Here is a 57671-nt window from a genome sequence, read left to right as displayed (position 1 = left end):
AGTTTGGTATGCAGTGTTAAAATGAAATTTATCTAGGTATAAAGCACGCATTTCTCCAGAAACGACCCATCTTTTAGCATAATGCGTTGGTAAATATCCGATAAAGCAGCCTGTTAAGATAAGAAAGGCGACCCCTTCACGATCAGTTGCTGTTGCCGTAGTATTTAAGTTTTGATAATGACTACGAGTTTGTGCTGTTTGCGCGTAACTAGGCGCAACTGCTTCACATTCATAGATTTGTTTGGAGGTTAGTTTATTCTCAGCAACGTTGAACAATGGGTGCTGATAATTGCAGTAAAGTAGATATTTTTCTTCGTACAGTCTCGAATATTCTAAACCTTGCAAAGGCCGTAAATTAGGTACAACACCCACATGTAATGCACCATCCAACACGTAACGTTCTATTTCATTAGGTGGGATCATGCGTATGTTTATGACAATTTCTGGTCCTTTAGTTTTTAATGCTTTGAGCGCCTTGGAAATCGACATATGCTCTAAGGTCACTAAGTTATCGGTGATCCCTATGTTTAGTTCACCTGTTAATTTTGCATGGATACTATTAACTTGGGTTCTAAAGTTCTCCAAAGAGGCCATGAGCTGCAAACTCGCCTGATACACTTGTGTGCCTTCATCGGTAAGGGAAAACCCTGCTCTTCCTCGTTGGCATAAATGCAGACCAAGTCTACTTTCTAGATCTGACATGCTAATACTAATAGCCGAGCGACTGATGTTGAGCTCTACTTCGGCAGCAGAAAAACCACCACATTCTACTACTGTTCTGAATATTTTTAACTGACGGATATCGAAGTTACTTATCTGAGAAACAAGGTTTTTATGTTTTGGCATATTGAGTTCTATATTGTTAAGTAAATACTTATCTAATTTTTGCTTATATTGAATTTATCAAACTATCAAAGAATTGCAATCTTTACCTAATTGGGTAATACCTGAGGTATAAATCTTTGAATAATAGTGAAAAGTGTTATGGGATGATAGTATAACTTAACACCTCTAGGGTCAGAGTCCGTCCATTACAATATGAGTTTTTATGTCAGATATTATTGCTAAGCTTGCTGCTTTATTGCAGCAACATATTCCCGTTTATTTCTCCGATATCCAGCGAACTTCTGATTACATCAAAGTTGAAGGTAAGTCGCTTAGCTTGAGTTTACCTTTTGTTTGTAACAGTTTGCTGGGAGCCAAAGGTGAGTTTAGTCATCTATTGGAAAGTTTTGCTAAGCAGCATAAGGTTAATATCAAAATTGCCTATGACATCCCATCTATCAAAGGACAAAATCCTAAAGTAGTCAAAAATGTAATTGCTGTGGCATCAGGAAAAGGTGGGGTAGGGAAGTCTACAACATCTATAAACCTAGCTGCTGCTTTGAGTTTAGAGGGTGCCAGAGTGGGCATTTTGGATGCAGATGTATATGGCCCATCTTTGCCTACGCTTTTGGGCACTAAAAATGTGCAACCTGAATCACCGGATAATAAAAACATCTACCCGATTATTGTCAATGACTTACAAACTATGTCGATCGGATACCTAGTTGATGAAGATTCAGCCACAGTTTGGCGTGGTCCAATGGCAAGTCGCGCGTTTCAGCAACTCTATAACGAAACCTTGTGGGATGAGTTGGATTATCTTATTGTCGATATGCCTCCGGGCACTGGGGATATACAGTTAACCTTGGCGCAGAATATGCCAGTTACGGCCGCTGTGATCGTCACCACACCTCAGGACTTAGCTTTGGCTGATGCAATAAAAGGCATTTCCATGTTTAATAAAGTGGATATTAATGTTTTAGGCATAGTTGAAAACATGAGTTACCACATTTGTACTGAATGTGGTCACAAAGAGCATATATTTGGTGCGGATGGTGGGCAACGTATAGCACATAAATACCAAACCGAGTTATTGGCTCAGTTGCCTTTAAATATGCAAATTCGTGAATTGGCGGATAGCGGTACCCCGTTCATGTATAACCAAGAGGCTAACCCTGAAATACAGCAAATCTACCGCACCTTGGCACTTAAGTTATCTTACAAGTTGTCACAACAAAAAATGGCTGTTCAGCAAATAGCGATTTCAGCTGTAAAATGATGGGATCTTTAATAAAGGTGACATATTCCCATATACCTTAAATAACTAAAGGCTCATAAATCACAGTTTTGTGAGCCTAGTTGTGTTATTGATAACTGATTACCTCTATTTCAATCCCCTCTTCAAGGTCAAAATAAAATCGCTTTCCTGGTTCGTAATCACCATGATTGTAAGTCACAAAACCTCTTTCCTTGGTCTTCTGTTCTGTCTTATCTAAATCATCTACCAGAATGCCTATATGATTGAGGTGTGTGATGGTTTTATGTGAAGTATCGGCGAGATGTTTATCTCCATGGCTATACAGCGCAAGGTAAGTATCCTCGCCGCCTAGATGAATGGTGCGACCATTGTCTTTGGCTGCTCCGGTCCAGCGAATTTTCCAATCAAATATATGACTCAATATGCTGGCTGTAGCATCTGAGTCTCGGACCGTGACGTTAATATGTTCAAGTTTACTTTGCATGGTTTTTTCCTTGTGAATGTTGCAGTAACTTTTTAACTTGAACAGCACTTTAATACCTCAGGTTAACTTGAGGTAAAGTGTTTATTTGAAATTTACTTAAATTTGAATTGATTATTTTGCTGGTGGATTTTTATCTGTGGATAAGAGCTTATTCCACTAATAAAGGCAGTTTGTTTTCAACATCAATCCATTTGTCGGCATCTTCTGGTGCGGGTTTCAATTCTGTGATGTTTGGCCATATTTCCGCTAAATCGGCATTTATTTTAAGATAGTGTGTTTGATCTTCGGGTAATTGAGTATCTTGAAATATCGCTTCAACAGGGCATTCGGGCACACAAAGGCCACAATCAATGCAGATATCTGGATGGATCACTAAGAAGTTTTCACCTTCGTAAAAAGCATCTACAGGGCAAACAGGCACGCAGTCTGTATATTTACATTTGATGCAGCTGTCAGTGACGACAAATGTCATAGTTGTGGGTATCTTGGTTTTATTTTTTTCATTATGTCGATCATAAAGTAGCGCAAGTAAAAAACAAGAACTGTATCGACAATTCTATATTGAATTTACCTATGCTCTGCATCTTATCTGACATAAAATGCCGCACTTCGCCAAACTTATAACAATTCTTTAAGGGATCGTTATCAGGTGAATTGTTTATGTTTGACCATTGGAAACACTATGTTGCGTTTAAACGAAGTAAAATTACCTTTAAATCATGAAGAAGATGCGTTATCCACTGCCATTTTGCAGAAGTTGGGTATTGCCTCAGAAGATATGTTGTCTTTTGAGGTGTTTAAACGTGCTTATGATGCCCGTAACAAAGCAAATATTTTACTGATTTATATTGTTGATGTTGAGGTTGTTAATCAAGCCGATTTGCTAGTTCAATTTGCCAATGATCCCCATGTGCGGGAAACCCCAGATATGACCTATCAGTTTGTTGCAAAGGCACCTCAAAACCTAAGTTCTCGTCCAGTGGTGATTGGTCTTGGCCCTTGTGGTTTGTTTGCTGCCTTGATATTGGCGCAAATGGGCTTTAAGCCCATAGTGTTGGAGCGCGGTAAAGCAGTGCGTGAACGTACTAAAGATGTGTTTGGATTTTGGCGTAAAAAGCCCCTAGATACAGAGTCAAACGTACAGTTTGGTGAAGGCGGAGCAGGGACTTTCTCTGATGGAAAGTTATATAGTCAAATCAAAGACCGCAAACATTATGGCCGTAAGGTGTTAAATGAATTTGTGGCCGCCGGTGCGCCAGAGGAAATTTTGTATGTAAGCAAACCTCATATTGGTACCTTTAAATTGGTCAATATGGTGGAGAAAATGCGCGCCCAAATCATCGAATTAGGCGGTGAAATCCGCTTTAGCACCCGAGTCGATAAATTTGATATTCAAGAGCAAAAACTCAAAGGGTTATATTTGTCTAACGATGAATATTTACCTTGTGAACATGCTGTTTTGGCTGTGGGACATAGTGCTCGTGATACTTTCGAAATGTTATACGAGCAAGGTGTGTACGTTGAGGCCAAACCATTTTCAATTGGCTTTAGGATCGAACACGAACAATCGATGATTGATGAATGTCGCTTTGGCGATAATGCAGGTAATCCTATTTTAGGGGCTGCGGATTATAAGTTAGTGCATCATTGTAAAAACGGCCGTTCGGTGTACAGTTTTTGTATGTGCCCTGGTGGCACTGTGGTAGCTGCAGCGTCAGAAGCGGGCAGAGTCGTGACCAATGGCATGAGTCAATATTCTCGTCATGAACGTAATGCAAATAGCGCCATAGTCGTGGGTATTACCCCAGAACAAGACTATCCAGAACATCCTTTAGCGGGCATTGCATTACAACGTCAACTTGAAGAGTTGGCTTACACGGTTGGAGGTGAAAATTACCACGCACCAGCGCAATTGATTGGGGATTTTTTAAAGGGTAAATCTAGTGAGCAACTGGGTGAAGTTAATCCGTCTTATACCCCAGGTATTACTTTGACCGATTTATCTAAAGTTGTCCCAAGTTATGTCATCGAAGCCATCCAAGAGGCGATCCCTGCTTTTGACAAAAAAATTAAAGGTTTTGCTAAGGCAGATGGTTTATTAACGGGTGTGGAAACTCGCACCTCTTCACCTATTTGTATTAAACGAGGCAAAGATCTGCAAAGTATTAATACTCAAGGGTTGTACCCAGCCGGTGAGGGAGCCGGATATGCCGGAGGTATTTGGTCGGCAGGTATTGATGGGATCAAAGTGGCTGAAGCGTTAGCTTTGGACATGTTAGCTAAAAGTCAAATAAATTAGTTGTAGACATTGAAACATTCTAGAAATTTACATCAAGATAGTTACCCCTTAGCCGAGCTGGTGCAGAGTTATCCCGCTTTACAGTCCCATGTTGTCACTAAACCTGATGGCGGTAAAACCATAAATTTTGCTGATCCTGAAGGCGTTAAGACTCTTAATGCCGCATTATTAGCACACTATTATCAGGTCGAATTTTGGGATATTCCGGCTGGATATTTATGTCCTCCCGTTCCTGGTAGAGCTGATTACGTACATTATTTGGCTGATCTATTAGCGAAAGACAATGATGGCGTGGTTCCTAAAGGTAATACCATAAATGGTTTAGATATTGGCTGTGGCGCAAATGTTATTTATCCAATTATTGCGACGCGATCCTATGGTTGGAAAATGCTGGGCACTGATATTGATCCTGTTTCGATTAAGTCTGCCAACACTATTATCAACGCCAATACTGTTTTAACTGGCTGTATTGATATTAGACTTCAAGATAGCCAGAAACATATATTCAGTGGCGTGGTTAAAACAGATGATCACTTTGCTTTTTGTATGTGTAATCCTCCGTTTCATCAATCAGCCGAACAAGCTAAAGCTGTCTCGCAGCGTAAAGTTAATAATTTAGCCAAAAATAAGTCAAAACGTGGCAGCCACCTAAAAACTCAAAAGCAAGGCGCTGAACTTAATTTTTCAGGGCAATCCAATGAACTCTGGTGTGAAGGTGGCGAGCTAAAATTTATTCAACAGATGATTAAGGAAAGCCGTGACTATGCAGATCAAATTCAATGGTTTAGCAGTTTGGTTTCCAAGAAAGACAATCTAACCCAGATATACAAAAGTTTGCGAGAACTTGGGGTGAGTGATGTTAAAACAATCGAGATGGCGCAAGGGAAAAAAGTCAGTCGTTTTGTGGCGTGGCGGTTTTAGGAGGACTGAAATGAGTGAACTAACCGAAAAACAAAAAATGTTGCAGGGGCTAGAGTATTTTCCTAGTGACAAATCATTGCAGCAAGATAGAGCTAATGCCAAAAGACTTTGCCAGCAATTTAATCAATTTGATATTGATGATAGAAAGGGCAGTAGAAAAATTATTAAGTCATTATTTGGTCACTGCCAAGGTGCTTGGATCGAGCCGAATTTTTATTGTGATTACGGCTATAACATTGCTACCGGTAAAAACTTCTATGCCAACCATGGTTTAGTGATCTTAGATGCTGCAACTGTGACTTTTGGGGATGACGTCATGATTGCGCCTGGGGTATTAATTTCAACAGCTACTCACCCATTAGATGTTGTTAAACGTAATAAAGGCATTGAGACCGCTAAACCAATCAAGGTTGGTAATAGCGTCTGGATTGGGATGGGTGCCAAGATATTAGAGGGTGTGAGCATAGGTGACAATGCAGTCATTGCGGCTGGGGCCGTTGTCAATAAAGATGTGGAGCCGAACACTGTTGTCGCAGGTGTACCGGCTTGTGTGATTAAAACTATCCCAGTTTAATAATGTTGGGTTAATTCAAATAATGTTCCAGATCGGCTAATTCTTGTTGCCATCCTTTTACATTGTCTTGTTTGTGTTTTGTCTGTGCAAAACCAGACTCGGTCAATGTTAATTGGGTGCCGCCACTTTGAGTTGAGGTGAGTGCCCATTCGACTAAGGTAGACGTTGCTTCATCAAAAACGGCATCTTGCTGGTACATCCATCGCCAAGCAAAATAATTAGGTGGGCTAACAGTTTCAATTCGCATCGCAAATCTACCTTCACATTCCTCTTCCCATTCAAAGTACCCTTGTTCTCCTTGTTGCAATTCAAAGCTTGCAGCAGATCCAAACCACAGTTGAATTTCTTCTGGGCAGGTGATGGCTTTCCATACCTGTTCAATAGGGGCATTAAAGGTGACTTCTCTGACAATTGAATCAATGTTATTTGACATCTTTATCTCCAATATATTTCGTTAAGTTGTTAAGTCTGTCATCCCATTTTTGGGAAAATGGCGCCAACCAATTAAACAAGCTTTGCATAGCCTTAGGATCTAAATTATGGATTCGTTCTTTGCCAATAAATTCTGCCTGCACAATTTTGGCTTTTATCAGAATATTTATATGTTTGGTTATTGCTTGTCTGGACACTGATGAATCTATGGTTAATTGTTTGATCGATTGATTGCCGCGTTGATGCAGAGTTTCGATAATATTGCGTCGTTGCTGGTCTGCCAAGGCAGTAAAAATATCCATGGTGTGTCCATTTTAGTTAGCCATTGTATAATGAGCAACTGATTGGTTGCATGTCAAGTTGTTGTACAAAATATATTATTTTAGTTTTGCCGATCATTGAGCGCTTAAGAGTAGATATTAAACTCCGTGAACAATTCTGTTATATACTTAGCTGGTTTAAAATCGGTGTATCGCCTGAAAACTAGCCAACTGATGCAATAAAAGTAATTAAAACTTGTTGTTGAATTTAATAGCTGTTAAAAAGTCAATTCAATTTTGAAAATAATAAATTTCACGGTGTACTTAAAACGTTACACTGCAAAAATGTTATAGTATGTCAGGCGCAAAGGGTCTACTTAGATGTTAATCCAATGCCAAATTTTCAGTTTATTTTAAAAGAGTCAAATCATGTTACGTGACAGCATCAACAACATTAATGTTTCCTCTGAGAAAATATTGGTGACACCCCAAGAGTTAAAGTCTGAATTACCAGTAAGTGAGTCAACTTTACAAATAGTGCAAACTTCCAGACAAGTTATTAGCGATATTTTACATCGTAAAGACCATAGATTTTTGCTGATATGTGGCCCTTGCTCTATACATGATATTGATGCTGCTAAAGAATATGCGCTTAAGTTAAAAGAATTACACGAGAGCTGCAAAGACACCCTGTATATTGTGATGCGCGTATATTTTGAAAAGCCTCGCACCACTGTAGGTTGGAAAGGGTTGATCAATGATCCGCACATTAACGATACCTTTGATATTGAAACTGGTTTGCGTAAAGCCAGAGAGTTACTTATTTGGTTGGCAGAATTAGAATTACCTGTTGCCACCGAAGCCTTAGATCCCATTAGCCCACAATATTTGGCGGAATTATTTAGCTGGTCTGCGATAGGTGCGCGTACCTCTGAATCACAAACCCATAGAGAAATGGCCAGTGGTTTGTCTATGCCAGTCGGCTTTAAAAATGGCACAGATGGTAGTTTGGGTATAGCCATCAATGCCCTGCAATCAGCTGCATCAGGCCATAGTTTTATGGGAATTAATGGTGAAGGGCAAGTGAGCGTGATCACGACTCAAGGTAACGCTGACGGACATATTATTTTACGTGGTGGTAAACAGCCTAATTATGATTCAGTTTGTGTCGCTGACTGTGAAGTAGAATTGGAGAACGCAAAATTGAGCGCGGGTTTAGTGATTGACTGTAGTCACGCGAATTCTAGCAAAGACTTTCGCAGACAGCCTTTAGTGGCGAAAAATGTAGTGAATCAAATTCTTGAGGGTAATCAATCCGTTATTGGTATCATGTTAGAAAGTCATTTAAATCATGGCAATCAAAATAACTCAGGTAAAACCCCTGCTGAGTTAGAATATGGCGTATCCATCACTGATGGTTGTATTAACTGGCAAACGACAGAAGATTTAATTAATCATATGCGAGATAAGTTGATAACTGTGTTACCTATGCGGTTAAATAAGTTTATAGACGCCGAAAACTAGGAAAAGTAATGCCCGTATCCCCCAATGATCTTAATCAGCTAAGACAGCAAATTGATGAAATTGATAGCCAGTTAGTTGAGTTATTGGCTAAACGGGCAAAGGTCACAGCTCAAGTAGGTAAATATAAGAGTCAAGTTGGTTTACCTATTTATGTACCTGAGCGTGAAGCTGAGCTGATTGCTAAAAGACGAGCACAGGCCGAACAACAAAATGTATCTCCAGTTTTAGTTGAAGACTTGTTACGTAGGATCATGCGTGAGTCTTACCATACTCAAAATGTTGACTATTTATGCACTAATCCAAATATTAAAAAAATCGTAGTAATAGGTGGGGCTGGTGCTTTAGGCAGGATTTTTGTTGATATGTTTGAACGTAGTGGTTTTTCAGTTCAGTTGCTTGAAAAAGACGACTGGCCGAATGCCGATTCTATCCTTAGTGATGCCGGTTTAGTGTTAGTAGCCGTGCCTATCAAATTAACTGAAAGTATAATATCTAAGCTGACTAATTTACCTTTAGACTGCATCTTAGTTGATATTACCAGTACTAAACAAAAACCACTAGCGGCCATGATGGCCGCACATAAAGGGCCTGTATTGGGGCTGCACCCTATGTTTGGGCCAGATGTTCCTAGTTTAGTTAAACAGGTCGTGGTGGTTTGCCATGGACGTCATCCCGAGCAATATGAATGGTTATTGCAACAAATTCGTATTTGGGGAGGGATATTGCAACAGACCTCCGCTAAAGAGCATGATGATGCTATGGTATTTATTCAGGTCATGAGGCATTTTTGTAGTTTTGTATTTGGTTCACATTTGGCTGGTGAAAACCCGGATCTACAACAATTAATATCCTTAAGTTCGCCAATTTATCGTTTAGAGTTGGCAATGGTTGGGCGATTATTTGCTCAGGACCCAGTGTTATACGCCGATATTATATTTGATAATAAGGACAGTCTTGCCGTATTAACCGAGTTTAGTGTGAAATTTAATCAGGCGCTGGCGTTGATTGAAAGCAACAACAAGGGTGAGTTTATAAAGCAATTTTTCAAAATTGGCTCTTGGTTTGGTGATTATTCGAAACAATGTTTAGTCAACAGTAGGAAACTTTTACTAAAGGCAGATGATGATCGTTCATTAAGTGAGGATGTTTAAATAATTTGTCTCTAAAAAGGGTGCAGCGAAATCTGCACCCTTTTTTTGTGTCTGATGGATATAAAACGACCAAATTTGACTAATCTGCTAACGCACTCACAGCAGCTACTTTTGTTGGGTTTATCTCTTCATTTGGATAACAACCTAATACTTTGAAGTAACGTGTCATGGCCTGTAACTCTTCTAGCGCTTGCTGCATTGGACCATCTTGCACATTACCTTCCACATCAATATAAAACATTTCTTCCCAAGGATTGCCGGTAATAGGCCTAGACTCAAGCTTAGTCATATTGATTTTGTTGTCGCGCAGTACCATAAGCGCTTCTACTAATGCACCTGATTTTTGCACGGTAGACATCACTAATGTGGTTTTTGCAGGTACTTGCAATGGCACATTGACTGGCTTACGGGCAACTACAAAAAAACGACTATGATTTTCTTTTTGGTTGGCTAGGTTTGATTGAATTGCATGTAAACCATATAACTTTCCACCCGTTTCACTACCCATAGCCGCCACATCATCTGCCTGCATCTCGGCCACCTTTAACATAGCCGCAGAAGTGCTATCGCAAGGTTTAACTTCAACATTACCTAACTCGGCAAGGAAATGACTACACTGAGCAAAAACTTGCGGGTGGGCGTATAAGGTTTTTATTTTGCTAACATCGGTATCTTGATTAACCAATAAAGCATGTTTTATTGGGTAAGTGAGTTCTCCAATTATCGAAAGATGAGTATGTTGTAGTTGGTCGTATACCTCATTGATGCTGCCTGAAGAGGTGTTTTCAATTGGTAATACGGCATAGTCTGCTTCGTTGCTTTCTACTTTCTTAATTATCTCTAAAAAGCTTTGGCAGCCTATTTCAAGCAGCTCACCTGGGCGCCGGGAAAAATACTTTTGTGTGGCCAAATAACTGTAAGAACCTTTATCACCCAAAAACGCCACGCGATTCAGTGGCAGACTACTACCTGGGTTGGCTCTTGCCGCTAACAATGCTTGTTGATTTAACACCGAGTCTTCAATGATGACATGGAATAACTGCGTGACATAATGAGCATCTAGTCCGTGTTTATTACCTTCTTTTATTAACCTAATTAATAATTTTTCTTCACGTTTTTGATCACGTACTGGAATATGGTTTTTGATCTTGGTTTCAGCTACTTGGTTAGTATATTGCTGTCTTTGAGCTAAAAAAGTCAGTAGGTGTGTGTCTAGATCAGTGATTTTTACTCTAAGTTCTTCTAATTCTGTTGATGACATAGTCTTCACTTGTAATTTCAAAAATAACTTCCGATAGGGGAGGTTTTAATAATAGGTAATATCAATCTAGGATAATTGTTGGTTCAATATATGCTGGTTTAATATATGCTTAATGTGCATCTGAATTTATAAAGCCGCTACATATAAGTCAACGATTTGCTTAAGCACAAATTTCTAGTTTCTTAAGAATAATGAATAACAGCTTATGTTATTGATCATTGGCCAAGTAAAGAGGCTAACATATTGCGTACTTCGTTCACTTCGAAGGGTTTGTCACACAGCGCGTTAACACCGGTTTGGTGGATATTTGCCATATGCAAGCTAGAGCTTGATTCACTGGTGACCATAATAATAGGTATATGTGCAGTGTCAGGATTAAAGCGAATAAATTCAGAGAGTTCCCTACCATCCATTTCAGGCATATTATAATCAGTTACCACTAAGTCAAAAGTGTTGTCTTTCAACAGGGTCAAGGCTTCAGCGCCATTTTCTGCCTCTAGGATCTTTTGAAGACCTAAACTATTGAGTACTCTGCGAATATGGTTTCGCGCAAGTTTGCTGTCGTCAACTAATAACACTCTAACGTCATGTACATCGAATAGGTCAAGATCTAGCTCATCTGAGTTGATTAAATCAAGTGACGCTTTTAGTGCTTTTGTTAAATTCTCTGGGGTAAAAGGTTTGGGTAAAATAGCGGCCACACCTGATTGTTTAAATTCTTCAAGTTTTTCGACCCGATTTTCGCTGGAAATCAACATAAAAGGAGTTGATGCAAGTGCATCGTCATTTTTGATTTGTTTAATAATATCTAGGCCGGTTCCATCTTCGAAATACATAGCACTAACCACTAAATCTGCACCATGTTTGGTTATAAAGTCAATTGCTTGTTTGACGCTTCCAACAGCTTCTACATGATTAATATCCGCAGCCGCTAATTGCTTAAGAATGATTCTTCGTTGGGTATCAGAAGGTTCGACTAAGATGATACTAATTTCTGACAAAGACAGATGCTGCATTGCTACTCCTAATTTGTATTTCTACTGGTTATTAACCGCCTGCTAGTTTCACATTATGGCCTAGTTGCTCGAGTGTTGCTTTGATTTTATCGCGGTTATCACCTTGAATTTCAATTATCCCGTTTTTTAATGCGCCGCCTGTGCCACACATTTTTTTTAATTGGCTGCATAAGTCTTTTAATTCTTTGTCAGCTAGTTCCAAGCCAGTTACTGTTGTCATGCCTTTACCCTTGCGACCTTTGGTTTCACGGCGTATACGCACTATACCGTCAGTTTTTAATAATGGTTTATTTTGTTCTTTATTTTGAATGCGGCCAGTTTGTGTGCTGTAAACCAATCTATTTTCACTCATTTTTATCTTCAACCATATTGATGCTGATTTGGTAGGGAACTCATTCTAATAAAAAAATATGATTCTTTGTAGGCAAAGCTGTAAAACTATTATTTAATAACATCGACATAAATGGAAATTGTTTTAAAATTATCCATTGCCCCACAGAAGTCTAAAAATTCCACATTGGATAATTTGCTGTCATTATGCGTATTCTGGTCGTTGAAAACGTCTTTGCCATTCGAACCAAAGACTAAGGAAAGGGATTCGACAATTACACATGTTCAAAACTTGAATATGTTGTGTTTTAAATTTAATTAGGGCGTAAAAATTTTGGGAAAAATTAAAATAAGAGTGGCGAATAATAGTGATGTCTCATCATTGGTTAAGTTTAATCAATTAATGGCATGGGAAACCGAACAAAAGAAATTAGACCAAGCTATCTTATTTAAGGGAGTCTCAGCCTTAGTTGCCGATGATAATAAAGGTTTTTATTTGGTTGCTGAACAAAATGATGAAGTTGTTGGCAGTTTAATGGTGACCACTGAATGGAGTGATTGGCGCAATGGCGTTTTTTGGTGGGTACAGAGTGTTTATATTACTGTTGATTTTCGCCGTCAAGGTATCTATGCCCAGTTATATGCCCAAGTAAAGGCTTTAGCAGAGCAGCAACAGAATGTTTGCGGTTTTAGATTATATGTAGAAAAAGAAAACATTATCGCCCAGAAAACTTATGAATCTTTAGGCATGCAGCCAACACATTATTTAATGTACGAAGAATAAACTGTTATTGAGAATAGTTCTCAATTAGATTACCATCCAGTCTCTCTATTTGTTTGCCTTTAGAAAGTAGGAATACCTCTTGAAAAATATCATCTCCTGTATGTTCGTCATAGCGGCTTTGCTGTCTCCATTAGTTATGGCAGAGCAGGTCAATTTATATTCAGCTCGTAAAGAAGCTTTGATCAAACCTTTATTAGATAAATTTACCCAGCAAACCGGTATTGCGGTTAATTTAGTCACGGGTAACGCCGACAATTTGATAACGCGTTTAAAAAGTGAAGGCAAATATAGTCCGGCAGATTTGTTATTAACTACAGATGTTGGTCGCTTATATCGTGCTAAAGAGCAAGGTTTAACTCAGCAAATTTTAGAATCTGAGGCAATTTCGAAATTGCCCAATAATTTTCGTGATGAGCAGGGACACTGGTTGGGCTTATCGTTACGGGCACGACCTTTAATGGTGTCAGTCGATAGAGTGGCTTCGCAAACTATTGCTAATCTTGAAGATATCACCAAACCAGAATGGAAAGGGCGAGTGTGTATACGCAGTTCGAGTAATATTTATAATCAGTCTATGGTGGCAGCGTTAATTGCTCAGGTGGGTGAATCAGCGGCTCAGGAATGGGTTAATGGCCTTGTTAAAAATTTCGCTCGTCCTCCACAAGGCGGAGACAGAGATCAAATTAAAGCCGTGGCAGCAGGGTTATGTGATGTAGCTATTGCCAATACATATTATCTAGCCGGAATGTTAAGTTCAGACGATGAAACCACACAGCAACAAGCTAAAAAAGTAAAAGTGATTTGGCCGAATCAAACTGACCGTGGTGCGCACATCAATATATCTGGCGTTGCTTTAACAAAAAATGCCCCGAATAAAGACGCTGCAGTTAAGTTAATCGATTTTTTACTCAGTAACGAATCTCAGTTGTGGTATGCCACAACCAATCATGAATACCCTGTTTTAGCTGATATTGCTTGGAGTAAGCTACTACAATCATTCGGCACCTTTAAAACTGAACAGGTTCCCCTCGGTAAGCTCGGCGAGTTAAATGCAGCAGCTGTACAGATGATGGATCGTGCTGGGTGGAAGTAAAGATAATAATTCACAGGTCTATGGTATTAAAATAAGCCAGTTTATGAAGTTCAAAAACTGGTCTTATAACTGGTTCAATCCTTGGTTTGTAGGCATCGCCTTAGGCTGCTTTATTCTTGCGGCTCCAGTAATCTTGGTTTTTGTAAGTGTTTTTTTTCCGCAAACTGAAATATGGCAACATCTATATTCAACTGTTTTATCAGATTATATAGTTAATTCACTTATCTTGGCCTTTGGTGTAGGGGTCTTAGTTATTGTGATTGGTACTGTATTAGCTTGGTGTATAGCAAGGTATGAATTTACCGGGCGTAAACAATTACAATGGTTGATATTGTTACCAATGGCGATGCCAGCGTACATTATTGCTTACACTTATACTGGTTTGTTGGACTATGCAGGACCCGTGCAAACTTGGTTAAGGGAGACATTCAACTGGCAGTATGGCGATTATTATTTTCCTGATATTCGTTCTTTGCCAGGCGCTATCATTATGTTGTCTTTAGTGCTGTATCCTTATGTTTATATGTTAGCGAGAACTGCATTTAGTGAACAACCAGCCAGTCTTGAGGAAGTATCTCGAAGCTTAGGCGTGTCCCCCAGTAAACACTTATTTAAAGTCGTCTTACCTTTAGCTCGCCCCGCTATTTTAATGGGAGCTGCGCTGGCAATGATGGAGGCATTCGCGGATTATGGCACTGTGCAATATTTTGGTGTGAGTACTTTTACTACTGGTATTTTTAGAACTTGGTTCGGTTTAGGTAATGGTATTGCAGCAGCTCAACTAGCTGCAATGTTAACCAGTTTTGTGGTGTTGTTACTTATTCTTGAATATCTGTCTAGGCGCAAAATTCGCTATTATTTTCAAGGGCAAAGAGCGCAGCAAGTGAGTCGACAAAAATTAACAGGTAGTAAAGTGTTTTGGGTGCAATTTTTATGTGTGATACCGGTGTTCTTTGGTTTTATATTACCCGTTCTGCAACTGTTGAGTTGGGCGTCTAGGACATATTCCAAACAACTTAACAGTGAATTTTGGTTGTTGTTATGGAATAGTTTTTATTTGGCTGCTATAGCCGCTATCACTGCGGTGAGTTTGGCGCTTCTTTTTGCTTATGGAAAACGCCTTAATCCCATTAAACCGATTCAATTTATAGTCGGCGTTGTGAGCCTAGGGTATGCTGTGCCTGGTACCGTAATCGCTATAGGTGCAATGATTTCACTAAGTTGGCTAGATATAAAGCTCAATACGCTAACTGAAAATTGGTTCGACCTTAGTGTTGGCTTAATATTCTCAGGCTCATTATTTGCTCTGATTTTGGTTTACAGTAGTCGTTTCTTAGCTGTAGCTATGCATAATATAGATACAGGCTTGGCGAGAATAAAACCCAATATGGATGATGCTGCCCGTTCTTTAGGGCATAAACCTTTGCAAATTCTCAGAACCATTCATGTGCCATTGATGAAAACCAGTGTGTTAAGTGCATTATTGTTGGTTTTTGTGGATGTGTTAAAAGAGCTTCCTGCCACTTTAATTTTACGCCCATTCAATTTTAATACCTTGGCAGTCAAAGCATTTGAACTTGCCTCAGACGAACGTTTAATGGACGCTGCGTTGCCCGCTCTAGCCATTGTCAGTGTGGGTATATTGCCCGTCATTTTGTTGACTATGTTGATGGATAAGCCCAGCCCTCATAGTTCGCAAATTAAGTAGGGAAGTTATGCTAAGTCTCAATAATGTATCCGTTGCATACCAAAAAAAGGACGCCGTTCAAGAGGTTACTTTTGAATTAGGGGTTGGGCAAATAGGTTGTTTATTAGGGCCCTCAGGATGCGGTAAAACATCTCTTCTGCGAGCCGTAGCTGGATTTGAAAAAGTAGCGGCAGGGCAAATCTGCTTACGTAAAAAGTTAGTTAGCGCTAAGAATAGTCACTTAGATCCTGAAAAGCGCCGCGTTGCAGTGGTGTTCCAAGACTACGCTTTGTTTCCCCATTTAACCGTTGCGCAAAATATTGCATTTGGTTTGCATAAGCAAAGCCGTACCCAAAAGCTTCAGCGAGTCACTGAACTACTCATGTTAGTGGGATTACCTGGTTACGATAACCGATATCCTCACGCCTTATCAGGAGGCCAACAACAACGTGTTGCATTGGCCCGAGCTATGGCAGCTAAACCCGATTTATTATTATTAGATGAGCCTTTTTCTAGTTTAGATGCAGAGTTAAGAGATGAGCTTGCTAAAGAACTGCGAGCAATTTTGAAACACGAAAAAACCACTGCTCTTATGGTTACCCATGACCAACATGAAGCCTTTGCTATGGCCGATGTGATTGGTGTGATGAACAAAGGACGCTTATTACAATGGACAGACGCTTACGCCCTTTATCATCGTCCGGCTAATCGTTTTGTGGCATCCTTTATTGGTGATGGGGTGTTTTTGTCTGCAACCGTAGACAAAAATCTTAAGTTAAATAGTGGTTTGGGAGTGTTTCCTATCAACCCCGCTAGTGGGTTCAAGGAAGGTGACAAAGTTGTGTTTTTGGTTCGTCCAGACGACATCATCCATGACGACGAAAGTAAAACCTTGGCAAAAGTAGTGGATAGATCGTTTCAAGGATCGCATATTTTGTATCAACTAGAATTGCAACATCTTGGTCATTCAAGGGTACTGTGTTTGGCCCTCAGTCATCATGATCACCAATTAAATGAACTGATTGGTATTCGTTTAGACCTAGAACACTTAATTGTATTTGCTGATAAGGGTGATGATGCATGAAAGTTGCCGTTGTAGGAGCGGGAATTAGCGGATGTTTATTGACTCATTTTCTTGGGGCAGAAGGTATAGATGTCAGTGTTTTTGAAAAGTCTCGTGGCTGTGGTGGACGCGCAAGTACAAAACAAACCGATTGGGGGCAGTGTGATATAGGCGCTACTATAGTACCAGCCAAAAAAGCCCAGTTTAGAGATTTTATGCAGGGGTTAAGTAAGCAAAATATTGTGACTAAATGGCCTGAAAAAATATTTGTCTCACAACCGATTGCTAACCTGCAGCAGCCATTAGAACATTTAGTCGGTGACCGAGAGTATTACGTTTTTAACAGTAAAATGAATGCCCCATGTCGTCATTGGATTAAGAACGCCCGCTTACACAGCAACAGCTTAATTGGCCAAATTCGCTACCTTGATGGTAAAGGATGGCAACTAAATTTGAATGGGATTTGGCAGGCAGAGTTATTTGATAAAGTAGTAGTGACTCTTCCTTGGCCGCAAAGTCAGGCGTTAATTGCACAATCTGAGTGGCCGTTAGAATTACCTGATTATTCGCAAGATTGGACAAGTTGTTGGTCGGTCGCCTTAAAATTGCAACAAGTGGTCGCCTCTGATATTGATTTAGTTTACCTAAAGAATCACTCTATACAGACCCTAGTTCGTGATTCTGGCAAACCACAGCGCCCTAGTGTTTTCCCATCAGAGGCTGGCGAGAATAGCGAAATATGGGTAATTCAACTGGCAAATAAGTTATCAGACGATTTAGGCGAGCAGGGCAAAGCCAAGGCGATAGATATTGCCACAAAGGGACTTTGCGAATTGTTTGATTTACCTGAAAACTCAGTGGCGAATACCCACGCGCATTACTGGCGGTATGCAAGGCCTAGTGCAGGGCAAAAGTCGTTAGGCATTTTCAGTTATCATGAATATGGGATATATCTTGGGGGTGATTGGAGTTTTGGTGCCTCAATTGAGTCAGCTTATGAAGCGGCTTTAAGACTTAGTCAATCAATTATAACGGGTGAGTAAAGTATTATGATCAGCAGTATTCAAGAATGGTTTAAAAATCATCTAGAAGCCGATAACACTGATAGCCAACACACAATCGAATTGGCAACAGCCGTTTTGTTATACGAAGTTATGCGGGCTGACCATAAATTTGATCAACTTGAGCAAGATAGTTATCGCAAACAGCTTGAAACACATTTCTCTTTGACTGGTGCAGAACTGGAAACTCTTTGTCAATTGAGTCAATCCCAAGCAGACAACGCCGCAGACTATCAGCAATTTACGCGGGTTATTAATGATATTTATGGCCTCAAGGAAAAAAGGGCGGTGCTTGATTCGTTATGGACAGTGGCTTATGCCGATCATGAACTTAGCCCGGATGAAGAATATACCATCAGAAAAATAGCCGATTTACTCTACATTCCTCATAACCAATTTATTCAAAGTAAGTTGTCGGTCAAGCCTTACTAATTTCTATCTTACTTTCGGTGTTTTTGTTTGATTTCTATAGGTGTCTTAAATAAAAGACATGCTAACTATATGATTTAAAATACATAATTTACACTAGTAATATAGGTGTCTCAAATTTAAGACATAATATTTTGGGCTTTACGACAAGTTACCACCATGAGCCAGGTTTATGTTTTTAAGTTGTTGATATATATGTAAAATGTATTCTTGGCACGAACCATGTAATAGCCTTGCTAGTAATCACATTCAGCCTGACTGGTTCCTCGGGTCGTACTTATGGACAGTGAGTGTGGTGAAGGATGTTAGTGCATTTCTACTTTTGTTATTGGCTGCGATGGCGTTTGCAACTAATAGTATTAATATCCTTGATGCGAATAAAGATTTGCATCATTGACGGCATGGATGCCTTATTTTAATTAGATTTGATGATTTATCCCCGTTGTTATCAGATCTCATTTAGTAAAGGATGATAATGATATGAAAAAATCTGATTATATTGCTCCGTTTGTAATTATTGCCGCAATCCTTCAGTTGTTTGCATCATTATCAGCGAGGGCTGATAATGAATTAATAGCCAAACTTGATTTGGATAAAGACGGTCAAATCACCATAAAAGAAGCAGTGGCAGACCCTGTTATTCTAGCCTCATTTGGTAAAATCGATACAGATGGCAACGGAAAGATCAGTTCAATTGAACTAGCCAGAACAAAAATAGTACCAACGCTAGAAAAAAAAATCAGTAAGTCTGGGTAAAGACTTAAAAATAAAATAAGAAAAGATCGACTTGTTCGATCTTTTTTTATTATGCTGACCCCTCAAATAAATAAATAAAAACACTAATGGGAGTTGTGATGCAACTAGGCTCATTACGGCAATTAACCCTAGTTAGTTTTGTCGTTGTACTTGTGCCCTTGGCGTTGCTGGTGGGCTATAGCCAAATTAAGCTCAGCGAAATAGGTCAAATCGCCACTTATGAAGCCGAATACTCAGTTAACACTGTTAGGCGAGTGAGTAAAATGGAAGGTTTGTCGGTTGATATTGAGCGACTAGTACGCCAATACCATATTGTCAAAAAGGATGCCCTTAAACCTTTGATTGGAAAATCAACCCAAAGATTTACTGAATTCCAAATCCCTGTTTGTGACCAGCTTTTAGAAAAGCGAAATTGTAGCAGTTTAACTGAGCGTGTTATTTGGATTAATCAATACTCAGGAACTGAAGACCAATTGCTGATTGACGCGCAATTAGCTGAATTTAAACAAAATTTATCTGACTTATCAGCACAAGTTGATCATAGTCTTGACCAGAGGATCCAAGATCAACAAATTTATGTGAGTTCGGTACGACAAACGCAATTTTGGTTAACCGCTTGTTTTTTAGGTGCTTCCTTTTTATTAATTGCGCTTGGTTCCAAGGCAATATTAAAACCTGTTTCAAGGCTTGAACGTATCATTACCGCCATATCGAAGCAGGAAGAAAGTTTACCGCCAATTTCCACTTCTGGTCCAAAGGAATTAATTGTACTAGAGCAAAAACTACACCAATTAGCTGGACGTTTAATTCAATTAGAAAATTTACGCCATGCCTTATTGCGTCATGCATCCCACGAGCTAAAAACGCCCTTAGCAAGTATCAAAGAAGGATGCTCATTGTTGACTGAGCAAGTTGTAGGTCCTTTGAACGCAGATCAAGAAGAAGTGTTGTCATTACTAAACAGCAGTACAGACAGGTTAAATTTACTGATAGTGCAGTTGCTTGATTATAATTTGTTGCTTCAGCAGGCCAAACCTGTGTTCTCGAAGATCGACACAAAAAACTTATTTGATGAGTTTGTTACGGATAACAGTTTGGCGATTAAACAACATGATAACCAAGTGGAAATGAAAATAGAATTACCCACAATTTTTGCTGACCAAAAATTGTTTAGGAGAATTTTGGATAATTTGGTGTCAAATGCCATTGCCCATGGTAGTAGAGGCAGACCCATTAATATTCGTCTCTATCAGCAAGGTAATATGCAGATCCTTGATTTCGCCAACCGTGGTCAGAAAATTGCCATGGAGCAACGTCATGCACTATTCCAGCCTTTTAGTCGTGGCGAAGGTGTAAGAAATGATAGAGTAACAGGCTCAGGACTTGGATTATCCATAGTGGCCGATTGTGCCAGAATGATGTTTGGAAAAGCGGAAATTGTTGACGTGGATTATGCCGACGTGTGTATTCGTGTGCAGATCCCAAGTAAAGAAGCGAGTATATGAAGTCGAAAATATTAGTCATATGTAGCACCTTAATTTTGTTTCCCAGTTGTGAGTTGTTGCAGCCAGTAAACACGTCCCAAACAAAGGAAGCGGTGCAAAAAACGCAATCTACTTGTATATGGAAAAACTCATCGGATGCGAATGAGTGCAAAATCGAATACTGGTTGAAGTTTTGGTCGGATATTGAAGATATTTCATGGCCGCAGCGCAAAAAACAAATAGATGCATTATCTGCACAAGATGTAGATATATTGAAAAAAATACTGCTCAGTCAAGGTAAAAGCACACCCTATCAAGATCGTTTACGGGCACAAGGCTGGGTAGATTCTATCTTACCGATGTTAAGTCAGCAGATGCGCCGATTTATCTTAGTGGCTCTCTATCATCCTAGTCAGGACTTACTTGAATTGGAGTCAGCGTTAGTGACTTTAAGTAAAATTAATACTCAGCAAGCGTTCAAGATTGAAGAACAACAAATATTGTTAAAAAAACAACAGAATCAAATTGACCAGTTACTTAATATAGAAGCATCGATCATACAAAGTATCGAAGAGGATAAAGAATGAGTCAGACGAATATATCAGATCCTAATGTACTCTTGGTTGATGATGACGAAAGTTTATTGCGCCTAATGGCCATTAGGCTGAAGGGCGAAGGATATAACGTTCAAAGTGCTAGTGGGGGGAAAGAAGCATTAAAGTTAATCAACACTCAAAATTTTGATGTGGTGTTAAGTGATTTACGTATGCCGGGATTAGATGGATTAAGCCTTTTTGAAGAGATCATGGGGCTTAGAAAAGATGTGCCTGTTATTTTAATGACTGCTCACGGCACTATTCAAGATGCTGTTGAAGCAACACAAAGAGGTGTGTTTGGTTTTTTGACTAAACCCATAGATCATGATGAATTACGCAGTTTAATGAAAAAAGCTGTGAGTCAAAGTCAAGGTGCGCAAAACGGCAAGTGGTGTGAAAAAATCATTACACGTTCTATGCAAATGGAACAGCTACTCGATCAAGCTTATCGTGTTGCCAAGCGCGATGTCAGCGTATTAATAAGTGGTGCCAGTGGAACAGGTAAAGAACTTTTGGCCAGTGCCATTCATAAAGCCAGTAAAAGAGCGGATAAAGCTTTTGTGGCGATTAACTGTGGTGCATTACCTGAAAACTTACTTGAATCAGAGCTTTTTGGGCATGCTAAAGGCTCTTTTACTGGTGCGGTCAATGAACATCAGGGCTTGTTTAGAGAGGCTGATGGAGGCACTTTGTTTTTAGATGAAATTGGCGATATGCCGATTCCTCTACAGGTTAAACTACTTAGAGCGCTGCAAGAACAAACCATTCGTCCAGTGGGTAGTAGTAAACAAATCCCAATCGATGTGAGAATTATCTCAGCTACCCATAAAAACCTCAGTAAGGAAATGGAGGAGGGCAATTTTAGGGAAGATTTATACTATCGCCTTAATGTCGTGAATATCACCTTACCCACCTTGCGAGAGCGTTCTGAAGATATACCACTTTTGGCACGGCACTTGTTAAAAGAGAGTGCTGAACGCCATCAGGTTAAAGTCAGTCGGTTTTCAGATGATGCCATGCAATTATTAACAACTTGTTTATGGCCGGGCAATGTTAGGCAACTTGTCAATGTTGTAGAGCAATGTGTTGCTTTAACTCACACCCCAGTTATTGCCTCCCATTTAGTTGAACAAGCTTTGTCTGCCTCTGAGCAGAAATGGCCAACTTTGACCGAAGCAAGAGATGCCTTCGAGCAAAAGTACTTATTAAAGTTACTTAAAATGACAGACGGTAATGTCACAAGAGCAGCGGAATTAGCCGGCAGAAATCGTACTGATATGCATAAGTTGATGAAAAAGCATGATTTACATTCAGTAGATTTTAAGCGAGATTGAATAACCTGATCGTTACTCAAATGTATACTTTGGTAAGGTTTAACTAAAAACCCCTGTTATTTACTGATAAGTTCCTTACAATACCGCGAATTTTTAGAATAGCAAAAGTGGACTAATGCGATTAGCTCTAGGCATTGAATATAACGGCGCTGCTTATCATGGTTGGCAACGCCAACAAACTGTGGCCAGTGTGCAGCAGCACGTTGAAGAAGCGTTAACAACTATTGCTAACGAGCCCATCAAAGCTGTTTGTGCTGGACGCACCGACGCTGGGGTACATGCTACTTGTCAGGTGGTACATTTTGATACCAATATATATCGCCCCGACCGAGCATGGACTATTGGTTTAAATCGCTTCTTACCTGAGTCTATTGCTGTAAAATGGGTAAAAAATACCAGTGACGAGTTTCATGCTCGTTTTTCTGCTACTGCGCGACGATACCGATATGTCATTTATAATCATCGTTTACGCAACAGCATTTTGCCTAATGGTGTAACCCATATTCACAATGAGTTAGATCATGAGTTGATGCATCAGGCAGCTCAACATTTGATAGGGCGACATGATTTTAGTGCTTTTAGAGCTGTAGATTGTCAGGCCAACACTCCGGTGCGTCAAATGAGTTATATAAATGTGAGCCGATTTGGTGATTATATTCTGATCGATGTAAAAGCGAACGCATTTCTTCATCATATGGTGCGTAATATTACTGGTTCTCTTTTGACTATTGGCAAAAAGGAAAAACCCACAACTTGGATGAAAACCTTGTTGCAAGGTAAAGACCGAACAAAAGCCGCGTCCACAGCAAAGCCTAATGGTTTATACTTGGTACATGTGACTTATCCCGAGCTTTTTGATTTACCGTCTATACCTTTAGGACCATTATTTTTACCTGATTGATACTTCTAAGACCAGTTTTGTTTTCATGATGTGTGCTTGATGTGATTTAATAGCCTTTCTTTCGGCCTATAGGGCTTAAAACGGGCACTAAATAAACCGTTGAATATTGCCAACTTGTTAAGTTTAACAAGTTGCATAACAGGATTTGATATGAGTTGGATTGAAAAAATATTACCACGCACTAAGTCATCGACTAAAAGTAATGTGCCAGAGGGAATTTGGACTAAATGTGCTGAATGTGCTGCGGTTCTCTATAAAACAGAATTAGAAAAGCAGTTAGGCGTTTGCCCTAAATGTGATCATCATATGCGTATTACTGCGCGCGCGCGGATTAATCACTTTTTAGATCAAGGTGACAGAGTAGAGTTAGGCGCAGATTTAGAGCCCCAAGATTTACTCAAATTTAAAGACTCGAAAAAATATAAAGACAGATTGATTAGCGCCCAAAAAGCCACCAAAGAAAAAGACGCCATTGTTGTCATGCAGGGTAAACTCAATGGTATGCCAGTAGTTGTGGCAGCGTTTGAATTTGCCTTTATGGGCGGATCCATGGCATCAGTAGTAGGCGCTAGATTTGTTAAAGCAGTCAATGCGTGTTTGGAACACAATATGCCATTGATTTGTTTCTCGACTAGTGGCGGTGCACGTATGCAAGAAGCGCTCTTGTCACTGATGCAGATGGCTAAAACCAGTGCAGCACTAGCAAAAATGAGTGAAAAAGGGCTGCCTTATATTTCAGTTCTGACTGATCCCACTATGGGAGGCGTATCCGCGAGCTTAGCTATGTTGGGTGATGTGAATGTCGCTGAGCCTAAAGCCTTGATAGGTTTTGCAGGTCCAAGAGTTATCGAACAGACCGTACGTGAAACCCTTCCTGAAGGTTTCCAACGCAGCGAGTTTTTGTTAGAAAAAGGCGCTATCGATATCATTGTTGATCGCCGTGAAATGCGCGACAAATTATTTAGTTTATTGTCAAAACTACACCATCAACATCACTAATTAATGTCTAATATCTCAACACCTCAAGCCTCTGAAAAAGAGGCTTGGTCTCTTGACCAATGGTTGCGTTATCTTGAGCAGGTTCATCCAAGTAATATTGAACTAGGCCTAGAACGTGTTGCCGAAGTCTATCGCAATTTGCAGCTTGATCTCAGTCAACGAACTATTGTCACTGTTGCCGGTACTAATGGAAAGGGCACTAGCTGTGCGTTGATTGAACAGGCGCTATTAATGTCTGGACAGTCAGTCGCTGTATTTAGCTCACCACATCTTTTAGATTACCGCGAGCGAGTCAGAGTTGCGGGGGCTATGTTGACTGAAAAAGCCCATTGCCAAGCTTTTTTGAAAGTGGAGCAAGCGCGAGGTGATACTGCCTTAACTTATTTTGAATTTGGCACATTGGCGGCACTGCAGTTAATGGCAGACTCTGATGCAAAGACCCTGTTGTTAGAAGTTGGCCTAGGTGGGCGTTTAGATGCCGTTAATATTGTTGATCCCACTATAGCAGTAATAACCAGTATAGATTTAGATCACCAAGATTGGCTTGGCAATACTAAAGAACTGATCGCCATAGAAAAGGCTGGTATTTTTAGAGCCAACATTAAAGCTGTTATTGGTGAGCCTCATCCCCCAACGACTTTGGTTGAAGCTGCCTTGGAATATCAGGTTGAACCTGTATGGCAAGGGCGTGATTTTTATTTTCAAATAGATGAAAAAGGGTTTCATTGGAAAGGTGTTAAAAGCCACTATGACAATTTACCTATTCCAAATATACCTGCCCAAAATGCATCAACGGCATTGCAAGTAATTGAAATACTAGATTTGCAGTTAGACAATATTCAGATGGCGCAGGTATTTAAATTAACCAGTTTGCCTGGAAGACGGCAAATCATACAATACAATCCCACTGTCATGTTGGATGTAGCACATAATCCCCATGCGACTCGTTTGTTAGCGATTGATATTAAAAACATGAAATACAAAAGAGTCATAGCCGTTGTGGGAATGCTTGCAGATAAAGATATTAAAGCCACACTTGCGCCAATGTTGTCTGTAGTAACGACTTGGCATTGTGCTAGTTTAGATGTTCCTAGAGGCGCGCAGTCAAGTACCTTGGTTTCTGCTGTATTAAGCTCAGAGCAAAAAGTGTTAGACTATGAGTCAGTCGAAACCGCCTATCAATGTGCGTTAGAAAAGGCCGAAAAAGAAGATCTAGTGATCGTATTTGGCTCTTTTTTTACTGTTACAAATGTATTAGAAATGGGGTCGCTACCCCATAATGAAAAGGTATAGTAGAGTGTCATCCGCATTACAAAATCGTTTGGTAGGAACCGCCATAGTTGTTGCCATAGCTGTGATTTTTTTACCTGACTTATTGGATGGGAAACAAGAATCAAAGCGCAACTTGTTTGTTGAATTGCCACAAAAACCGTCGATGAAAACGGTGAAATCCCCAGCCCCCTTTGACACCAGTAAAGTCGAAGAAGCGGCGACGCGTAAAGTTGAAGTGCTTTCTGAACAAGCAATAGATGACAACCCAAGCTCAAGTTTACCACCAGAAACAAAATCTGAAAGCCGCACTGAAGATGTGCAAGTAGCTGATATATATCAAGAAAATGAAAAAGTTTCAACAAAAGTAGCAGTTGCAAAGATGCCAAAAACTAACAGTTTAGAGCAACAAACTGTGGTTGAAGAAGATGTTGATAGATTATTGGCGAGTGCAGGTTGGGTAGTACAATTAGGCAGCTTTCGTCATCAAAAGAATGTACAAGAGCTGTTAAATCGTTTAGATAAAGCTGGTTATCGTGCTTTTAGTCGGCCAGTAAAAACCAACTCAGGCACGTTAACCAAAGTTTTTGTTGGCCCTGATTTGCAAAAAAGTAATTTAGAAAACGCACTTTCCCACCTAAAAGAGTTAACTCAATTACAGGGTAGGGTGACACCTTTCACTGTGCAATAACAGATACTAAAGATATAACCGATATAGTCGTCATTATCGGAAATTTATCAGGATCTTTACGAGACCTTTTGGTAGAATGCGCGCGATTTTAATTCTGTGATGTTAAAAAGGCTAGGCTGGTTTAACATCACGCTATTCAAGCGGTAACACTAACCTTATGAATTGGATTGACTACGCCATACTAGGTGTAATTTTACTTTCAGCCGTTATCAGCTTAATTAGAGGTTTTGTAAAAGAAGCCATCTCCTTGGCAATTTGGTGTAGTGCTTTTTTTATTGCTAGCCAGTTTTATGTAGATCTTGCCGCCTATCTGACTAAATTTGATGACTTGATGATCCGCAATGGTGTTGCTATTGCGATTTTATTTGTATCGACTTTAGTGATCGGTGGCTTAGTCAACTATTTGATTTCCCAGTTAGTGGAATTTACGGGGCTGACAGGCACAGATCGCGCGTTAGGACTGGTATTTGGTGCCTTGCGGGGGATCTTAATTGTCAGTGCATTGTTATTTTTCTTAGATACTTTTCCCCCCATGTCTTCATCCACATGGTGGCAGACCTCAGTACTTATTCCAGAATTTAGTTTAATCATTGAGTGGTTTTTTGAATATTTACAAAACAACTCAAGTTTTATAAAGCCAGTTTAAAAAGGTAAATCGCATGTGTGGTATTGTCGGAATAGTGGGTAAAAGCCCTGTTAATCAAGCTTTGTATGATGCCTTGACTGTGCTCCAACATAGGGGCCAAGACGCTGCTGGTATAGTGACTGTAGATAATGATGTCATTCACCTCAGAAAAGATAATGGTTTGGTGAGAGATGTGTTTCACACTCGTCATATGAAAAGATTAACCGGACAATTCGGTATTGGTCACGTGCGCTACCCCACAGCGGGTAGTTCGAGTTCGGCTGAGGCACAACCTTTTTATGTCAACTCACCTTATGGTATTGCTTTTGCTCACAATGGTAATTTAACTAATGCACATGAGCTGCAAGATGAAGTGGCAAAAGTTGCTAGAAGGCATATCAACACGACTTCAGATTCAGAGTTATTGTTAAATATCATTGCTCATGAACTGCAAAGTTGCGAAGGGTTACACCTAACGCCTGATGAAGTGTTTAAAGCTGTTTCCAAAGTACATACAAAAATCCGTGGGGCCTATGCTGTTGTTGCGGCTATTATTGGCAACGGAATGTTGGCTTTTAGAGACCCATTCGGTATTCGCCCTTTGGCTTTAGGTAAACGCAAAACCGAGTTCGGTAATGAATATATGGTGGCTTCTGAGAGTGTCGCACTAGACGCTGTTGGGTTTACTTTTATTCGTGATGTAGCACCCGGTGAAGCGATTTATGTTACTGAGGCAGGTGAGCTGCATACTCAGCAATGTGCTCATCAACCCATTAATGCTCCGTGTATATTTGAATTTGTTTATTTTGCCCGTCCAGACTCATTTATTGACGGTATTTCTGTGTATGCTTCTAGGGTAAATATGGGTCGTAAATTGGGTCAGAAAATTGCTAAAGAATGGGCTGATCTTGATATCGATGTTGTCATTCCGATTCCAGAAACGTCAACAGATGTGGCGCTACAAATTGCTATCGAGTTAGATAAACCTTATCGTCAAGGGTTTGTTAAAAACCGCTACATTGGCCGCACCTTTATTATGCCAGGGCAAACCATGCGTCGTAAGTCAGTGCGCCGTAAACTAAATGCTATTCCGTCTGAATTTAAAGATAAAAGTGTGCTCTTGGTTGATGATTCTATTGTACGTGGAACAACCTCAGAGCAAATTATTGAAATGGCCCGTGAGTCTGGTGCTAAAAAGGTTTACTTCGCCTCTGCGGCACCTGAAATCCGTTTTCCAAATGTATATGGCATAGATATGCCATCGGCCAATGAACTCATAGCTTATGGTCGCGAGATTGAACAAATCAGTGACTTGATCCGTGCAGATGGTTTGATTTTCCAAGATATCACCGATTTAATCGATGCTGTACGAGAGTTAAACCCTGAGATAAAACGTTTTGAAACCTCAGTATTTGACGGTAATTACATTACTGGTGATATAGATAATGCGTATTTGCAGCGAATCGACAATATGCGCAATGAAGGAACCAAAAACGAAGGTGTACAGGCCGAGTTGAGTAATTTGGAAATGCACAATATGAGTCAAAACTAAGCAATACTTGCTCATAAAAAAAAGCCACGTTTTTTGATAAATGTGGCTTTTTTGTATTTAGTGTCCCAATCTGAAAATCGTTTTAACCTACATAAACTGGGCCCATGCCCATACTCCACAAAATGACCGAAGCGGCCATTAATATAGCTAATAACACTAAGCCACAAGTGACAACTGAACTTGCGTAGATAAATCCTTTTCCTTCTGGAATATGCATTAAAATTGGTGTGCCGGCGTAAAGTAAATAGACTGAATAAGTTAGACCAACTAATCCAATAAGCATCACAAACCACAATACGGGAAAGAATGCCGCAAAACCCACCATAAACAAAGGTGTAGCAGTATAAGCTGCGAGTTCCAGTGACTGGGTATAAGTCGGGGCTGCATCAAATGCTTTGGCTAGTTCATGAATTAATATCGCTAATGAAATCACTCCTACCATCAAACCAAAATACATCCCAATGCTCATCAGCATGGCACTATTTGGCGTCAGTTTAATAATGTCACCCACACCTATGCTCCAACCAAGGTGCGCAGCAGAATAATAACTCATCAAAACAGGTATTAAAGAAATGATAGCTATATGACTCAAGCTGTAAAAATAACTTTCATGACGTTCCTCAATTGAATGCCACTCTTCTTTTGGATGTGTATATAATCCCCAGAGGTGATTTAAAATCATACGGCTATATCTCTTATGTAGTTGGAAAGGTAAATACGTTTTGTTAATCAAAAATAAACATACCATTAACAATTATTGTCTGTGAGTAGACTGCAAGCGTCAACCTTTTTATGCGTGTCTTTGTACGCTTATTAATCTATATCAAGGATTAACTTGCCAAGTTTGTTCGATAATTAAATAATCTTTATTAGTGAAGTAATTAAAATAGGGTGCAAGAAGTGACAGTTGCTCAATTAAAAAGTGATTTTGTTTTTTATTTTCCAATCACCACAAGGTGGATGGATAACGATATGTTTGGCCATGTTAATAACGTCAATTATTATTCTTATTTCGATACCATCATTAATCAATTTTTAATTGAGCAAGGGGGATTTGAACCACTAACAAGTTCTCAAATTGGATTTATTGTTGAGTCTAGCTGTCGTTACCTAAGTCCGGTATCTTATCCTGAAAAGTTAGTGGGTGGATTACGAATAGGCAAAATAGGCAATAGTTCAGTCAATTATGAAGTGGGAATCTTTAAAGAACATGGAGATACCGCATCGGCAGTCGGAAATTTAACCCATGTTTTTGTGGACAGACATACTCACCAACCAACACCGATAAAAGGCAAAATGCGCCAGGCAATGTTATCGGCTATGGTCAGTGTTGAGGACTAATAACATTCGTAATTGGTTGTTTTGTTGCTGATTGATGAAACTGCCGATACTGATTTGGCGTCATATTACAAATCGATTTAAAAGCACGGGTAAAAGGCCCCACAGACGCAAAACCGCTTTCCAACCCTACAACTAAGATTGGCCACTGGGTGTTTTTAGGATCCTCTAACAGCACTTTTGCATGTTTTATACGCATGTCGTTAATAAATTGGTTGAAATTGCGAGCATTAAAATGATGACGAAAAGCCCGGCTTATACGATATTCCGATACGTTCAAATGACGAGCAATGTCAGCAACTTTAAGATTTGGCTGCAAGTACATGTTTTGTTGTTCTAACACTCGCTGTATTTGTTTAGCTAAGGCCTGCTCCGTTGTGTTTTCAGCGACTTTATTTTCAATATACTCTGTGCTAATGGAATTGGATTGATCTAGTGAACTGTGCGCTATGTCTTGGTTATAATCAGGTTTTTGATGAAAGCGCCAATAGATCAGCAGTTGCGTGACTATCATGATTTGGATGGCACAGATTGAGGCGAGCTGTTCACCAAGTTCTGCGTTAGCTTCAGGCGAACCAGAAATTTTTACTGCGACTGTACAAATCAGTAAACCGGAGCAATAACTGCTTAAAAAAATCACACGTTGCCAAAATTTATTGCCTTTCGCTTTAGTTATTCCTCTAAAACCCTCCCATGCTCCTAGTACTAACATGCAAGAAGAGAGTAAGTTCACCACTTCATATAGAGCAACACGACTTTTTTGTAGTGTAATGATTTCGCTTTGACTTAGACTCTGTGCCAACCCCATACTTTGACCAACAATAAGCAGCAAACCTAATCCACCTGCGGCTAATATATGTTTATTAGAAATGGCGTTTTTATCACGAAACAGTGCTCGTGCAACCAGCCAAAAACCATTACAGGTTGCACATGCCCCCATACCTAAAACGTATCTATAGATACCTAGTTGTTCATCGCCAATTTGTTTGGCCGCCATCATCGCGATAGAGCCACAAAAAATTGCAAAAACAATATGAACGGAACGTTTTTGGCGAACAAATAACTGTAATAACAGCATCAACACAGCAACGACTAACATAGCGGTGTGTACAGATAAAAATTCCAAAACAATATTCCTTAGATTAGCTGAAGTTATCTTAGCTTGAGTCTCCATAACCAAGCAAAGAAGAAGTGTTTCTCAATATTTCTGTATTTGTTTGCGCCGAGTTTTGAATTCGGCGCGAATTAATCATTGGTAATGTGCATTGTTGAACCTTGTTATTTAAAACTTAAAGGTGAATCAATGTTAAGTACAGCAACTACCCCAATGGCCGTTTCTGTTGCCTCAACAAAACGTGCTAAACAATTTCTACACTGGAGTGTTAGTGCTTGGGTACTCATTGCCCTAATTGGACAGTGGTTTTTTGCTAGCTATGTATTTGTTATGTACGTGTTTCCAATAGCAACTGGCAACCCAGATCTGGTTAATTTGACTCAACCCATAATCGGTTATGTAAAAGGTGATACTTTTGGCAACGCTGCGTTATTTTCTCATGTTATTCCAGCTGCGTTACTCAGTGTTGGTGGCATTATTCAATTGTTACCTATAGTGCGCAGAAAATTTCCTGCTGTGCATCGCTGGAATGGCAGAATGTTTTTAACCTTAGGTCTGTTAGGAGCACTATCCGGCCTGTATTTAACTTGGGTTCGAGGCGCGCGACTAAGTGATCTGGGATCTTTGGGTATAAGCATAAATGGCGTTCTAATTATTGTCGCTGTGGTTTTTGCTTGGCGTTATGCAACAGCCAAACAATTTGATTTGCATATGCGCTGGGCAATTCATGCCTTTTTATTAGTGAATGGAGTGTGGTTTTTCAGATTATATTTAATGGCTTGGTATGTGGCGAATCAAGGCCCTAATGGCAATACATCTACTATAGATGGCCCAATGGATATCTTTTTATCTTTCGCCTGTTATGGCATTCCAATGTTAATAGCTGAATGTGTTTTTTGGGCTAAGCGTCAAAAACAAGCCTCGAAAATTTGGACAATTACGGTTTTAACCTCTACCTGTACTTTGATTACTTTATTAGGGGTAGTGGCTGCTATCTTTATGATGTGGATCCCGCCAATTTCTGCAGTCCTTTTTTAGTTGATGTTTACGCTGTAATGCAGCCAATGTGCGGAGCTTTAGGTATGCAGGTGATAGCCCTATCGACATAGGACTATAGCTTTTTGCACTACACTAAATAACAATCTTCTAACCACAACAAGAAGGTTTAGGCTTGTTGTGATCTTTGAGTATGCCTCTAGACTCTTTCACTATTTTTAATGATGACTGCACTATCACTAAAGCAATAATGATCGCGATAACTAAATCAGGGATCGCTGAATCTAACCATATGACTAAGCCTGCAGATATCATTACACCAACATTAGCGATCATGTCGTTACGAGAACAAATCCAACTGGCGCGCATATTGATGTCGCCAGAGCGGTAACGTGACAGTAAAATAAAACAGAATAAATTGACTGCTAGTGCTAAAAGTGAAATCCACAACATGATTTGGGTTTGTGGCTCACTGCCAAATATTAAGCGCTGTACAACATCCAGTAAAATCAGCCCAGCAAGAAACAATTGTAAACTACCGTTAAATAATGCTGCTTTGGCTTTGTATTGTATGGCTTTTCCTACTGCATATAAGCCAACCATATAAACCATGGCATCAGCCAACATATCTAATGAATCTGCCATCAAACCACTCGATTGTGCCAGCCAACCGGCAATAAATTCTACTAAAAACATGGCACCATTAAGTAATAATACTGTCCATAAAAGGGTACGTTGTTCTTTGTCTTGGGCATTTACACCGCAGCATTCACTCATGAGTTTCTCGTTATTAAGGTAGATTGATAGTGGTTGTTAAAGATAGAATAAAGCTTCCAGTAACAGTAAGGTCAATCTCATATGCAAATAAAACAATTAGCGAATGTCACAGGGGTGAGTGCTAAAACTATTCGTTATTATGAAGATATTGGTTTGTTGCCTGAAGCAAAGAGGGCAGACAATGGTTACCGCTATTATCAAACCAAAGACATTGGCTCATTAAATTTTATTCGCCGCTGTAAAGAATTACGTATGCCACTGGCGGATATAAAAAAATTGGTTGCGGTACAAAGTGATGGCAACGCTCCTTGTGCAGAAGTGGATAGCTTAATTTCCCAGCAACTTGAACAGATCCACACCGCCCAATATGAGTTGCAACAACTTGAAATACATCTGCAAGCTTTAGCCAATTGTTGTGCAAATCAGCAGATCAAAGATTGTGAAATACTACAACAATTAAACGCAGATTAGTTTGCGGTTAGGAGTTTGTTAATTTTATCGGTCTGTAATTATTGGTCTCATAGACCGCGCACCAATAGATAGTGCGTCGCTACTATAAATAACTTAAGCCAAATATTCGGCTATTTTCAATTTGATCATATTAATTCTATTCGAGTTAATGGCATGTCTATTGGCACACAAATAAAGGTTTTCACTTACAGGTATAGGCAATCCATGTATTTGGATTAAATCTTGTCGTTGATAAGTTGTGGCTGCAAATAAAGGTAAAACGGTAAACCCAAGACCTTTACTAACGGGTTCTAAAATTAGACTAATTTGATTTGAAAAACCATTATGTGGAAATTGTTCAACATGCTCAAACTGTGGGTAATTTTCCTTTAATAATTGTTTGCCATGATGTGCTGCGTCAGGGTGAGAAATGAAACCTAGTTCAATTAAGGTTTGCCAATTTAGCGACTTAACACTAGCAGGGGTAACCAAAACTAAAGGCTCTTCAGCTATTTTCTGAGAAATTAAATGACTTCTATTACTCAATTCGGTCACTAAGCCTAGATCGAGTTGGTTATCTACTAAGTCTTGTTCAATCCTAGTATTGGGTGCAAATGTGTAATCGATACATAAGCCTGGATGGGCTTGTTGTAATTCTAATAACTGAGGGTAAAGAGATAAACCAATACTGCCAGGCGAGGCAAGTTTAATTCTTCCGCTGTATGGATCATCTTGCTTAATTAGTGCTTCTAACTTTTCTGCATCCCTCAGTAACATTTGCCCCTTTTGTTTTAATTGTTGGCCCTTAGTTGTCAGTGAAAATGACTTTCCTTCTCTCGCTAATAATTGACTATCAAGCTGTTTTTCTAATTTTTGAATATGCTGGCTTACCCCTGATTGGGTCATAAACAACTTTTCAGCCGTTTGTGTGAAATGCCCCATATCAGCCAGAGTACAAAATGTTTTTAACCAAATTTGATTTATCATTATGTTTTGTACTCATATTTATAATTATTGATAATTTTATGTTCTTTAAAGTGAGATGTATACTTTTATCATTAAATAACTGGAGTAAACAATATGAACAAAACTTATCCACGAACATTCTCCCACATTGGTATTTCTGTACCTGATTTGGAAGCAGCAGTTAAATTTTATACTGAGGTACTTGGTTGGTATCTTATTATGAAGCCCACTGAAATCACCGAAGATGACTCGGCTATTGGTGAAATGTGTACCGATGTTTTTGGTGCAGGTTGGGAACATTTTCGCATAGCGCATTTGTCTACGGGAGACAGAGTCGGGGTTGAATTATTTGAATTTAAGGGACAAGAAAATCCTGAGGATAACTTCGAATATTGGAAAACAGGCGTCTTCCATTTCTGTGTTCAAGATCCTGATGTAGAGGGTTTAGCCGATAAAATTGTCGCTGCTGGCGGTAAAAAACGCATGAAAGCACCACGTTATTACTACCCAGGTGAAAAACCTTATCGCATGATTTATATGGAAGACCCTTTTGGTAATATCTTGGAAATATATAGCCATAGCTATGAACTTACCTATGCTGCTGGAGCGTATTAGATAGCCCTTCTTGATAGTGGCAGATCTTGAATTGGCAGCACTGATTGTTTCTTGGGATAAAGATATTTGGTTGTTACTAACAACATAAGAATATGCCATTTTTGACTTATTCTTATGTCTCTTACAATGTGTAATGTTTGCCGTGTTAATTATGGTAAAGTTTGCGGCTAAAATTCTATATAACCAGAGTGCTTAGATTGAATTCTGGTTATTTTTACACATATTCATTAGGCAGTATTATGATCCCATGGACCCAACTTGGCAGCGCACAAATTCCCAATAATGGTGGTGAATTAAAGTTTTCTCAGCGCGGCGATGAATTTTCCATTCGTTTGTCGGGTATACGCGGTGAATTAATGAATAGCCGTTTGTTCAACTCAGAAAAAGTGCTGGCAGAACTAGGCTGTGCTCATCTTCACTTTACAGACAATGCACAAGTATTAGTCGGTGGTTTAGGTATGGGGTATACACTGGCAGCGGCGCTAAAAGCGGTGAGTGCAAACTCTCAAGTTACAGTGGCAGAACTTATTCCTGAAGTGGTCGTTTGGAACCAAGGACCGCTAGGTAACTGCGCTAAAAACCCTCTCGAAGATCCTCGAACAAAGGTACATATTGGTGATGTAAGAGCACTATTGAAGATTAGAAAACCCACCTTCGATGCCATCTTATTGGATGTGGACAATGGCCCCGAGGGCTTGACTCAAAAAGACAACAGCAGTATTTATTCGCCTCAAGGTTTGGAATATATATATAAAACACTGAGGCCTAAAGGCATGGTGGCCATATGGTCAGCAGGCCCTGATCACCAGTTTACTCTGCGCTTAAAAAAGGCTGGTTTCAAAGCCGAAGATCGCGTTGTGCGCGCGCGTCCAGGAAAGGGCAGTCGGCATACTATTTTTCTGGGGCGTAAACCTTAGTTTGGCATTTAGTCGCAAATTAACTTTATTCAACCGACGAATTTATAAATGCCATTTTAGATTTCACCCCTGAATTCGACCATCAATATGTTAGAGAAATTTTCAGTTCTGAGTTGCTCCCAGAAACCCAAGCAATTAAACATTAATATTTTTCAGGTATACATGATTAAACAGGGTTTATAAACTGTTCAATATCTGCAATAAACAATTCAGGTGTCGCACCATTGTGTTGTGCCACCATAGCACCCACAGCACAAGCAAAATCAACTGCGTATTGGGCATTGGTTGAAGTGCAGAGTTGGTAGATTAATGAGCCTAAAAATGAGTCTCCAGCTCCCACTGTATCAAGTACCTTAATTAGGTAGCCTGAATTATAATAATTTTTATCATTAATTTTTAATAATGCACCATGAGAACCTTTGGTAACGCACATATATGGTGTATTGGTTTTAGCAGCAATAAATTCTAGGTTTTGTTCTAGAGTGATTTTCATTATTTGTTTATCACTGTATAAACACCAAGTTGCAATGACTAAAGCAGCTAGCGAGCAATCACGGTCTGCAGCTAAGTTTTCGTGAATGGTGGTAATTAAAAACTTCGGTAATTTGGCTGAGCTTTCTGAACAAATGCGCGCCATACTGTCTTTAATATTCGGATTAGAAAAACGTTCAATTAAGGTGTCTTTGTAATGATTTAAATCAATGCCATCTAATTTATCTAATAAGGGCGTCACCTTTAAGTCCATAAATGCACGTAGATATTCAGAAAAGTCCTTGTCAAATACGGTTTCATCTATGGTTGCATAACCATGAATTGATCCTAATAAACCTAAGGCTGAATGGCCGGCGTTTAATAGGCGGATCTTCGTTTTTTCGTAGGGTGTTACGTCAGTTACAAATTGCGCACCCGCTAAATCCCAGTTAGGGCGACCGTTACTAAAGTTATCTTCAATTACCCATTGTGAAAATGACTCACAAGTAATTGGCCACTCATCCTTTAGGCCAAAAGTTTGTTCAACATGGTCAATATCCGCTTTTGTGGTGACGGGGGGGATTCGGTCAACCATGGCATTTGGAAACTCAACATGCCGTACAATCCATTGGCTTAACTGAGGATCTTGTTGTTTGGCAAAGGTCAGTAACATTTTACGTGTAACTGCTCCATTGTGCTGAATATTGTCGCAAGACTGCACTGTAAACGCCTGAGTGTAATTTTCTTTGCGAATGTTTAACGCTGCTGCAATGTAACCAAATGCAGTTTTTGGATCATTGGGGTTGGCAATGTCATGGGCAATGCCTGGATTATTTAAATCAAGATCACCCGTAGTTGGATTGATGAGCCATTAAACCCGAAAACCTAGCAACTCTGCTCATTGATCACGCTAATTGTGAGCTGAAGACATAGGTGTGCAACTGATATTTACTTTTATTGATTTATGAATCTTAGGTTTTATAGTTGATTTATTTATGTGCAGTGTAGATACAACTCTTTGATTAAAGTAATCCAATGGATTATAATCATTCAATGCTTACGACAATAACTGAACTACCAGAATACATGAAACGCGCTGATTCATTATTAAGTGAATCAGAGCGCAAAGATGTAATCGACTACCTTTCTGAGCACCCTAAAGCGGGAGACATTATGGAAGATACAGGAGGTATTCGTAAGCTACGTTGGAGTAGAGGAAATAAAGGAAAAAGTGGTGGTGTTAGAGTTATCTATTACTACCATAATGAACGGATCCCATTATATCTTTTGACCATGTTTGGAAAGAACGAGCGCGCAAATTTGTCAAAAGCTAACAGAAATGCACTTGGCAAGCTGGTTGCCATTCTTGTTACAAAAGCACTGGAGAATAATCATGACTAATGCATATGAAAGTATCGCTCAGGGACTTCAAGAGGCTATAGAGCTCAATGAGGGAAAAAAAGTTGCGGCGAAGACGCACAGACCGCCTCATGTTGATGTTGCGGAGATACGCCACGGACTGGGCTTAACCCAGATGGAGTTTGCATCAAAATTTTGTATCAGTGTTTCTACACTCCGGCATTGGGAAAGAGGTGATCGCAATCCACATGGTCCAGCTTTGGCCCTTTTAAATGTTGTAGCCAAAGAACCTCAAGCGGTAATGCGAGCTCTGAGTTAATAGACAACAAGTAGCTTGCTTTCTAGTAGTAGAAAATACTACCTAAATTTTCAAAAGAAACGAATTTATTAAATAATGAGCACCGAACAACTATTACAACCAATAAACGCTTTCCTCCAATGTGAAACCCCAAAACGCTGGATAGAAGAAGCAATTAAACCAGAAAATCAGCCAACGCTGCTCATTGATCACGCTAATTGTGAACTTAAAGCTGCGCAAACCGCTATGTTGTTATTGCGTCGTTATGCGGTAGATAAATCAAGTGGTGATGCATTACTTGCATGGTTAAAACCTTACGAAGATTTTGTTTATCGTAAAGTGGGTGTTGGCGACTTCAGCAATTATATTAACCTATCAAAGAAGTTGATCAGCAAGTCTGACTTTGCACATGGTGACGAACTGATCAGTAAAATGGTGTTGTTGATCAAAGAAGAATTACATCATTTTCAGCAGGTGTGGGAAATTATGCAGAGTAGGGGAGTGACTTACGACAATCTAACTGCATCGCGTTATGCCAGAAGCATGATGAAACATGTGCGTACTCACGAACCTGCCAAACTCAGTGATACGCTAATATGTGGTGCCTACATAGAAGCGCGATCTTGTGAACGTTTTGCTAAGTTAGCACCACATTTAGATGACGAATTAGAAAAATTCTACACCTCTTTACTACGTTCTGAAGCTAGGCATTTTCAAGACTATTTAGGTTTAGCTGAAAAAGTGTCGCAGCAAGATATCACCGAGAGAGTGACGCTTTTTGCTGAAAAAGAAACAGCCCTTATTTTGACTGAAGACACTGAGTTTAGATTTCATAGCGGTGTGCCAGCTTTGCTTTAAACTTTAATCACATTAGCTGAAGGCATCTAACTAATCTGCAATTCAGCAGCAATAAATTCTTTAAATGCCTCGACCGGTTGTGCGCCAGAGATCCCAGTGGTTTTATTGATTACCACTGTGGGTACTGACGACACACCTAAGTGATGCCATTGTGTTTCTTTTTCCTGAACGTCGCTAAAAGCGCTATCACTTTCTAATCTCGACATGGCTGCATTAACATCTAGACCCACTGCTGCAATTTCTTGTGCTAAAACGTTGCGGTCTGATATATCTTTATGTTCCGTAAAAAAGGCAGAAAACAGTCGTAATTTTAGTGCCGTTTGTAAGTTAAAGTCTTTAGCGTATTCCAATAAGATATGGGCTTGCCTTGTATTGACTATTTTCATACTGTCAAAGTAGTCAAAACTAAAGTCAACATCATTACCCCGTTGACTCATTTCTTGCCTAAAACGAGCACTGCTTTCAGGTGTGGAACCGTATTTTCTGGCTGAATGTTCTCGTAAATTTTCACCTTCTGGCGGCATATCTGGATTAAGTTCAAATGGTTGCCATTCGATTTCAACTTGGTCTTGCACGCCCAACTCAGTGATCGCTTGTTGCAAATTTCTGTAACCGATGATGCACCAGGGACAAACTACGTCCGAGATAATGTCTATTTTGAGTTTGTTTGGCATATAAATCCTCCAAAAAAAACTAGGTGAAAAATATAAATGATGATCCCACTGTATGTAGGATCACATTTTAGTTAATGATTAATTACGCTTTTTTAGACCAAGCAAACTTTTCAAATGGCGCATCTACTGGCGTATTACCAATATGGTTAGTGTAGTTACTGATGATTTTTTGAGACAAGCCTAGAATAATTTCTAAGACTTGTTGCTCGCCGTAACCTGCAGCATAAAAGTTGTCTAATTCTGCTTGAGTAAGATGCCCACGATTACGCACAATAATAAGAGTGGTATCGTAAAGTGCTTGTAGTTTTGCGTTAGGCATAGGCTGTTCGTTACGTAATGCTTCTGTTAGCGCAGGATCAACTTTCATAGAGTGGGCAATACCGGTGTGAGCAGGTACACAATAATGGCAAGCATGTTCAACATTTATACCCTGCCAAACAACTGTTAGCTCTTCAGCATTAAATGAAGTATCCATAAACAACTGGTGTAATTTTTGGTAAGCATCAAGGGTTTGTGGTGAACTGGCCAATACGCCATGTAGGTTAGGAAGCATACCAAACGCTTTTACTGAACCTTCTAAAAGTGGCTTGCTAGCTTCAGGTGCTGAGTCAATAGTGTGAATAGTTAATGTTGTCATTTTTGTTTCCTTAATTTTTAATTAAATTGGTTTTCTTTGTTTAAATGGCTTTATTTAAGAGCATCAATCTAATGCGTCTTTCAAAGGTTAATTGTTATTGATATTTAATCTGTACCAATCGGTACGTTTCGATTGGGTGAATTGTACCGATAGGTAAGTTAAAGTCAATGAAGAATTAGATAAAAGATTTTTTGGATAAAAGAAAAGGTGATTTTTAGAAATGAGAAAGAGTTAGAGTAGTTAATAAGTAATTGATTATTAATGAGTAATGGCTAGGTTTTTATGTGTTTGAAACTAAAGGGGGATAATGGATGTTGATTGATTGAAGTTGGTTGTAATACAAAATTAAATTTGTGGGGGTATTAAGCCTGAATTTGTCATTATCGCTTAAAATTATTTTGCACAAAGGCGAAATCCATTGGCTTAGTGAATACTGATCCCCGCAATAATGCTATCGATACTGTATTCGAGCTGAGACTTATCAATACCAGAACGTGCCATTGAAGCGGTGCCTTTTAACAACGTGTATATGCTTAAACCATTGGCCTCGGCATTTTTGTTTAATCCTAACGCAATTGCTTCGGCATCATTTTTAAACAATTCTGTATAAAGCTTGCTTGGCATTAAATCGGCTTCTTTAAGTATTTGTTCAGCTTGTTCTGGGATATCACCACTCACCAGTTCCGACTGGCATAAGGCTAAATAACAACCCTTTGCATGTTCTGGAGCACACTGCATGGATACAATGGACATCATATGATTTTTTAAACGTTGTTTGAATGCAACACCTTCTTCAAAGAGTAATTCCATGTGAGGTGTCATTTTGGTGTCTATATAACACTGGGTGGCTTTAACAAATAAGGCCTCTTTATTACCAAAAGCACTGTACATGCTAGGTTTGTTAATACCCATACGCGTAGTTAAATCCATGAGCGTAGCGCCAACATAGCCTTTTTGCCAAAATACAGCCATGGCTGCATTTAGAGCTGTGTTTTCATCAAAGGATTTTTTTCTACCGCTAGCCACAATGACACCAATTTACTACGTCGAGATTGTTAATTGTACCGACTGGTATGATTTGAGTCAAATTATGCTAATTGATAACTATAATTTATTAGTATTGAAAGGCTCATCCCATTGCATTGAAGTTAGTCTGCAAACAGACGTATTTGGGCCCCGAGAGGAATATTATTCGCCACCAAATATGGATTCCATCTCAATAAATCTGCCATTAAAACATCATAACGTTTGGTCAGTTGGTACAAGGTTTCTCCTTTTTTCATGATGTGAGTCGTACCTTTGATATCGAGTTTAACTTGCAGAGGTACTTCTTTTTTTACAATTCTATTGAATTCATGGGAATTTGCCTTGAGCATTTCTTGATAAACTAGGCTGTAATCACTGCTCGGAAACAAGGTTATTAAATTTTGTCCGATTTGCTTTACCTGTTTTGGCTGTTGTAATTTTTGGTAGACCTCTAACGCCGTCCACAAAGTATGTGCATTGATGTTATTTTTAGATTCTTCAAATCGAAGAATAAATTGTTCTGCTTCAGTGTATTGTTTATCTTCAATTCCTAGCCTGGCTAAGGCGAGATAATCAAGGGAGTCGACTGGTAGCGCTAAATCAAGCTTAGTTAGCCAGTATTTTGCCTTGTTCCATTCATTGGCTTTGAAAAAACACTGCCCGATCAAACTAAAAGTCATATTATTAGTCGCAACGTCATTGGATGATTTAAGTAGGCTGTCTCCATAATTTGCAAGAGCGAGCCACATTTTTTGTTGGCAAAAATAGTCAAGTAAGTTGGATGATACGGGTAGGGCAGCTAAAGAGGGGCTATCAAGGGCCAACATAAATGCTTGTTGTGCACCTAGGCTATCACCTTTTAATGCCCGCAGTTGCGCTAAGGCCACCATAGCGCCTGGAACTGATTCAGGTGTTTGAATAGTTTGAAATTTCTCATCGGCCTTAGTGACATTGCCAATCATTAAATAAGCATTTACGTATGAAAGCGTTACTTGAGGAGTATTGGTTTTCCCTTGATGAGTGGCTTGTGAATTATTTGGGTTCGACGAGCAGCTAAGCATCACTAATACCAAGCATAAAAATAATAAATGTCTGCGCAACTACTTTTACCGATTTAGAAAAACACAGCTAACAATAGCGACTTTCACATCCTTTGGTCAATTATTAGTGTGTCTTAGATATTAAAAACTAATTTGGAGACGCTGTTTGTAACTGCAATAGAGTTTGGGGCTGATGCGGTAATACTTTGTGCCTATCGATAAAAACTGGCAGTTTTTTTCCGCTTATAGCCCCTTCTTTTTATGTTTGATATTAATAAACAGACTAATTACTCAGAAAAAGTTATTGGCTTAATAATTGCTTTGTAACCAGTTAATGGGATCAGATAAAAGCTGATATCCGAAAACAGGCGGTTATGTTTGGGGTGCCAAATCATAATCAAGCTTGTGAATGCTCTACAATAGCCTATGGAATAACGGTATGCCAAAAACCAATAATAAGTCCCTTGTGCCAATGATAAATAGTAATTTATCGACTCTGTTTTTCCTCGTAGTTAACAGTGCTCTATTAGCTGGTTGCTCAATGATGAACAGCGATTCAGAAGTTTTGGTGAAAAGTGAATTAGAACAAAAGCTCGAACGTTATACTGATCTAGAGCCAGAAATTCAGAGAATATTAGCACTTGAATCAGATATGCAAATTATTGTAGCTGAGCTGGCTAGGTACTCTACGCTCGGTGACGATCCTATGGGAACATCTACATCTGAAACCAGTGTGCAAGTCGGTAGCGTGCAATCCCCAAAAGCTGAAGATAATAATGGCGCTGTCACCAGAACTAATGTTACAGCTCAGAAAACGCATAATTGTGGTTCAACGTTAAATGGTGTTAGTGGCCATTGTAATGTGGAAATTGGGGTGCATATTGCAGCCTTTAGTGATAAAAAATCTGTGTTGTCAGGATGGCTTTACCTTGAAAAGAAATTGCCAACAGAATTAACCCGTGGCAAGAGGCCGTTGCGAGCAGAAATAGTGCAACAGAATATTGCTTATCAAAGTTTGAGAGTAGGGCCCTTTAACTCGGTGACTCAAGCTAAAAAAATCTGTGATGAAGCCCGACACTTAATATCTTGCGCAGTAGTTGAGTATCTAGGAAGCAAGGTGGGGAAATAATACCGTTTACTTTGGTTTAGGCGTAGGTATGTGCTGTTAAGTAGGTTTATATATGGTGTGGCACAAATTCAATGAGTTCATTTTCTTATACTCAATACCTTATATTATTACCAGGCTGTTTACTGCAAATTGTCTGAAAGTCTAGCCGCAACCTGTTAATTATATAAGTCGGCAACGTAATAGGGTATGAGAGTTGAAGCAGAAGACACTATTTGTTTATTATCGAATTGCATTATTCGAGCGTTGATAACAACTCCATGCTTATGTTGAGTCAGATAACCTGCAAGCACGTACTTAACCGATTCACTATAAAAATACCCTTCCATATCACTATGAAATGCAAAACTGCCTTCCTTGTTTAATAACAAAGCATCCATAAGGTGAATGTCAACCACAGGTATATTCTGACTTTGAAGTTGTCCTAATAGATTTTCACTTATTAATGCGCCTAGTTTTGAGGTGTCTTGAGACTCAGTATCAAAACTCACAAATGAAGACACAGCAATGGGGGTGTCCAGCATTGTGCCTCTGAGGTTTTTAAGTAAATCGTGGGCTAGTTTGCTGGTGTAGCTACTAATACGCTTATGAGTGTGAAATGTGTCAAATTCATCACTAACGCTGATATCCACTATTCCGAAATCTTCTTTATTGCTTACTTCAATGTCAGCTTTCGGAGCCTGGTGGGTTTCAGTGCCATTTATTCCACAGCCAGTTATCATCAGGCAACTGCAGCTCAAAGTGGTCAATAATGCGCGGTGAATGTCAGTTTTCGTTTTTAATAACATAATCTATCTTCTAATATAATGTATGAGAGTGCCATAGATGGCTTAAAATTATTCTATCTAGTAAAATCGAAGCAAAAATCAAGCCATATAAAACGATAACGATATGACACCTAGTTTGTAAATAACTAAATAAATTAGCCTTTTATATTTCGCCGCACAGAAAACAATTTATGCCGTAAGTGGGCAATTATTTGCCAGTTCTAGAGATTTTACGACTGTTATTACAAACTTTTTAAGTAAAAAAATGAATAGAGTTGAATTGTTTGCTTTTAGCAACTGAGTTTACAGAGGTAAATCCATTAAAGCTGGGGGATAGCGTACAGTTTGCAAGTTCAGAAGTAACTCTTTATAGTACCAATAGACCTGATTTTTTATGCCCCGAAAGTGTCTATGTTCAAGATATTTAAAGAAATTATTAAAATTAGACTAAATTTATTAAGGGAAGGGTCGATACAGATAGTGGCAAAGATTTTAAATGTAATGGCAATAATCTTTATAAACGTTGGCATTATTTATCAAACGCCATTTTACTGAGAAGTAAAAATTAAGGTTTACATTAACATTGTCGATACCGTTATTGAGAAACCGAGAATACGTCACAAAACATATGAGTTGCTATAATGCCTCTGAATTTAGTGTTACGTAATATTTGTTTTAAAACTTTTTATAATTTAATTATTGGAGATTATATGTTTAATCCAAACAAAATCACAAAAATATTAGGCGCTACTTTCATACTTGTAAGCAGCAATGCAGCATTAGCCGCCACAGCCCCAGGTACGGTTTCGGTGACTGTGCAAAACACCTTTAACTTAACTGAAACTCAAGTGTTAGATTTCGGAACGATTAGAGCGCAAAATGATAATACCAACGTTGCAAATTTTGCATCGCTGATAATTACGCCAAATGGTACAGCGACGCCATCTATAACCTCTGCATCAATAGGTGCCTCTACGATTACGTCTCTATCTACACCTACAATGGCAATATTTACGGTAGATTCCGCAGCACCATTTACGGATTTAGAAGTAACATTCCCTCCGAACTTCACATTAATAACAACAGGTGTTCCTGCTAATGCAGCGGTATTTAATATATTAAATGCTAGCTGGAAGGGCTATATTATCGGTGGTACTGACGATGGTACTACCATTACTGATGGTGGATTCATGGAAACAGATTCCACTGGTGCTGTTGTACTGCAAGTTGGAACATCGTTAGATACTGATATACTTGGTGCGACGACAACATCAGGTTATGTTGATCAAGCCTATACGGGCACGTATACAATGACAGTTGATTATTAAGTAAAGTTATACTAGTTTTTACAGTGTTTTTAAGGCGACTCACATATGAGTCGCCTTTTTTGTTATGAAATACAAAGTTTTTTTGGTGTGAAAATTGCTTTTGTTTTGTTTGTTGCAATGCAAGAGTATTAAAAATTGACTAATAAATATTTCCAAAATCCAATCAACTGTAAATTAATAGTAATTTTGTTGCTGTTATTTACGTCTATTGCTAATGCTGCGGTCACTGAAGTAGAAAAACTTGATTTTGGTACTTTAGCTGTTCTCAGAAATGATAGTGTTAGCGAAATTACTATTAATCTCGATAATCAAATAACCTTTACTAATCACATTCGAGTATTAGTACCAGGACATCGTGGGGAGTATTTACTTAGTTCTTATGAGCCTTTTAAAGAATTATTTATATCTGCTAATATAGTGCAGACTGAAACGAGTTCACCTGCGACCCCTTCACAACAGTTTACCCTCATATCACTTAGCTCCGTTCCGACGATCACTACTGATGCGAATGGCGATGCAACTGTTTTTGTCGGTGGTACAATTGCCAGTTCTGGTAATGCTGTTGGCATATACTATGATACTGCCTATACCGTTATTTTTGAGTTGTCAATTAACTTTTAACCTTGTCTGAGCAACATTCCTCTGGCCCTTTGCTTATTCTCATTTTTTTTCAATCGATAAAATATGTAATTAATACAATTTTAGATTGTGTCAATTAGTTGACACATATAAGTGAATATATAAAGGTTTCTTATTGTTTTTGTTGGTCTAATATTTGCTTAAATCAGATTGAGTGAGAGAACCCTATTCATTAGATGGGGGCAATACATTTTATAATTAATAACATAGGCATTAATAAGTAAATAAATTATGAAAAATAAAATTCGTATTATCATCTTAAAGTCCATTCTTTTTTTGTTCGTAGTTACCAGCAACTCATTACATGCAGGTATGCTGATTTCTCCAACTAGGGCAGCAATTAATGATCGCGAGCGTTCTGCAGAAATTATTTTGATTAATAATGGTGATAAAACACAAAGTTATCGATTGCAGTGGGAGCAGAAAAGAGCGTTATCAGAAGGAGGATATGTAGATTTAGATGAACAACAAAGTAAAAGTTTTCCAACGGCAAGCAATATGCTGCGGTTCAGCCCAAGGCAAGTGACACTTAAACCTAATGAACGACAAATTGTTAAACTTGGAGTGCGTCGGCCCAGAGATTTAGCCGACGGTGAGTATCGTTCGCATTTATTGTTTATGGCCTTACCTACAGAGGATAAAGTTGAGCAAACCAGCGGGGCGGCAGGCATACAGTTAAAATTACTTTTAAACTACTCCATTCCTGTATTTGTGAGAAAGGGTAAATTAGATTATGACATTGTTATAAATGAGGCTCATATTGACCAAAATGAAAAATCTGATGGTACCCAATATAAGATTATCGTTTCTTTTGAAAGGTCTGGTATACATGGCACTTATGGTTCAATTCAAGCTTATTGGACACCAAATAATAGTAAAGAAGAAGTTAAAGTTGGCACACTAAATGGAGTGAATTTATTTGCTGAACTAAACACAATTAAGCGTGAGGTGACGTGGCAACCGACCACCCCCCCAACGTCCGGAAAACTTCGGATTGCTTATGAAGGAGGACAAGAATTTTCTGGCAAGGTACTTGCTGAAAAAGTGATTGATCTTTAATTCGTTTAGTTGTTCAGGTTTTGATAGGAGGGAATATGAAATCAATTGTCAAAAAAGTTCTAATATGTTCCCTTTTAGTTTTGGCTCTAAATTCTTCTTACGCACAGTCTGACGGTAAGCCAATGACTGAGACGCAACGTAGTGCTTTTATTAAAGTGCTACGGAGCATTAATCAAAAATATGAATCTATTAGCAATTCATCTGAAATTGATTCAGAGCCTTTTACTACTGTAGATAATAATCAATTATCCCCTAAGGGGCAGCCAATTGTAACTGCTGACCCTAGAAACGATTTAAAAAATAATATAGTCATTGTGAATAACTCCCAAGATGATTTAGTTTCTGGCATTCCTGAAGGCGAAGACCTTGTCATGTCATTGTATGTTAATAATCTATACGTGGCCGAGGTGTTTGGCTATAAAAGTAGTAAAGGAGCCAAGATTAATGCCAGTGATTTATTTGAGATACTTGATTTTCCTATTGATATAGATTTTGATAAAAAGATTATGACAGGATGGTTTATTCGAGAGAGTAATAAGTTTGAATTTAATTTCAATGCTTTCATTGATGGCAATAATATGCCTAATGTATCAGTTAACGGTATATCGGGAACAGTTGGTAGCGCTGATTATTTAATTGAAGATAATAGCGTTTATGTCGAAGGTGATTTGCTATCACATTGGTTTGGACTTGGCCTAACTTACAAATTTAATGACCTACAGATCAAACTCATTCCTGAGGAAGCTTTACCCATTGAGACTAGACTTGCCAGACAGTCCAAAACGATAAATAAAACACAAAAGTCTTTACCAACCCGACCATGGAAAGAAACCCCTTATCAGATGATTTCTTCCCCTTTAGTTGATTTGCAAATTCAACATTCAGACAGCAGCAGAGACAACAGTCGCTTTTCGAGTTATTCCGCCTTAGGCAGTCATGATTTGGCATTTATGAACACTGAGTACTATGTTGCGGGTCGTTCAGATAATGAACTGAGTGATGCTAGGATAAAGTTTTCTAAAGAGTTAAAACCGGGGGCATTGGGATTTTTACCCGCAGCCAATATCAGTTTTGGTGACATTAATTCAGTGAATATTAACTCGGCCCGCACAGGGGGCTTAAGTAGAGGGGTTTCTTTTTCTAAAACCTTAAGCGAAGTTAATGATAATCAAAGGATCAATATTAATGGCGATATTCAGCCAGGCTGGGATGTCGAGCTTTATCAGAATAATATTTTAGTTGCAAATCAAACTAGCGTGGAAACAGGTCGTTATGAATTTGATAATGTCGATTTGTTATATGGTTACAACAATTTTGAAATTATTTCTTATGGACCGCAAGGTCAAGTGGAACATGATTACAGAGAAGTATTTATTGATTCAAATGCTTTATCAAGTTTGGAACAGGATTATGGCTTTTCGGTAATAGAAGTAGGTAAATCTTTGTTGTCGGTAAATGATGAACTCATTACTGAAAACAAAGGGTTATTGTTTGCTGGTTCTTATAGTCTAGGTTTAACTGATTGGCTTTCAGTGTCACTTGGGCAATCTTCTTTTTTCAGTGATGAATTCGAAAACGAGTTTAATTATAGTTTCGGGACAAATCTTACTTTATTTGAAAATATACTCCTACATGCTGATTTTAGCATCAACCAAAATAATCTACTTAGAAGTTATTTTACCGGCAGAACACAATGGTTGGGACAGTCATTGTTTTATAGTTTAAACCAACAGGATTACTCTTTGTTGTTAGAAGATGGTATGAATAAAAAAGTAACAGATAATCTGCACTTACTTAGAATGGGGGGGCAGTTACTTGATTTTAATAGTTATAGATTAAATTATAATAATCAATTTTCATACCGAGACGGCATCAATGGAATTGAAACAACACAATTTGTTAATCAACTATCCTTAAGTGCAGGTAGATTCGCTATTCAACACTCATTAGATTGGAAAAAAACACAAGACTCGACTAATTCAAGTGAAACAGTGGATGGTTATATGCAAATTCAACGGCAACTAGGTCGTGTATTTAGTCGCTTTTTGGTTGGATATTCGATTAAGCCGGAGACTGAAATTAATAGTATTAGAACTGAATTGAGTTGGTCAATATTTGAAAATTTACAATCAGATTTTAAATTTAACTATATTCCAAGTGCCGAACAATATCGAGCCGATTTAGGATTAACTTGGCGATATGATGCATTTACTGTTACAAATAATTTCAGTTACAACAATGATGACGAATGGTCAGTCGGATTATTTTTACGATTTGGAATTGGGTATGACGTGGATGGAAATAATGCATTTATGAGTTCTACTTCTCTAACCAATACAGGGGTGATGTCTGTCAGAGTATTTGAAGATGAAAATAACGACGGGATCTTTAATGAAGGAGAAACTCCAATAGAAGGGGCTAAAGTACGAGCGATACAAGCCCAACGCCAAGCAATATCGGGCAGTGATGGAATTGCTGTAATTAAAAACCTACCTGTTAATGTTACTACTGATATTGAAATTGACAGTAGTACCTTAAGCGATCCTTTCTTTATTCTTTCATCAAAAGGGGTTTCTATTACGCCTCGTAAAGCATTTCTTGGTAGGACTGAATACCCTGTTGTTACGTCGAGTGAAATCGACGGAACGATTTATGCCGTTGACTTAGATAGTAAGGAAAGAAGTCTAGCTTATGTCCCCATTGTGTTACTCGATGAAGAAGGAGCGGTGGTCGCGACAACTCAATCTGAATTTGACGGTTATTATTTATTTGTTGATTTGATTCCTGGACAATATTTTGTATCCATAGCTAGTGATTATTTAAAAAAACATAAGATGGAACATATAGATGATTTATCAGTAAATTTATCGGTGCAAGGAGATGTAATGAATGGTAGCGATTTTTTAATTAAAGATCTTGAATTTACTAAAGGTTATGTCGTTAAAATTGGAGAGTTTGTGAACCTACCGATGTTAAAAGTATATTGGCATTTAATTCAAAAACGCTATCGTGCTAAATTAAAACAAAGTGCTTTTTATGTAGTCGATGAAAATTCTGGACTATATCAATTGAATTTAGGTTTCTACCAAGACAAATCAAATGGTATTCAAGCTTGTGACACTGTGTCAGCCATTAATATAGAATGCTCGGTAGAAAACTTTGAATTTGTGCTTTAAATACATAGTCTTAATTGTAATTAGTTGCACCAACGACTTAATTAATACCACCTCGGTTTAGAAATGTTTCAGGAAGGTAAAAGTGGAAAATTTAATTTGCAAATCACTATTTTTAATAGGGTGTTTGATACTAACTGCCTGCAGTGGCATGCCAGAAGATGGATCAGATAACATGACTCAATTAGCTGTTAATGGCCAACAATTTGAGCCAATAAATCAACAGTTAATAGAAGATATGAAAACGCATCTCAATGAATGGAAGACTATTCAACCGAGTGTTGAGAGACTAGTTGCGCTGGAAGGGGAGTTAAAAGAACTGATTACTCAATTAAGTCAAATGGCTCAAGAGCAAACTTATACGCAGAAAGACTTATTAGACGAACAGCATGAAATAACTGTTGAGAAAGAACCAGTGCCTGAATTGGTAGAGATCTCGTCCGAAAAAGAATATATGAAGCAACCTGAGGTCAAACCTGAGACAGTCGTCGAAACATCTTATCAATTCAAAAACTCTACTGCCGTTGGTGTTCAACTTTATTCTTTAACTGACAAAAATGCGTTAATTGCAAATTGGAATGAATTACTAAATAAACACTCAAAACTACTTGTTAGCTATACGCCAATATATGAAGAGATCAAAGTAAGGGGGGAAACGTATTACAGAGTCAAAGTAGGCCCTTTTAACAGTCTACAACAGGCCAACCAATTATGTGCAAAACTTCAAGCTGTTAATACTCCTTGTTTTACAGTTCGGTACAATGGCGTACCTTTTTTATAATAGTTTAGTATTTATATTTTAATTAAATAGAGAAAATCCCCACTCATGAGTTTAAATCCGAGTCAGATATCTAGTCACATCAAAAATAAAGATTTTCTAATTGCAGAAGACGCCATTATAAAATTTATACAATTTAATAAAGATGATAAAAACACCTTAATTCTTGCTAAACCAGTCACAGAGAATATCTTACAGAACGTTTCGGATAAAAATAAAATAGAAAATGAAATTGTAGAGCAACTATGTAATGAGTATGCGACGGTAATATCCGAACTTTTTTGTCATCCACAATACAAACCAAGTCATAATATTATTAATTGGTTTTTAACTTGTAAATATGTGATTGAATGGTTGTTCAGTGCAAGTATCTGGAGAAATACTGATGCGATTATTGAGCATCTTGGTTTAGCTAAGCTAGATAAATTCGGTCAAATAAAATTAAACACTAACATGCAAAAGCTAACATTATTATTAGCTTTGATTTTACTTAGTAGTAAATTTAAACTGCCGTGGAAACTGTTGTTTAAAGCCAACCCTGCGATCGCACTAAGTTCATATATAGGGCTAGTAACTCAACCCATACCTGCTTTAAGTGTAGAGACTAATAAAGGGTTTAATCATTTGCTTGAATCGGCGAAAGATTTGCCAATGTTGGATTTACCAGTGATAACAGACCTAGGGAAACTTAATTACGGTTTTTTTAATTGTAGTTATGCTACATCTCCGAATAAATATGAATTTAAAAAGTGGCTAACTTCGCTGATCCGTCATAACTTGCATCAATGGGTCGATGACACCACAAAAAATAATATTGCTAATATGTCTTCTTTAAATCTTAGGGAAAAGCCTAAAGTGGCGGTTATGCTTGAGTTGTATTCTGAAAACCATGCAATGTACCGATGCTTTAATACTGGATTTATAAACCTGTCCGAAAAATACCAACTCATTGCATTCATCGATGAAGACGATGTTGAAGGCGCTGATTTAAGTGCTTTTGATAGAGTGGTAACTTTTGATGGAGTGTATAATATTAATGAAAACTCTAACCTCATTACCAATGAAAATCCAGATATTATTTTCTATACATCAATCGGTATGAAATTTTGGGGAGTATACTTAAGTCAATTACGTTTAGCTCCATTGCAAATCATGTTGGCAGGGCACCCATCCAGCAGTTTTAGTCCCGAAATGGATTATTGTTTACTATTTCGGTGGTCGACAAATATTGAACAGTTACAACCTTTTTTTAGTGAAAAAATAATAATGGGTGATATTCCCACAGATGGAGTAGGATTTCATACAATTCATAGCGGATTAAGCGACAGTTTTTTATCTGAGCATAATCATTTTTTAAATAGTGACGAAAAAATTACTATTGGTATTAATGGTATTCTGACGAAAGTTACTGCTGACGTAATTTATATATGTAAAAAAATTCAACAAGGTACGTCTAAAAAATTAACGTTTTTGTTTTTTTCTGGACACAAATCTAATCAATTAGCGTATCTTGCAGCGAAAAAGCAATTATCTAGAGAGTTGAAACATTTTGAGTTAATAAGTTTTACTGATTATATTTCTTATATGAAAACAATAAGTCAATGCCATTTCTTATTGCCAACACTGCCTTTTGGTGGATCTAACAGTAATATTGACGCGATGGTTTTAAATAAGCCTAAATTATTTATTCGAGGCACTGCACAGATATATACAGTATGTGATCAATGGGAATGGGAACGATTGGGTTTAGGGAATGAGTTAGGTTGTAACGATGAAAACGAATTGATAAGTAAATCTTTACAGCTAATTGATGACACTCAATATAGGAAGCACATTCATGAACTTCTTGTCGAAAAATGTAGTTTGAAAAAAATATTTCCTAAAAATGATGACGGCGATGATCTTCTTAGTGATGTGTTTGCTAAAGCTCTTGATCACGCGTTAAGCCATTCAAATTAATTATAATAGTGTTTTATTAAAACCTTGCTTTTATTTATTCTATGAATCAATAATAGCAAGATATTTATTGTCTATGATTAATCCAATAAAATAAAAGGATTCTGGATAAATATTAATCTAATCAGTTGAAAATTGATTTTAATTGTTCGATATTTGGAAAATCTTTAGTTATCAATTCTTCCAGTGGTTTATATATATATGGATTAGGGTATTTCCTATTAATAAATGTTGGATCTTCTATATTGTTATATCTGAAATGACAAGACCACCTTATATTGTTTGTTATATTATCACCTGATTGATGGACTAAAAAGGATGAAAAGATAACAATATCACCTTGCTCTACTTCAGCAGAAATTAACTGTTTTTTTTGTTTGATTGATAATTCGACTTTCCCAAATCCTTCTTCTACAGAAGTGCTAGTCAGGCCATTTTTGTGGCTTTCAGGTAAAATTTGGAGCGCCCCAAGGTCTTTATTAATGTCAACTAAGGGAACCCAAATAACCACTGAGTCCAAGGAACCTTGCATACTCCTCCAATCTTGATGTGAAAAAACAGTATGATAAATTTTCTTTTTCGCCAAACAGTGATGATTAAAATACATTACAGGTCGTGTACAAATATTAGGAAAAGATATTCCAATTGCTTTAAGTAATACAACTAATTTCTGATCAACCCCTAACGCGTGCAAGGAAATGAGATGTTGGACTGTTTTTCCAGTATTAACGAAAGCATCAAAATCCTTATTAAAAAGCTCAAACATAGCATGTGTAAATTTTTCACTATCACCTAAATCAGGTACTTCAATACCATGGATTGTCATTTGGTTGGCAAAGATAGTTTTAGCTTCGATTAATATTTTTTGTACAATACGTTTAGGTAAAAATGATTTAAGTATCACAAATCCATCTTGTTTATATTTTTCTTTATCACTATTACTAATCATTTTAATGCCTCTTTAATTCGGCATAACCAAAACCAGTATCACCAAAACCATTACCATTATAAAACATTAATCTTTTATCTTTAACATCAACAATATGAGGGTATTCCACCATTCCACTGTCCCAATCTGTTTCATTATCAGATGTATTTATACATAAATCGGAGTTATCTAACCTATGCCACTTCATTCCATTATTTGATTCGGCATAGCCAATTTTATAGCTATTTTGTTTGTCAGTTCTGTAGTTAGTGTAATTTCTATAGGAATACCACATTTTATAAATACCATCTTCTTTAACAACTGAGGCCTTAACTATTCCTGCTTCATTTTCGCTCTTGAAGTCGATTGCAACATACCCTTCTCTATTCCACTTTATGCCATCATTAGATTCAGCATATTTTATATGGTATCTGGGTTCGGGTTTACCGTTGACAACTTTCCATCCTGTACAGGATAAATACCAGTTCTTCCAAATCCCGTTATCAATAATGACACAGGTCGTTCCTGAGAAATATGGCTCTGTATAATTTCTATCCCATAAAGGACCTTTTGAGAATTTTTGAAAACTTTCCCCATTGTTCTCACTAATAGCTAAGCCGACAGAGTTATGGTACGAAATTTTATTACCCACGTTCCAGCCAATATAATATAGATACTTTTTATTCTTATAATTTATTATCCATGAAGGCATTACTCCAGAATCGTCGAAAGTTCCTAGATCCCCTAGACTTAAGATGGGGTCTTTTGATACGTCGAGAATGTTACTTGGATTATCGGCATCCACGATGACGAATCCAGGTAAAGTTTGATTATTTTTATCTCGAGTAGAGTAATATATTTTTAAAATGTTTTGTTGCTCTAAAAAATCAACTACAGGAACTTGGGCATGAGATTGGCTCCAAATTAGAGATTTATTGGGAACAAAAACTAATCCTTTTTTAATCCATTTGCTCAAAGGTTAAAATACCTCATAACTTATTTTACCTACTATTTTTTTCGCAGGATTTCCTATATAAACTGACCACTCTTCTGTTTTTGCAGACACCAGTGAGGCACTCATAGCTAATAAAGTACCCTTTGCAACATGGCAGTCATCTCTGATGGTAGAGTTCACGCCAAAGAAACAGTATGGCTCAATAGTACAGTGTCCTGACATTACAACATGTGAAGTAAAGAAAACATGATCTTTGATCTCACTATGATGGCCAATATGATTTCCACTCCATAAAACAACATTATTACCAATTTTGGTAAAAGGTTGAATGGTATTGTTTTCCAAAATAAAACAATTTTCGCCAATAACGTTGTCAAATAACGTCGCTTTGGAACTAATATAAGATATGAATTGATAACCTTTATTTTTTCCTTCTATATAAACAGACTCTCTCAGTCTATTCATATTTTTACCAATCATAGGAGCAAATAATTTAAAGTCACTGTTTGGAAAAGTATCAACAATACTCTCGAAATCAATCACCGGTAACCCTTTAAATTCATCAATGTTTTTATATTTTTTATGAACAGTAAAGGCCACAACCTCGTGTATAGAATCATTAGTAATATAATAATGTGCTAATTCGGCTAAATCTTTAGTTCCAAAAATTATGATTTGTGCCATTTTATTTATATATGTATACGGTATATTCATATAAACCGTAATCATTCCTAATTATAAAGTTTCTTGAAACTTCTTTTGTCAAAAAATCAATAAGTTGATCTGTAGGCAAATGAAACAGTTCTTCCCTTTCCCAATCAACAGCTTTAGACATGACATTAAAAGCAATTCCTTTATTTGTTATTAGGAAAACTCGTTTAATCATTTCTTGAAAATATGACCACATTTCACTAAAAGTTAACTCTCGTTTTTCGGTAAAAACACCGTTAAGTACTACATAATCAAATTTTGGCAGTGTGGATAGATCCATATCTAACAGATCAAAACGATAAAAATTAATGTTAGGGAATTTATCTTTACTCAAAGATATAAATTTTTCAGAAAGATCAGCGCCAGAATAGTCGACAACATTCTTATATTTTTCTTGCTTAAGAACAAACTCTAGTAGATGAGCTGCGCCACAACCAAAATCTAGAAGCTTATTTGATGACGTTAATTCATTTTTAGGAATAACATCTAGCATTACTTCATAACGTTTTAACGCATCTTTTTTATTAGGCCAGTCAACACCGTGATGATTGTCTCCATGTTCATCAAGACAGTCCTCGTAGTGTTCTACTATGCTCTTATAATTTTTATTCTTCATTTCAATTTAGCGCTTCTCTTAGAATATGGTTACTTAATAATTTTTGTTCATTATCTTTAACCCTGACCTGATTTATAAAATCTTTTCTCTTCAGGTTGGTACCATTCTTCACGGCTTGTTGCTAACCTCGATTTATAACCAAATACCTGTAACCCTTGCTCTGATAATTCGGATTCTACGTCATACCCTAAATATCGTGGATAATCAAAAAGAGGCTTCTTCCAAGGAACTGTGAAAACAGGATTTACTGCTCTTCGCTGCTCATCTGTTAAGTTTTCACCAGCTGCATGCAAAAGATTAGAGTGAAACATTACAATACTCCCTGCTTTTGCTACGACTCGGTATGACTCCTTTAGAAAGTGAGCAGTACTTGGTGTTTCTTTTATTTTGTGTGACCCAGTTAATAAATGAGTTGCGCCGTTTTCCAAAGTGAAATCGTCTAACAAAACCATAGTATTTAACATTAATCTATGTGGCAGAAACGTGCGAATATCCCTATGAATATTGTGAGCATGAGTCGCTGTTGACTTTATGTTTTTACCTCCACCAAATGTATGCAGTATAAAATTGCCATTAAAATAGGCGTAGATATATTTATATAATGGGTAATCTAAAATGAAATCAAAAAAAACATTGCCGGGTTGAGGTAAATGATGAGCCATTTCTTCCGAATTTATGATGTTGTTTTTTTCCATAATTTGTTGGCATTCAACACAAGCGACATCTAGGCCAGTTCTTAATTTTACTAGTGTTGACTCATTTATGACTTGATTAAAAACAACCCATCCATCATTGTCTAATTTTTTTGTTAAATTCAACTTCTGTCATTTTATTCTCTCAATCACATTGCTACTTAACTAATTTTATTAAAGATTGGATCACTAGACATTAGATAATCAATTATGGACATACCAGGTATAAATGTTTCAGTGTTTAATTGTTTATATGTTTGTAATTTTGGTGTAATGAATTTCAATATCAAATTTTGCTCTGAAAAATCTTCTTCATTATATAATGCCTTACCACCGGGTAAATTAAAGTATTCAGTCCCACCTAGTTTTTTTGTCAGGTCTATTATTCTATCTTGTGCATTACCCCAATCATCATTTTTGGATAACTCGGAAGAAAGTATAAACTTAGTATTCATACCTAAATATGATGCAATCTCTATTAAGGCGTGTGTAAGATAGTTGGCTATATTTTCTTCAGGATAGTCAATTATTTTAGATACTAACGGAAATATTGCATTGAAGTTTGGTGCCTTACAATATGCTAATTGAATTTGTTTTTTAATTTTTGCTAATGCTCTAACATCGTTTGTAATCAAATGTTCATTGATTTTTCTATTTTGACTGGTTTTTTGTACCGGTAGTGTAATGTTTATTATATTACCATTGTGCACTATTCTATTTTTATTGATCCAACCCCTTTTAATGTAAT

General features: G+C 38.1%; 61 protein-coding genes (1 of these 61 running past the window's edge). 37 read left to right on the top strand and 24 right to left on the bottom strand.

What is annotated here, in order from left to right; genetic code table 11:
* Positions 1–846: the 5' portion of a LysR family transcriptional regulator gene (locus GARC_RS15325; protein ID WP_007621740.1), read on the bottom strand. The gene continues 81 nt to the left of window position 1, outside the view; only the first 846 of its 927 coding nucleotides appear in the window; it begins with the start codon at positions 844–846; its stop codon lies beyond the left edge, outside the window.
* A gap of 202 nt (positions 847–1048) precedes the next feature.
* Here GARC_RS15325 and apbC point away from each other — a divergent pair, with 202 nt between their 5' ends.
* Positions 1049–2104 carry an iron-sulfur cluster carrier protein ApbC gene (gene apbC / locus GARC_RS15320; RefSeq protein WP_007621739.1) on the top strand — a complete coding sequence of 352 codons (1056 nt, stop codon included), beginning with the start codon at positions 1049–1051 and terminating at the stop codon, positions 2102–2104.
* 85 nt (positions 2105–2189) lie between these two features.
* On the opposite strand, the gene GARC_RS15315 is transcribed toward apbC, so the two are convergent.
* Both GARC_RS15315 and fdxA read right to left on the bottom strand, forming a co-directional pair.
* Positions 2190–2567 (bottom strand): VOC family protein, encoded by a 378-nt coding sequence (locus tag GARC_RS15315; protein WP_007621738.1) that lies wholly within the window; start codon positions 2565–2567, stop codon positions 2190–2192.
* Between the two features lie 148 nt (positions 2568–2715).
* Positions 2716–3039 (bottom strand): ferredoxin FdxA, encoded by a 324-nt coding sequence (gene fdxA, locus GARC_RS15310; protein WP_039989816.1) that lies wholly within the window; start codon positions 3037–3039, stop codon positions 2716–2718.
* Positions 3040–3249: 210 nt separating this feature from the next.
* Between fdxA and GARC_RS15305 the strand changes: the two genes are divergently transcribed.
* The 3 genes from GARC_RS15305 to GARC_RS15295 are packed head-to-tail and all read left to right on the top strand — an operon-like array spanning position 3250 to position 6361.
* Positions 3250–4866, top strand: a complete 1617-nt coding sequence (locus tag GARC_RS15305) for an NAD(P)/FAD-dependent oxidoreductase (RefSeq protein WP_007621736.1) — start codon at positions 3250–3252, stop codon at positions 4864–4866.
* A 9-nt stretch (positions 4867–4875) separates the two neighbouring features.
* Complete coding sequence (gene rlmF / locus GARC_RS15300; protein WP_007621735.1) at positions 4876–5787, top strand: 23S rRNA (adenine(1618)-N(6))-methyltransferase RlmF; 912 nt, start codon at positions 4876–4878, stop codon at positions 5785–5787.
* A gap of 10 nt (positions 5788–5797) precedes the next feature.
* Complete coding sequence (locus GARC_RS15295; protein WP_007621734.1) at positions 5798–6361, top strand: sugar O-acetyltransferase; 564 nt, start codon at positions 5798–5800, stop codon at positions 6359–6361.
* Between the two features lie 10 nt (positions 6362–6371).
* On the opposite strand, the gene GARC_RS15290 is transcribed toward GARC_RS15295, so the two are convergent.
* Positions 6372–6794, bottom strand: a complete 423-nt coding sequence (locus GARC_RS15290; protein WP_007621732.1) for an SRPBCC domain-containing protein — start codon at positions 6792–6794, stop codon at positions 6372–6374.
* Entirely contained in the window at positions 6784–7095 is a 312-nt protein-coding gene (locus GARC_RS15285) for an ArsR/SmtB family transcription factor (protein WP_007621730.1), read from the bottom strand. The genes GARC_RS15290 and GARC_RS15285 overlap by 11 nt, the downstream gene beginning before the upstream one ends.
* A 387-nt stretch (positions 7096–7482) precedes the next feature.
* Here GARC_RS15285 and GARC_RS15280 point away from each other — a divergent pair, with 387 nt between their 5' ends.
* Both GARC_RS15280 and tyrA read left to right on the top strand, forming a co-directional pair.
* On the top strand, positions 7483–8577 hold the full coding sequence (locus GARC_RS15280; RefSeq protein ID WP_039989815.1) for a 3-deoxy-7-phosphoheptulonate synthase: 1095 nt from the start codon (positions 7483–7485) through the stop codon (positions 8575–8577).
* Positions 8578–8585: 8 nt separating this feature from the next.
* Complete coding sequence (gene tyrA, locus GARC_RS15275) at positions 8586–9728, top strand: bifunctional chorismate mutase/prephenate dehydrogenase (RefSeq protein ID WP_007621727.1); 1143 nt, start codon at positions 8586–8588, stop codon at positions 9726–9728.
* Between the two features lie 79 nt (positions 9729–9807).
* On the opposite strand, the gene pheA is transcribed toward tyrA, so the two are convergent.
* The 3 genes from pheA to yciH all read right to left on the bottom strand — a co-directional run bounded on the left by pheA (position 9808) and on the right by yciH (position 12357).
* On the bottom strand, positions 9808–10989 hold the full coding sequence (gene pheA / locus GARC_RS15270) for a prephenate dehydratase (RefSeq protein WP_007621725.1): 1182 nt from the start codon (positions 10987–10989) through the stop codon (positions 9808–9810).
* Between the two features lie 215 nt (positions 10990–11204).
* A complete protein-coding gene (locus GARC_RS15265; protein WP_007621723.1) occupies positions 11205–12005 on the bottom strand; it encodes a response regulator in 801 nt (266 codons plus the stop codon).
* Positions 12006–12036: 31 nt separating this feature from the next.
* Complete coding sequence (gene yciH, locus GARC_RS15260) at positions 12037–12357, bottom strand: stress response translation initiation inhibitor YciH (protein WP_007621722.1); 321 nt, start codon at positions 12355–12357, stop codon at positions 12037–12039.
* A gap of 312 nt (positions 12358–12669) precedes the next feature.
* Here yciH and GARC_RS15255 point away from each other — a divergent pair, with 312 nt between their 5' ends.
* The 16 genes from GARC_RS15255 (at position 12670) to purF (ending at position 28659) form a co-directional block, all read left to right on the top strand.
* Entirely contained in the window at positions 12670–13119 is a 450-nt protein-coding gene (locus GARC_RS15255) for a GNAT family N-acetyltransferase (RefSeq protein WP_007621720.1), read from the top strand.
* 79 nt (positions 13120–13198) lie between these two features.
* Entirely contained in the window at positions 13199–14212 is a 1014-nt protein-coding gene (locus GARC_RS15250) for a Fe(3+) ABC transporter substrate-binding protein (RefSeq protein ID WP_007621717.1), read from the top strand.
* Between the two features lie 43 nt (positions 14213–14255).
* Positions 14256–15920, top strand: a complete 1665-nt coding sequence (locus GARC_RS15245) for an ABC transporter permease (RefSeq protein WP_007621715.1) — start codon at positions 14256–14258, stop codon at positions 15918–15920.
* A 7-nt stretch (positions 15921–15927) separates the two neighbouring features.
* A complete protein-coding gene (locus GARC_RS15240) occupies positions 15928–16983 on the top strand; it encodes an ABC transporter ATP-binding protein (RefSeq protein ID WP_007621713.1) in 1056 nt (351 codons plus the stop codon).
* A complete protein-coding gene (locus GARC_RS15235) occupies positions 16980–18005 on the top strand; it encodes an NAD(P)/FAD-dependent oxidoreductase (RefSeq protein WP_007621710.1) in 1026 nt (341 codons plus the stop codon). Before GARC_RS15240 ends, GARC_RS15235 begins: the two co-directional genes overlap by 4 nt.
* Positions 18006–18011: 6 nt before the next feature.
* Entirely contained in the window at positions 18012–18455 is a 444-nt protein-coding gene (locus GARC_RS15230) for a tellurite resistance TerB family protein (RefSeq protein WP_007621709.1), read from the top strand.
* A gap of 477 nt (positions 18456–18932) precedes the next feature.
* Complete coding sequence (locus GARC_RS15225) at positions 18933–19208, top strand: EF-hand domain-containing protein (protein WP_007621708.1); 276 nt, start codon at positions 18933–18935, stop codon at positions 19206–19208.
* A gap of 98 nt (positions 19209–19306) precedes the next feature.
* Entirely contained in the window at positions 19307–20713 is a 1407-nt protein-coding gene (locus GARC_RS15220; protein ID WP_007621707.1) for a sensor histidine kinase, read from the top strand.
* The gene (locus tag GARC_RS15215; protein WP_007621706.1) at positions 20710–21279 is read left to right on the top strand and encodes a hypothetical protein; all 570 of its coding nucleotides are present in this window, start codon (positions 20710–20712) and stop codon (positions 21277–21279) included. The genes GARC_RS15220 and GARC_RS15215 overlap by 4 nt, the downstream gene beginning before the upstream one ends.
* Positions 21276–22622 (top strand): sigma 54-interacting transcriptional regulator, encoded by a 1347-nt coding sequence (locus GARC_RS15210; RefSeq protein WP_007621705.1) that lies wholly within the window; start codon positions 21276–21278, stop codon positions 22620–22622. Before GARC_RS15215 ends, GARC_RS15210 begins: the two co-directional genes overlap by 4 nt.
* 115 nt (positions 22623–22737) lie before the next feature.
* Positions 22738–23523: a tRNA pseudouridine(38-40) synthase TruA gene (gene truA, locus GARC_RS15205; RefSeq protein ID WP_007621698.1), complete on the top strand. Its 786-nt coding sequence runs from the start codon at positions 22738–22740 to the stop codon at positions 23521–23523.
* 150 nt (positions 23524–23673) lie between these two features.
* Entirely contained in the window at positions 23674–24522 is an 849-nt protein-coding gene (gene accD / locus GARC_RS15200; RefSeq protein WP_007621696.1) for an acetyl-CoA carboxylase, carboxyltransferase subunit beta, read from the top strand.
* 3 nt (positions 24523–24525) lie between these two features.
* On the top strand, positions 24526–25815 hold the full coding sequence (folC, locus tag GARC_RS15195) for a bifunctional tetrahydrofolate synthase/dihydrofolate synthase (RefSeq protein ID WP_007621694.1): 1290 nt from the start codon (positions 24526–24528) through the stop codon (positions 25813–25815).
* 4 nt (positions 25816–25819) lie between these two features.
* Positions 25820–26482, top strand: coding sequence for an SPOR domain-containing protein (locus GARC_RS15190; RefSeq protein ID WP_007621693.1), 663 nt, complete (start codon positions 25820–25822; stop codon positions 26480–26482).
* A 157-nt stretch (positions 26483–26639) separates the two neighbouring features.
* Positions 26640–27128: a CvpA family protein gene (locus GARC_RS15185; protein ID WP_007621692.1), complete on the top strand. Its 489-nt coding sequence runs from the start codon at positions 26640–26642 to the stop codon at positions 27126–27128.
* A gap of 13 nt (positions 27129–27141) precedes the next feature.
* Positions 27142–28659 carry an amidophosphoribosyltransferase gene (purF, locus tag GARC_RS15180; RefSeq protein WP_007621691.1) on the top strand — a complete coding sequence of 506 codons (1518 nt, stop codon included), beginning with the start codon at positions 27142–27144 and terminating at the stop codon, positions 28657–28659.
* A gap of 82 nt (positions 28660–28741) precedes the next feature.
* Here purF and GARC_RS15175 read toward each other — a convergent pair whose 3' ends face one another.
* Positions 28742–29341, bottom strand: coding sequence for a Yip1 family protein (locus GARC_RS15175; protein ID WP_007621690.1), 600 nt, complete (start codon positions 29339–29341; stop codon positions 28742–28744).
* Between the two features lie 218 nt (positions 29342–29559).
* Here GARC_RS15175 and GARC_RS15170 point away from each other — a divergent pair, with 218 nt between their 5' ends.
* Positions 29560–30000 (top strand): acyl-CoA thioesterase, encoded by a 441-nt coding sequence (locus GARC_RS15170; protein ID WP_039989829.1) that lies wholly within the window; start codon positions 29560–29562, stop codon positions 29998–30000.
* Here GARC_RS15170 and GARC_RS26000 read toward each other — a convergent pair.
* Positions 29984–31123, bottom strand: coding sequence for a helix-turn-helix transcriptional regulator (locus GARC_RS26000; RefSeq protein ID WP_007621687.1), 1140 nt, complete (start codon positions 31121–31123; stop codon positions 29984–29986). The two genes, GARC_RS15170 and GARC_RS26000, sit on opposite strands and share 17 nt — an antisense overlap.
* A 177-nt stretch (positions 31124–31300) precedes the next feature.
* On the opposite strand from GARC_RS26000, the gene GARC_RS15160 reads away from it, so the two are divergent.
* Complete coding sequence (locus tag GARC_RS15160; protein WP_007621685.1) at positions 31301–32149, top strand: DUF2306 domain-containing protein; 849 nt, start codon at positions 31301–31303, stop codon at positions 32147–32149.
* Between the two features lie 108 nt (positions 32150–32257).
* Here GARC_RS15160 and GARC_RS15155 read toward each other — a convergent pair whose 3' ends face one another.
* Positions 32258–32884: a cation diffusion facilitator family transporter gene (locus GARC_RS15155; RefSeq protein ID WP_007621683.1), complete on the bottom strand. Its 627-nt coding sequence runs from the start codon at positions 32882–32884 to the stop codon at positions 32258–32260.
* 81 nt (positions 32885–32965) lie between these two features.
* Between GARC_RS15155 and GARC_RS15150 the strand changes: the two genes are divergently transcribed.
* Positions 32966–33355: a Cd(II)/Pb(II)-responsive transcriptional regulator gene (locus tag GARC_RS15150; protein WP_007621681.1), complete on the top strand. Its 390-nt coding sequence runs from the start codon at positions 32966–32968 to the stop codon at positions 33353–33355.
* Positions 33356–33448: 93 nt separating this feature from the next.
* Here the strand turns inward: GARC_RS15150 and GARC_RS15145 are convergent, their stop codons facing one another.
* Positions 33449–34321 (bottom strand): LysR family transcriptional regulator, encoded by an 873-nt coding sequence (locus GARC_RS15145; RefSeq protein ID WP_007621679.1) that lies wholly within the window; start codon positions 34319–34321, stop codon positions 33449–33451.
* Positions 34322–34414: 93 nt separating this feature from the next.
* Here GARC_RS15145 and GARC_RS15140 point away from each other — a divergent pair, with 93 nt between their 5' ends.
* Positions 34415–34915: a lactoylglutathione lyase family protein gene (locus GARC_RS15140; RefSeq protein WP_007621678.1), complete on the top strand. Its 501-nt coding sequence runs from the start codon at positions 34415–34417 to the stop codon at positions 34913–34915.
* A gap of 239 nt (positions 34916–35154) precedes the next feature.
* Complete coding sequence (locus tag GARC_RS15135) at positions 35155–35832, top strand: spermidine synthase (protein ID WP_007621677.1); 678 nt, start codon at positions 35155–35157, stop codon at positions 35830–35832.
* 166 nt (positions 35833–35998) lie between these two features.
* Here GARC_RS15135 and GARC_RS15130 read toward each other — a convergent pair whose 3' ends face one another.
* The gene (locus GARC_RS15130; protein WP_407636167.1) at positions 35999–37114 is read right to left on the bottom strand and encodes a PfkB family carbohydrate kinase; all 1116 of its coding nucleotides are present in this window, start codon (positions 37112–37114) and stop codon (positions 35999–36001) included.
* A 242-nt stretch (positions 37115–37356) separates the two neighbouring features.
* Between GARC_RS15130 and GARC_RS15125 the strand changes: the two genes are divergently transcribed.
* The 3 genes from GARC_RS15125 (at position 37357) to miaE (ending at position 38818) form a co-directional block, all read left to right on the top strand.
* A complete protein-coding gene (locus tag GARC_RS15125) occupies positions 37357–37704 on the top strand; it encodes a type II toxin-antitoxin system RelE/ParE family toxin (protein WP_039989825.1) in 348 nt (115 codons plus the stop codon).
* Positions 37697–37981: a helix-turn-helix domain-containing protein gene (locus tag GARC_RS15120; protein ID WP_153810943.1), complete on the top strand. Its 285-nt coding sequence runs from the start codon at positions 37697–37699 to the stop codon at positions 37979–37981. The genes GARC_RS15125 and GARC_RS15120 overlap by 8 nt, the downstream gene beginning before the upstream one ends.
* Positions 37982–38056: 75 nt before the next feature.
* Positions 38057–38818, top strand: a complete 762-nt coding sequence (gene miaE, locus GARC_RS15115) for a tRNA isopentenyl-2-thiomethyl-A-37 hydroxylase MiaE (protein WP_007621675.1) — start codon at positions 38057–38059, stop codon at positions 38816–38818.
* A 26-nt stretch (positions 38819–38844) separates the two neighbouring features.
* On the opposite strand, the gene GARC_RS15110 is transcribed toward miaE, so the two are convergent.
* The 4 genes from GARC_RS15110 to GARC_RS15095 all read right to left on the bottom strand — a co-directional run bounded on the left by GARC_RS15110 (position 38845) and on the right by GARC_RS15095 (position 42216).
* Positions 38845–39492: a DsbA family oxidoreductase gene (locus GARC_RS15110; protein ID WP_039989811.1), complete on the bottom strand. Its 648-nt coding sequence runs from the start codon at positions 39490–39492 to the stop codon at positions 38845–38847.
* Between the two features lie 82 nt (positions 39493–39574).
* Positions 39575–40129 carry a carboxymuconolactone decarboxylase family protein gene (locus GARC_RS15105; protein WP_007621672.1) on the bottom strand — a complete coding sequence of 185 codons (555 nt, stop codon included), beginning with the start codon at positions 40127–40129 and terminating at the stop codon, positions 39575–39577.
* Positions 40130–40552: 423 nt separating this feature from the next.
* Positions 40553–41155: a TetR/AcrR family transcriptional regulator gene (locus GARC_RS15100; protein WP_007621671.1), complete on the bottom strand. Its 603-nt coding sequence runs from the start codon at positions 41153–41155 to the stop codon at positions 40553–40555.
* Positions 41156–41277: 122 nt separating this feature from the next.
* Entirely contained in the window at positions 41278–42216 is a 939-nt protein-coding gene (locus GARC_RS15095) for a LysM peptidoglycan-binding domain-containing protein (protein ID WP_007621670.1), read from the bottom strand.
* A gap of 418 nt (positions 42217–42634) precedes the next feature.
* On the opposite strand from GARC_RS15095, the gene GARC_RS15090 reads away from it, so the two are divergent.
* Entirely contained in the window at positions 42635–43324 is a 690-nt protein-coding gene (locus GARC_RS15090; RefSeq protein WP_007621668.1) for a hypothetical protein, read from the top strand.
* A gap of 155 nt (positions 43325–43479) precedes the next feature.
* Here the strand turns inward: GARC_RS15090 and GARC_RS15085 are convergent, their stop codons facing one another.
* On the bottom strand, positions 43480–44109 hold the full coding sequence (locus GARC_RS15085; protein ID WP_007621667.1) for a FlgO family outer membrane protein: 630 nt from the start codon (positions 44107–44109) through the stop codon (positions 43480–43482).
* Positions 44110–44729: 620 nt separating this feature from the next.
* Between GARC_RS15085 and GARC_RS25995 the strand changes: the two genes are divergently transcribed.
* The 6 genes from GARC_RS25995 to GARC_RS15055 all read left to right on the top strand — a co-directional run bounded on the left by GARC_RS25995 (position 44730) and on the right by GARC_RS15055 (position 53024).
* Positions 44730–45416 (top strand): hypothetical protein, encoded by a 687-nt coding sequence (locus GARC_RS25995; protein ID WP_052151514.1) that lies wholly within the window; start codon positions 44730–44732, stop codon positions 45414–45416.
* Positions 45417–45602: 186 nt separating this feature from the next.
* Entirely contained in the window at positions 45603–46037 is a 435-nt protein-coding gene (locus tag GARC_RS15075) for a DUF4402 domain-containing protein (RefSeq protein ID WP_161603935.1), read from the top strand.
* Positions 46038–46286: 249 nt separating this feature from the next.
* Positions 46287–47114, top strand: a complete 828-nt coding sequence (locus GARC_RS15070; RefSeq protein WP_007621664.1) for a fimbrial biogenesis chaperone — start codon at positions 46287–46289, stop codon at positions 47112–47114.
* Between the two features lie 35 nt (positions 47115–47149).
* On the top strand, positions 47150–50290 hold the full coding sequence (locus GARC_RS15065; RefSeq protein ID WP_007621662.1) for an MSCRAMM family protein: 3141 nt from the start codon (positions 47150–47152) through the stop codon (positions 50288–50290).
* Between the two features lie 82 nt (positions 50291–50372).
* On the top strand, positions 50373–51068 hold the full coding sequence (locus GARC_RS15060; RefSeq protein ID WP_039989810.1) for an SPOR domain-containing protein: 696 nt from the start codon (positions 50373–50375) through the stop codon (positions 51066–51068).
* Between the two features lie 45 nt (positions 51069–51113).
* On the top strand, positions 51114–53024 hold the full coding sequence (locus GARC_RS15055; RefSeq protein ID WP_007621659.1) for a hypothetical protein: 1911 nt from the start codon (positions 51114–51116) through the stop codon (positions 53022–53024).
* A 121-nt stretch (positions 53025–53145) separates the two neighbouring features.
* Here the strand turns inward: GARC_RS15055 and GARC_RS15050 are convergent, their stop codons facing one another.
* The 6 genes from GARC_RS15050 to GARC_RS15025 form a co-directional block, all read right to left on the bottom strand.
* Complete coding sequence (locus GARC_RS15050; protein WP_007621658.1) at positions 53146–53970, bottom strand: phytanoyl-CoA dioxygenase family protein; 825 nt, start codon at positions 53968–53970, stop codon at positions 53146–53148.
* A 1-nt stretch (position 53971) separates the two neighbouring features.
* Positions 53972–54925, bottom strand: a complete 954-nt coding sequence (locus GARC_RS15045; protein WP_007621657.1) for a glycoside hydrolase family protein — start codon at positions 54923–54925, stop codon at positions 53972–53974.
* 3 nt (positions 54926–54928) lie between these two features.
* Complete coding sequence (locus tag GARC_RS15040; RefSeq protein WP_007621655.1) at positions 54929–55618, bottom strand: acetyltransferase; 690 nt, start codon at positions 55616–55618, stop codon at positions 54929–54931.
* Entirely contained in the window at positions 55590–56231 is a 642-nt protein-coding gene (locus tag GARC_RS15035) for a class I SAM-dependent methyltransferase (protein WP_007621654.1), read from the bottom strand. Before GARC_RS15035 ends, GARC_RS15040 begins: the two co-directional genes overlap by 29 nt.
* A gap of 56 nt (positions 56232–56287) precedes the next feature.
* The gene (locus GARC_RS15030) at positions 56288–57049 is read right to left on the bottom strand and encodes a phytanoyl-CoA dioxygenase family protein (RefSeq protein ID WP_007621653.1); all 762 of its coding nucleotides are present in this window, start codon (positions 57047–57049) and stop codon (positions 56288–56290) included.
* Positions 57050–57084: 35 nt separating this feature from the next.
* Positions 57085–57671, bottom strand: a 587-nt coding sequence (locus GARC_RS15025) for a WbqC family protein (RefSeq protein ID WP_039989809.1), incomplete at its 5' end; no start/stop codon positions are given.

The organism is Paraglaciecola arctica BSs20135 (genome assembly GCF_000314995.1).
GTDB classification, from domain to species: Bacteria; Pseudomonadota; Gammaproteobacteria; order Enterobacterales; family Alteromonadaceae; genus Paraglaciecola; species Paraglaciecola arctica.
This window is presented reverse-complemented; position numbering and strand designations above follow the sequence as displayed.

Bases quoted from the DNA above. Each gene is read 5' to 3' on its own strand.
- apbC (WP_007621739.1), top strand. From the start codon at position 1,049: ATGTCAGATATTATTGCTAAGCTTGCTGCTTTATTGCAGCAACATATT.
- GARC_RS15315 (WP_007621738.1), bottom strand. From the start codon at position 2,567: ATGCAAAGTAAACTTGAACATATTAACGTCACGGTCCGAGACTCAGAT.
- fdxA (WP_039989816.1), bottom strand. From the start codon at position 3,039: ATGACATTTGTCGTCACTGACAGCTGCATCAAATGTAAATATACAGAC.
- GARC_RS15305 (WP_007621736.1), top strand. From the start codon at position 3,250: ATGTTGCGTTTAAACGAAGTAAAATTACCTTTAAATCATGAAGAAGAT.
- GARC_RS15295 (WP_007621734.1), top strand. From the start codon at position 5,798: ATGAGTGAACTAACCGAAAAACAAAAAATGTTGCAGGGGCTAGAGTAT.
- GARC_RS15290 (WP_007621732.1), bottom strand. From the start codon at position 6,794: ATGTCAAATAACATTGATTCAATTGTCAGAGAAGTCACCTTTAATGCC.
- GARC_RS15285 (WP_007621730.1), bottom strand. From the start codon at position 7,095: ATGGATATTTTTACTGCCTTGGCAGACCAGCAACGACGCAATATTATC.
- GARC_RS15280 (WP_039989815.1), top strand. From the start codon at position 7,483: ATGTTACGTGACAGCATCAACAACATTAATGTTTCCTCTGAGAAAATA.
- tyrA (WP_007621727.1), top strand. From the start codon at position 8,586: ATGCCCGTATCCCCCAATGATCTTAATCAGCTAAGACAGCAAATTGAT.
- pheA (WP_007621725.1), bottom strand. From the start codon at position 10,989: ATGTCATCAACAGAATTAGAAGAACTTAGAGTAAAAATCACTGATCTA.
- GARC_RS15265 (WP_007621723.1), bottom strand. From the start codon at position 12,005: ATGCAGCATCTGTCTTTGTCAGAAATTAGTATCATCTTAGTCGAACCT.
- yciH (WP_007621722.1), bottom strand. From the start codon at position 12,357: ATGAGTGAAAATAGATTGGTTTACAGCACACAAACTGGCCGCATTCAA.
- GARC_RS15245 (WP_007621715.1), top strand. From the start codon at position 14,256: ATGAAGTTCAAAAACTGGTCTTATAACTGGTTCAATCCTTGGTTTGTA.
- GARC_RS15240 (WP_007621713.1), top strand. From the start codon at position 15,928: ATGCTAAGTCTCAATAATGTATCCGTTGCATACCAAAAAAAGGACGCC.
- GARC_RS15235 (WP_007621710.1), top strand. From the start codon at position 16,980: ATGAAAGTTGCCGTTGTAGGAGCGGGAATTAGCGGATGTTTATTGACT.
- GARC_RS15230 (WP_007621709.1), top strand. From the start codon at position 18,012: ATGATCAGCAGTATTCAAGAATGGTTTAAAAATCATCTAGAAGCCGAT.
- GARC_RS15225 (WP_007621708.1), top strand. From the start codon at position 18,933: ATGAAAAAATCTGATTATATTGCTCCGTTTGTAATTATTGCCGCAATC.
- GARC_RS15220 (WP_007621707.1), top strand. From the start codon at position 19,307: ATGCAACTAGGCTCATTACGGCAATTAACCCTAGTTAGTTTTGTCGTT.
- GARC_RS15215 (WP_007621706.1), top strand. From the start codon at position 20,710: ATGAAGTCGAAAATATTAGTCATATGTAGCACCTTAATTTTGTTTCCC.
- GARC_RS15210 (WP_007621705.1), top strand. From the start codon at position 21,276: ATGAGTCAGACGAATATATCAGATCCTAATGTACTCTTGGTTGATGAT.
- truA (WP_007621698.1), top strand. From the start codon at position 22,738: ATGCGATTAGCTCTAGGCATTGAATATAACGGCGCTGCTTATCATGGT.
- accD (WP_007621696.1), top strand. From the start codon at position 23,674: ATGAGTTGGATTGAAAAAATATTACCACGCACTAAGTCATCGACTAAA.
- folC (WP_007621694.1), top strand. From the start codon at position 24,526: ATGTCTAATATCTCAACACCTCAAGCCTCTGAAAAAGAGGCTTGGTCT.
- GARC_RS15185 (WP_007621692.1), top strand. From the start codon at position 26,640: ATGAATTGGATTGACTACGCCATACTAGGTGTAATTTTACTTTCAGCC.
- purF (WP_007621691.1), top strand. From the start codon at position 27,142: ATGTGTGGTATTGTCGGAATAGTGGGTAAAAGCCCTGTTAATCAAGCT.
- GARC_RS15175 (WP_007621690.1), bottom strand. From the start codon at position 29,341: ATGATTTTAAATCACCTCTGGGGATTATATACACATCCAAAAGAAGAG.
- GARC_RS15160 (WP_007621685.1), top strand. From the start codon at position 31,301: ATGTTAAGTACAGCAACTACCCCAATGGCCGTTTCTGTTGCCTCAACA.
- GARC_RS15155 (WP_007621683.1), bottom strand. From the start codon at position 32,884: ATGAGTGAATGCTGCGGTGTAAATGCCCAAGACAAAGAACAACGTACC.
- GARC_RS15150 (WP_007621681.1), top strand. From the start codon at position 32,966: ATGCAAATAAAACAATTAGCGAATGTCACAGGGGTGAGTGCTAAAACT.
- GARC_RS15145 (WP_007621679.1), bottom strand. From the start codon at position 34,321: ATGATAAATCAAATTTGGTTAAAAACATTTTGTACTCTGGCTGATATG.
- GARC_RS15140 (WP_007621678.1), top strand. From the start codon at position 34,415: ATGAACAAAACTTATCCACGAACATTCTCCCACATTGGTATTTCTGTA.
- GARC_RS15135 (WP_007621677.1), top strand. From the start codon at position 35,155: ATGATCCCATGGACCCAACTTGGCAGCGCACAAATTCCCAATAATGGT.
- GARC_RS15125 (WP_039989825.1), top strand. From the start codon at position 37,357: ATGCTTACGACAATAACTGAACTACCAGAATACATGAAACGCGCTGAT.
- GARC_RS15120 (WP_153810943.1), top strand. From the start codon at position 37,697: ATGACTAATGCATATGAAAGTATCGCTCAGGGACTTCAAGAGGCTATA.
- miaE (WP_007621675.1), top strand. From the start codon at position 38,057: ATGAGCACCGAACAACTATTACAACCAATAAACGCTTTCCTCCAATGT.
- GARC_RS15110 (WP_039989811.1), bottom strand. From the start codon at position 39,492: ATGCCAAACAAACTCAAAATAGACATTATCTCGGACGTAGTTTGTCCC.
- GARC_RS15105 (WP_007621672.1), bottom strand. From the start codon at position 40,129: ATGACAACATTAACTATTCACACTATTGACTCAGCACCTGAAGCTAGC.
- GARC_RS15095 (WP_007621670.1), bottom strand. From the start codon at position 42,216: ATGCTTAGCTGCTCGTCGAACCCAAATAATTCACAAGCCACTCATCAA.
- GARC_RS15090 (WP_007621668.1), top strand. From the start codon at position 42,635: ATGCCAAAAACCAATAATAAGTCCCTTGTGCCAATGATAAATAGTAAT.
- GARC_RS15085 (WP_007621667.1), bottom strand. From the start codon at position 44,109: ATGTTATTAAAAACGAAAACTGACATTCACCGCGCATTATTGACCACT.
- GARC_RS25995 (WP_052151514.1), top strand. From the start codon at position 44,730: ATGCCTCTGAATTTAGTGTTACGTAATATTTGTTTTAAAACTTTTTAT.
- GARC_RS15070 (WP_007621664.1), top strand. From the start codon at position 46,287: ATGAAAAATAAAATTCGTATTATCATCTTAAAGTCCATTCTTTTTTTG.
- GARC_RS15065 (WP_007621662.1), top strand. From the start codon at position 47,150: ATGAAATCAATTGTCAAAAAAGTTCTAATATGTTCCCTTTTAGTTTTG.
- GARC_RS15055 (WP_007621659.1), top strand. From the start codon at position 51,114: ATGAGTTTAAATCCGAGTCAGATATCTAGTCACATCAAAAATAAAGAT.
- GARC_RS15050 (WP_007621658.1), bottom strand. From the start codon at position 53,970: ATGATTAGTAATAGTGATAAAGAAAAATATAAACAAGATGGATTTGTG.
- GARC_RS15040 (WP_007621655.1), bottom strand. From the start codon at position 55,618: ATGAATATACCGTATACATATATAAATAAAATGGCACAAATCATAATT.
- GARC_RS15035 (WP_007621654.1), bottom strand. From the start codon at position 56,231: ATGAAGAATAAAAATTATAAGAGCATAGTAGAACACTACGAGGACTGT.